At 69.7% G+C, this 55,052-nt stretch carries 54 protein-coding genes, 1 pseudogene and 1 riboswitch (1 of these 56 running past the window's edge); of the genes and pseudogenes, 34 read left to right on the top strand and 21 right to left on the bottom strand.

Translation table 11 applies throughout. From position 1 onward, the window contains the following. The 3 genes from ACWGO0_RS08200 to ACWGO0_RS08190 all read left to right on the top strand — a co-directional run. Nucleotides 1–463, top strand: partial view of an MFS transporter gene (locus ACWGO0_RS08200; protein WP_453529855.1) — the 3' end only. The gene continues 731 nt to the left of window position 1, outside the view; 463 of the gene's 1,194 nt are visible here — the last part of the coding sequence; its start codon lies beyond the left edge, outside the window; its stop codon occupies nt 461–463. Nucleotides 464–574: 111 nt separating this feature from the next. After that, nucleotides 575–1,411: a formate dehydrogenase accessory sulfurtransferase FdhD gene (gene fdhD, locus ACWGO0_RS08195; protein WP_453529853.1), complete on the top strand. Its 837-nt coding sequence runs from the start codon at nt 575–577 to the stop codon at nt 1,409–1,411. 63 nt (nt 1,412–1,474) lie between these two features. Next, on the top strand, nt 1,475–2,404 hold the full coding sequence (locus ACWGO0_RS08190; protein WP_453529850.1) for a LysR family transcriptional regulator: 930 nt from the start codon (nt 1,475–1,477) through the stop codon (nt 2,402–2,404). A gap of 76 nt (nt 2,405–2,480) precedes the next feature. Here ACWGO0_RS08190 and ACWGO0_RS08185 read toward each other — a convergent pair whose 3' ends face one another. Further along, on the bottom strand, nt 2,481–2,642 hold the full coding sequence (locus ACWGO0_RS08185; RefSeq protein WP_453529847.1) for a hypothetical protein: 162 nt from the start codon (nt 2,640–2,642) through the stop codon (nt 2,481–2,483). Between the two features lie 15 nt (nt 2,643–2,657). Beyond that, nucleotides 2,658–5,195, bottom strand: a complete 2,538-nt coding sequence (locus tag ACWGO0_RS08180) for an ATP-dependent Clp protease ATP-binding subunit (RefSeq protein ID WP_453529844.1) — start codon at nt 5,193–5,195, stop codon at nt 2,658–2,660. A 289-nt stretch (nt 5,196–5,484) separates the two neighbouring features. Here ACWGO0_RS08180 and ACWGO0_RS08175 point away from each other — a divergent pair, with 289 nt between their 5' ends. Both ACWGO0_RS08175 and ACWGO0_RS08170 read left to right on the top strand, forming a co-directional pair. Further along, nucleotides 5,485–6,759: a YhgE/Pip domain-containing protein gene (locus ACWGO0_RS08175; protein ID WP_453529841.1), complete on the top strand. Its 1,275-nt coding sequence runs from the start codon at nt 5,485–5,487 to the stop codon at nt 6,757–6,759. 111 nt (nt 6,760–6,870) lie between these two features. Further along, nucleotides 6,871–7,512, top strand: a complete 642-nt coding sequence (locus ACWGO0_RS08170; RefSeq protein WP_453529838.1) for a hypothetical protein — start codon at nt 6,871–6,873, stop codon at nt 7,510–7,512. Between the two features lie 67 nt (nt 7,513–7,579). On the opposite strand, the gene ACWGO0_RS08165 is transcribed toward ACWGO0_RS08170, so the two are convergent. Both ACWGO0_RS08165 and ACWGO0_RS08160 read right to left on the bottom strand, forming a co-directional pair. After that, nucleotides 7,580–8,437 carry a GNAT family N-acetyltransferase gene (locus ACWGO0_RS08165; protein ID WP_453529835.1) on the bottom strand — a complete coding sequence of 286 codons (858 nt, stop codon included), beginning with the start codon at nt 8,435–8,437 and terminating at the stop codon, nt 7,580–7,582. Nucleotides 8,438–8,521: 84 nt separating this feature from the next. Then, complete coding sequence (locus ACWGO0_RS08160; protein WP_453529832.1) at nt 8,522–9,376, bottom strand: NmrA family NAD(P)-binding protein; 855 nt, start codon at nt 9,374–9,376, stop codon at nt 8,522–8,524. A 170-nt stretch (nt 9,377–9,546) separates the two neighbouring features. Here ACWGO0_RS08160 and ACWGO0_RS08155 point away from each other — a divergent pair, with 170 nt between their 5' ends. The 4 genes from ACWGO0_RS08155 to ACWGO0_RS08140 all read left to right on the top strand — a co-directional run bounded on the left by ACWGO0_RS08155 (nt 9,547) and on the right by ACWGO0_RS08140 (nt 13,430). Further along, nucleotides 9,547–10,140: a TetR/AcrR family transcriptional regulator gene (locus tag ACWGO0_RS08155; RefSeq protein ID WP_453529829.1), complete on the top strand. Its 594-nt coding sequence runs from the start codon at nt 9,547–9,549 to the stop codon at nt 10,138–10,140. A gap of 252 nt (nt 10,141–10,392) precedes the next feature. Beyond that, the gene (locus ACWGO0_RS08150; protein ID WP_453529826.1) at nt 10,393–11,628 is read left to right on the top strand and encodes an ATP-binding protein; all 1,236 of its coding nucleotides are present in this window, start codon (nt 10,393–10,395) and stop codon (nt 11,626–11,628) included. Beyond that, nucleotides 11,625–12,188, top strand: coding sequence for a hypothetical protein (locus ACWGO0_RS08145; RefSeq protein ID WP_453529823.1), 564 nt, complete (start codon nt 11,625–11,627; stop codon nt 12,186–12,188). Before ACWGO0_RS08150 ends, ACWGO0_RS08145 begins: the two co-directional genes overlap by 4 nt. A 36-nt stretch (nt 12,189–12,224) precedes the next feature. Then, nucleotides 12,225–13,430 (top strand): glycerate kinase family protein, encoded by a 1,206-nt coding sequence (locus tag ACWGO0_RS08140; RefSeq protein WP_453529820.1) that lies wholly within the window; start codon nt 12,225–12,227, stop codon nt 13,428–13,430. 16 nt (nt 13,431–13,446) lie between these two features. On the opposite strand, the gene ACWGO0_RS08135 is transcribed toward ACWGO0_RS08140, so the two are convergent. Both ACWGO0_RS08135 and ACWGO0_RS08130 read right to left on the bottom strand, forming a co-directional pair. After that, complete coding sequence (locus ACWGO0_RS08135) at nt 13,447–14,511, bottom strand: serine hydrolase domain-containing protein (RefSeq protein ID WP_453529817.1); 1,065 nt, start codon at nt 14,509–14,511, stop codon at nt 13,447–13,449. A gap of 238 nt (nt 14,512–14,749) precedes the next feature. Then, entirely contained in the window at nt 14,750–15,577 is an 828-nt protein-coding gene (locus ACWGO0_RS08130) for a M55 family metallopeptidase (protein ID WP_453529814.1), read from the bottom strand. A gap of 234 nt (nt 15,578–15,811) precedes the next feature. Here ACWGO0_RS08130 and ACWGO0_RS08125 point away from each other — a divergent pair, with 234 nt between their 5' ends. The 5 genes from ACWGO0_RS08125 to ACWGO0_RS08105 all read left to right on the top strand — a co-directional run bounded on the left by ACWGO0_RS08125 (nt 15,812) and on the right by ACWGO0_RS08105 (nt 18,865). Next, nucleotides 15,812–16,384, top strand: a complete 573-nt coding sequence (locus ACWGO0_RS08125; protein ID WP_453529811.1) for a hypothetical protein — start codon at nt 15,812–15,814, stop codon at nt 16,382–16,384. A 65-nt stretch (nt 16,385–16,449) separates the two neighbouring features. Continuing rightward, entirely contained in the window at nt 16,450–16,878 is a 429-nt protein-coding gene (locus ACWGO0_RS08120; RefSeq protein WP_453529808.1) for a DUF6281 family protein, read from the top strand. A 62-nt stretch (nt 16,879–16,940) separates the two neighbouring features. Next, nucleotides 16,941–17,564: a hypothetical protein gene (locus tag ACWGO0_RS08115; protein WP_453529805.1), complete on the top strand. Its 624-nt coding sequence runs from the start codon at nt 16,941–16,943 to the stop codon at nt 17,562–17,564. Next, entirely contained in the window at nt 17,561–18,289 is a 729-nt protein-coding gene (locus ACWGO0_RS08110; RefSeq protein WP_453529802.1) for a hypothetical protein, read from the top strand. Before ACWGO0_RS08115 ends, ACWGO0_RS08110 begins: the two co-directional genes overlap by 4 nt. Nucleotides 18,290–18,433: 144 nt before the next feature. Continuing rightward, nucleotides 18,434–18,865, top strand: coding sequence for a VOC family protein (locus tag ACWGO0_RS08105; protein WP_453529799.1), 432 nt, complete (start codon nt 18,434–18,436; stop codon nt 18,863–18,865). Nucleotides 18,866–18,939: 74 nt separating this feature from the next. Here ACWGO0_RS08105 and ACWGO0_RS08100 read toward each other — a convergent pair whose 3' ends face one another. Next, nucleotides 18,940–19,863 carry an SMP-30/gluconolactonase/LRE family protein gene (locus tag ACWGO0_RS08100; protein WP_453530228.1) on the bottom strand — a complete coding sequence of 308 codons (924 nt, stop codon included), beginning with the start codon at nt 19,861–19,863 and terminating at the stop codon, nt 18,940–18,942. A gap of 109 nt (nt 19,864–19,972) precedes the next feature. Between ACWGO0_RS08100 and ACWGO0_RS08095 the strand changes: the two genes are divergently transcribed. The 5 genes from ACWGO0_RS08095 (at nt 19,973) to ACWGO0_RS08075 (ending at nt 25,194) form a co-directional block, all read left to right on the top strand. After that, entirely contained in the window at nt 19,973–20,410 is a 438-nt protein-coding gene (locus ACWGO0_RS08095) for an Lrp/AsnC family transcriptional regulator (RefSeq protein ID WP_453530225.1), read from the top strand. A 90-nt stretch (nt 20,411–20,500) separates the two neighbouring features. Next, nucleotides 20,501–22,030, top strand: coding sequence for an SDR family oxidoreductase (locus ACWGO0_RS08090; protein ID WP_453529796.1), 1,530 nt, complete (start codon nt 20,501–20,503; stop codon nt 22,028–22,030). 72 nt (nt 22,031–22,102) lie between these two features. Further along, nucleotides 22,103–23,482: a cryptochrome/photolyase family protein gene (locus ACWGO0_RS08085; protein WP_453529793.1), complete on the top strand. Its 1,380-nt coding sequence runs from the start codon at nt 22,103–22,105 to the stop codon at nt 23,480–23,482. Between the two features lie 154 nt (nt 23,483–23,636). Then, the gene (locus ACWGO0_RS08080) at nt 23,637–24,893 is read left to right on the top strand and encodes an ATP-binding protein (RefSeq protein ID WP_453529790.1); all 1,257 of its coding nucleotides are present in this window, start codon (nt 23,637–23,639) and stop codon (nt 24,891–24,893) included. 94 nt (nt 24,894–24,987) lie between these two features. Then, nucleotides 24,988–25,194: a DUF5988 family protein gene (locus ACWGO0_RS08075; protein WP_453529787.1), complete on the top strand. Its 207-nt coding sequence runs from the start codon at nt 24,988–24,990 to the stop codon at nt 25,192–25,194. On the opposite strand, the gene ACWGO0_RS08070 is transcribed toward ACWGO0_RS08075, so the two are convergent. After that, on the bottom strand, nt 25,191–25,793 hold the full coding sequence (locus ACWGO0_RS08070; protein WP_453529784.1) for a TetR/AcrR family transcriptional regulator: 603 nt from the start codon (nt 25,791–25,793) through the stop codon (nt 25,191–25,193). The two genes, ACWGO0_RS08075 and ACWGO0_RS08070, sit on opposite strands and share 4 nt — an antisense overlap. A gap of 138 nt (nt 25,794–25,931) precedes the next feature. Here ACWGO0_RS08070 and ACWGO0_RS08065 point away from each other — a divergent pair, with 138 nt between their 5' ends. The 4 genes from ACWGO0_RS08065 (at nt 25,932) to ACWGO0_RS08050 (ending at nt 30,234) form a co-directional block, all read left to right on the top strand. Continuing rightward, on the top strand, nt 25,932–27,440 hold the full coding sequence (locus ACWGO0_RS08065) for an APC family permease (protein ID WP_453529781.1): 1,509 nt from the start codon (nt 25,932–25,934) through the stop codon (nt 27,438–27,440). 6 nt (nt 27,441–27,446) lie between these two features. Beyond that, on the top strand, nt 27,447–28,307 hold the full coding sequence (locus tag ACWGO0_RS08060) for a carbon-nitrogen hydrolase family protein (RefSeq protein ID WP_453529778.1): 861 nt from the start codon (nt 27,447–27,449) through the stop codon (nt 28,305–28,307). Between the two features lie 358 nt (nt 28,308–28,665). Further along, nucleotides 28,666–28,821, top strand: a riboswitch (cyclic di-AMP (ydaO/yuaA leader). A gap of 2 nt (nt 28,822–28,823) precedes the next feature. Further along, nucleotides 28,824–29,627: a transglycosylase SLT domain-containing protein gene (locus ACWGO0_RS08055; RefSeq protein ID WP_453529775.1), complete on the top strand. Its 804-nt coding sequence runs from the start codon at nt 28,824–28,826 to the stop codon at nt 29,625–29,627. A gap of 106 nt (nt 29,628–29,733) precedes the next feature. Then, entirely contained in the window at nt 29,734–30,234 is a 501-nt protein-coding gene (locus ACWGO0_RS08050; RefSeq protein WP_453529772.1) for a GNAT family N-acetyltransferase, read from the top strand. An 83-nt stretch (nt 30,235–30,317) separates the two neighbouring features. Here ACWGO0_RS08050 and ACWGO0_RS08045 read toward each other — a convergent pair whose 3' ends face one another. Then, nucleotides 30,318–31,175 (bottom strand): PepSY domain-containing protein, encoded by an 858-nt coding sequence (locus ACWGO0_RS08045; protein ID WP_453529769.1) that lies wholly within the window; start codon nt 31,173–31,175, stop codon nt 30,318–30,320. A 186-nt stretch (nt 31,176–31,361) separates the two neighbouring features. Between ACWGO0_RS08045 and ACWGO0_RS08040 the strand changes: the two genes are divergently transcribed. The 5 genes from ACWGO0_RS08040 (at nt 31,362) to ACWGO0_RS08020 (ending at nt 35,921) form a co-directional block, all read left to right on the top strand. Beyond that, nucleotides 31,362–31,610, top strand: coding sequence for a DUF6296 family protein (locus ACWGO0_RS08040; protein ID WP_453529766.1), 249 nt, complete (start codon nt 31,362–31,364; stop codon nt 31,608–31,610). A gap of 202 nt (nt 31,611–31,812) precedes the next feature. Beyond that, nucleotides 31,813–32,574 carry a DeoR/GlpR family DNA-binding transcription regulator gene (locus ACWGO0_RS08035; RefSeq protein WP_453530222.1) on the top strand — a complete coding sequence of 254 codons (762 nt, stop codon included), beginning with the start codon at nt 31,813–31,815 and terminating at the stop codon, nt 32,572–32,574. Next, nucleotides 32,571–33,518, top strand: coding sequence for a 1-phosphofructokinase (gene pfkB / locus ACWGO0_RS08030; RefSeq protein WP_453529763.1), 948 nt, complete (start codon nt 32,571–32,573; stop codon nt 33,516–33,518). Before ACWGO0_RS08035 ends, pfkB begins: the two co-directional genes overlap by 4 nt. 82 nt (nt 33,519–33,600) lie before the next feature. Then, entirely contained in the window at nt 33,601–35,589 is a 1,989-nt protein-coding gene (locus ACWGO0_RS08025) for a PTS fructose transporter subunit IIABC (RefSeq protein WP_453529760.1), read from the top strand. A gap of 59 nt (nt 35,590–35,648) precedes the next feature. Beyond that, nucleotides 35,649–35,921 (top strand): HPr family phosphocarrier protein, encoded by a 273-nt coding sequence (locus tag ACWGO0_RS08020; RefSeq protein WP_453529757.1) that lies wholly within the window; start codon nt 35,649–35,651, stop codon nt 35,919–35,921. 78 nt (nt 35,922–35,999) lie between these two features. On the opposite strand, the gene lepB is transcribed toward ACWGO0_RS08020, so the two are convergent. The 6 genes from lepB to ACWGO0_RS07990 form a co-directional block, all read right to left on the bottom strand. Then, a complete protein-coding gene (gene lepB, locus ACWGO0_RS08015; protein WP_453529754.1) occupies nt 36,000–36,692 on the bottom strand; it encodes a signal peptidase I in 693 nt (230 codons plus the stop codon). Between the two features lie 89 nt (nt 36,693–36,781). Continuing rightward, nucleotides 36,782–37,108, bottom strand: coding sequence for a hypothetical protein (locus ACWGO0_RS08010; protein WP_453529751.1), 327 nt, complete (start codon nt 37,106–37,108; stop codon nt 36,782–36,784). Nucleotides 37,109–37,253: 145 nt separating this feature from the next. Next, nucleotides 37,254–37,763 carry a mycothiol transferase gene (locus ACWGO0_RS08005; RefSeq protein WP_453529748.1) on the bottom strand — a complete coding sequence of 170 codons (510 nt, stop codon included), beginning with the start codon at nt 37,761–37,763 and terminating at the stop codon, nt 37,254–37,256. Between the two features lie 56 nt (nt 37,764–37,819). Then, the gene (locus tag ACWGO0_RS08000) at nt 37,820–38,053 is read right to left on the bottom strand and encodes a hypothetical protein (protein WP_453529745.1); all 234 of its coding nucleotides are present in this window, start codon (nt 38,051–38,053) and stop codon (nt 37,820–37,822) included. Between the two features lie 11 nt (nt 38,054–38,064). Further along, nucleotides 38,065–38,742, bottom strand: coding sequence for a TNT domain-containing protein (locus ACWGO0_RS07995; protein WP_453529742.1), 678 nt, complete (start codon nt 38,740–38,742; stop codon nt 38,065–38,067). Between the two features lie 117 nt (nt 38,743–38,859). Beyond that, nucleotides 38,860–39,300, bottom strand: a complete 441-nt coding sequence (locus ACWGO0_RS07990) for a nuclear transport factor 2 family protein (protein WP_453529739.1) — start codon at nt 39,298–39,300, stop codon at nt 38,860–38,862. Between the two features lie 95 nt (nt 39,301–39,395). Here ACWGO0_RS07990 and ACWGO0_RS07985 point away from each other — a divergent pair, with 95 nt between their 5' ends. Beyond that, the gene (locus ACWGO0_RS07985) at nt 39,396–39,992 is read left to right on the top strand and encodes a PadR family transcriptional regulator (RefSeq protein WP_453529736.1); all 597 of its coding nucleotides are present in this window, start codon (nt 39,396–39,398) and stop codon (nt 39,990–39,992) included. A 33-nt stretch (nt 39,993–40,025) separates the two neighbouring features. Here ACWGO0_RS07985 and ACWGO0_RS07980 read toward each other — a convergent pair whose 3' ends face one another. The 4 genes from ACWGO0_RS07980 to ACWGO0_RS07965 all read right to left on the bottom strand — a co-directional run bounded on the left by ACWGO0_RS07980 (nt 40,026) and on the right by ACWGO0_RS07965 (nt 45,191). After that, nucleotides 40,026–40,706 carry a DUF4230 domain-containing protein gene (locus tag ACWGO0_RS07980; protein WP_453529733.1) on the bottom strand — a complete coding sequence of 227 codons (681 nt, stop codon included), beginning with the start codon at nt 40,704–40,706 and terminating at the stop codon, nt 40,026–40,028. A gap of 69 nt (nt 40,707–40,775) precedes the next feature. Beyond that, complete coding sequence (locus ACWGO0_RS07975; protein ID WP_453529730.1) at nt 40,776–41,291, bottom strand: DinB family protein; 516 nt, start codon at nt 41,289–41,291, stop codon at nt 40,776–40,778. A gap of 38 nt (nt 41,292–41,329) precedes the next feature. Beyond that, entirely contained in the window at nt 41,330–42,115 is a 786-nt protein-coding gene (locus ACWGO0_RS07970; RefSeq protein ID WP_453529728.1) for a DUF4389 domain-containing protein, read from the bottom strand. Nucleotides 42,116–42,296: 181 nt separating this feature from the next. After that, nucleotides 42,297–45,191 carry a glycoside hydrolase family 48 protein gene (locus tag ACWGO0_RS07965; RefSeq protein WP_453529726.1) on the bottom strand — a complete coding sequence of 965 codons (2,895 nt, stop codon included), beginning with the start codon at nt 45,189–45,191 and terminating at the stop codon, nt 42,297–42,299. Nucleotides 45,192–45,513: 322 nt separating this feature from the next. On the opposite strand from ACWGO0_RS07965, the gene ACWGO0_RS07960 reads away from it, so the two are divergent. After that, nucleotides 45,514–47,016 carry a cellulase family glycosylhydrolase gene (locus ACWGO0_RS07960; RefSeq protein WP_453529724.1) on the top strand — a complete coding sequence of 501 codons (1,503 nt, stop codon included), beginning with the start codon at nt 45,514–45,516 and terminating at the stop codon, nt 47,014–47,016. Between the two features lie 15 nt (nt 47,017–47,031). Continuing rightward, entirely contained in the window at nt 47,032–48,756 is a 1,725-nt protein-coding gene (locus tag ACWGO0_RS07955; RefSeq protein ID WP_453529721.1) for a glycoside hydrolase family 6 protein, read from the top strand. On the opposite strand, the gene ACWGO0_RS07950 is transcribed toward ACWGO0_RS07955, so the two are convergent. Then, nucleotides 48,753–49,598 carry a VanZ family protein gene (locus ACWGO0_RS07950; protein ID WP_453529718.1) on the bottom strand — a complete coding sequence of 282 codons (846 nt, stop codon included), beginning with the start codon at nt 49,596–49,598 and terminating at the stop codon, nt 48,753–48,755. The genes ACWGO0_RS07955 and ACWGO0_RS07950 overlap by 4 nt on opposite strands. Before the next feature lie 97 nt (nt 49,599–49,695). On the opposite strand from ACWGO0_RS07950, the gene ACWGO0_RS07945 reads away from it, so the two are divergent. Both ACWGO0_RS07945 and ACWGO0_RS07940 read left to right on the top strand, forming a co-directional pair. Next, the gene (locus ACWGO0_RS07945; RefSeq protein ID WP_453529715.1) at nt 49,696–50,196 is read left to right on the top strand and encodes a tetratricopeptide repeat protein; all 501 of its coding nucleotides are present in this window, start codon (nt 49,696–49,698) and stop codon (nt 50,194–50,196) included. Between the two features lie 471 nt (nt 50,197–50,667). Beyond that, nucleotides 50,668–52,101 carry a PP2C family protein-serine/threonine phosphatase gene (locus ACWGO0_RS07940; RefSeq protein WP_453529712.1) on the top strand — a complete coding sequence of 478 codons (1,434 nt, stop codon included), beginning with the start codon at nt 50,668–50,670 and terminating at the stop codon, nt 52,099–52,101. Nucleotides 52,102–52,137: 36 nt separating this feature from the next. Here ACWGO0_RS07940 and ACWGO0_RS07935 read toward each other — a convergent pair whose 3' ends face one another. Beyond that, nucleotides 52,138–53,631, bottom strand: coding sequence for a DNA-binding protein NsdB (locus ACWGO0_RS07935; protein WP_453529709.1), 1,494 nt, complete (start codon nt 53,629–53,631; stop codon nt 52,138–52,140). A 231-nt stretch (nt 53,632–53,862) separates the two neighbouring features. On the opposite strand from ACWGO0_RS07935, the pseudogene ACWGO0_RS07930 reads away from it, so the two are divergent. Next, nucleotides 53,863–54,987, top strand: a pseudogene (locus ACWGO0_RS07930) (aminoglycoside phosphotransferase family protein); the annotation flags it as partial. Nucleotides 54,988–55,052: the final 65 nt, after the last annotated feature.

Raw genomic sequence — 55,052 nt, 5'->3', positions numbered from 1 at the left:
GGTGCCGGGGTACGCGCCGCTGTTCAGCGGTCTGGTGACGGCGCTGACGCTCGCGGTGGGCATCGCCGTACAGCCGCTGGCCGACCGGCTGGACCACGCACACAGCGCGCGGGCGACCCTCGCCGCCATGGCCGCCGTGATCGGCGGTCTCCTGGTCGGCGCATGTGCGGTGCACTGGACTTCCGCGGGACTCGTACTGGCAGCGGCCGTCCTGCTGGGAGCCGGCTACGGCCTCACCCTGGCCTCGGGGCTGAGGGAGATCGAACGGCTGGCGCCGCCGAGGGACCGGCACACGGCGGCGTCGCTCTACCACGGCGCCACCTACAGCGGATTCTTCACACCGCTCCTGCTCGCCGTGACGGCAGGGGCCGCGTCCTACCCGGCTCTGCTCGCGGGTCTCGCGGCCGTGGGCCTGCTCTGCCTGGTGATCACGGCACGCTACAGCCGTCGTGACCTGCCCTGACGGCGTGGGAGCTCCGCGGGCTTCCCAGCAGGTCATACCGTCAGCCGTCGGCAGCCCCGTGGCGACACACACGACACCGTCGGAGCAGGGCTCCGAAGAGAGGAGCGAACCATGGGACGCATGACCGTGCGGCGGCGCGTACTGCGCATTCGGGAGGGGGTGTCCTCGCACCGCCCCGACACCCTGGCCGCCGAGGAGCCGATGGAGATCCGTGTCGGCGGGCGTCCGCTGACCGTGACGATGCGCACGCCGGGCGACGACTTCGACCTCGCTGCCGGGTTCCTGGTCAGCGAGGGCGTGGTGCACGCGACCGATGACGTGGCCGGAATCCGGTACTGCGCGGGCGCCACGTCCGACGGAGGCAACACCTACAACGTGGTGGACGTCGCCCTGGCCCCGGGCGTGGCCGCCCCCGACGCCTCACTGGAGCGGAACTTCTACACCACGTCCTCGTGCGGGCTGTGCGGGAAGGCCAGTCTGGACGCGGTGCGCACCACGGCGGCGTGGTCCGTCGCCGAGGACGGCCTGCGTATCGGACCTGACGTACTGACCGCTCTCCCCGACCGGTTGCGGGAGGCCCAGCGGGTGTTCGACAGCACCGGTGGTCTGCACGCCGCCGGGCTGTTCACGGCCGACGGTGAGCTGCTGTGTCTGCGGGAGGACGTCGGCCGGCACAACGCCGTGGACAAGGTCGTCGGACACGCCCTGCGGTCGGGGCTGCTGCCGCTGCGGCGCACGGTGCTGATGGTGAGCGGCCGGGCCTCCTTCGAGCTGGTGCAGAAGGCGGTGATGGCCGGAATCCCCATGCTGGCGGCCGTCTCCGCCCCCTCCTCGCTCGCCGTGGACCTCGCCGCGGAGAGCGGGCTGACTCTCGTCGGCTTCCTGCGCGGCGCCTCGATGAACGTCTACACCGGCGCCGAGCGCCTGGAACCACTGCCGGTGGCCTGACAACCCCTCACTGCTGTGTGGCGCCGATTGGCGTTCCGTCGAGCGGTCCGGTAGACCCATGGGGTGCTGTTCCGTCAACTCGAGTACCTGGTGGCCCTCTCCCGGGAGCGTCACTTCGCCCGTGCCGCCCAGGCCTGTTACGTCTCCCAGCCCGCCCTTTCGGAGGCGATCCGAAAGCTTGAGGAGGAGCTGGACGTACCGCTGGTCCTGCGTGGCCGGAAGTACGAGGGCCTGACGCCCGAGGGCGAACGCATCGTGGTGTGGGCGCAGCGGATCCTCGCCGACCGTGACGCCCTCAAGTGCGAGGTCGGCGCCCTGCGCAGCGGACTGAGCGGCAGGTTGCGGATCGGAGCGGTCCCGACCGCTTCCGGCGCGGTCGCGCAGCTGACGGGCCCGTTCTGTGCGGCGCATCCTCTGGTGACCGTCGAGGTGATAGCGAATCTCCAGTCGGAGGACATCCTCCGGCAGCTGCAGAATTTCGAGATCGACGCCGGAATCACCTATCTGCACAAGGGGCTTTCGGAGAGTCTGCAGGCCGTCCCGCTGTACGAGGAGCGGTACGTGTTGCTGACCGATGCCGCCGACGGCCTCGTCCACCGGACGACGGCGACCTGGGCGGAGGCGTCACGGCTGCCGCTCTGCCTGCTGACCGAGGCGATGCAGGGGCGCCAGGTCCTGGACGAGCTGTTCGCCGAAGCCGGGGTGCGGCCGTCGCCCCGGGTCGAGACCGATTCCGTGGCTGCTCTGTTCGCCCATGTCAGGGCGGGCCGGTGGGCCAGCATCGTGCCGCACACCTGGCTGCACGTGTTCGGTGTCCCGCACGGCATGCGGGCGGTGCCGATGGTCGAGCCGGCCCGGACGGTCCCGATGGGGCTGGTGATCACAGCCCGGGAGCCGGGACCTGTCATCGCCCGGGCCCTCACGGAAATCGCCCGCGACATCGATGTGGCCGCCGCTCTGGAGCGCCTCCCCGGAGACCCGGGACCGCAGTGACGTCGCGCCTCGGCCGTACCCGTCACCCATGCGCCGGACGCGACCCGAGGTCGCGTCCGGCGCATGGAGTGTGTCCCTAGTCCGATGCGCCTTCCTCGGGAGGCAGGCCCACCTCTTCACGGTCCTCCTCAAGGCGTTCCTCGAGTTTCTTCTCGTCCGGGCGCCTGGGCATGCCGCGCCCGTGTCCCTCGTCCGGGTCGCCTTCGACCTGCTTGTTGGACTTGTGGTGATGCGCCATCGTTCTCTCCTTCGGTTACGGGTGCGGAACCGCGGCCTGCCGGTCCGGTTCGCCGTCCTGGCCTGCTCCGCTGCGGATGGTGCAGTGGAGCGAGTCGTCCTTCACGTCGGCGACGATCGTGTCTCCGGGCTCGGCCTCGCCGCCGAGGAGGAGTGAGGCGATGCGGTTGTCGAGTTCCGTCTGGATCGTGCGGCGCAGGGGCCGGGCGCCGAACTCCGGCTGGTAACCGTGAGCGACCAGCAGCTTCTTCGCCGCCTCGGTGACCTCCAGGCTCATGCCCTGGGCGTGGACACGGTGCTTGCTGCGGTCCAGGAGGTGCCCGACGATCTCCGACAGGTCCGCCTCGGTGAGGCTGTGGAAGACGATGATGTCGTCGATGCGGTTGAGGAACTCGGGCAGGAACCGTCCCCGCAGGTCCCCCATCAGCTCGTCCTTGAGGTCGGCGGCGTCGCCCTCGTGGGCGAGGATGCGATGGGCGCCGATGTTGGACGTCATGATGACGACGCAGTGGCGGAAGTCGACCGTGCGGCCCTGTCCGTCGGTGAGACGACCGTCGTCGAGGATCTGGAGCAGTGTGTTGAAGACGTCGGGGTGCGCCTTCTCCACCTCGTCGAAAAGCACCACGCTGTACGGGTGTCGCCGGACCTTCTCGGTGAGCTGGCCGGCCTCTTCGTAGCCGACGTATCCGGGAGGCGCGCCGACGAGCCGGGCGACCGTGTGCTTCTCCTGGAACTCGCTCATGTCGAAGCGGACCATGCGGTCCTCTTCGCCGAACAGCAGTTCGGCGAGCGTCTTGGCGAGTTCGGTCTTGCCCACACCCGTGGGCCCCAGGAAGAGGAAGGAACCGACGGGGCGGTTCGGGTCCCCCATCCCGGCACGATTGCGCCGTACGGCCTGCGACACCGCGGTGACCGCCTCGTCCTGGCCGACGATCCTGGAGTGCATCTGCTCCTCGAGTTTGAGGAGCTTCTCCTTCTCGTCGGCCGTGAGCTGGGAGACCGGGATTCCCGTACGCCGGGAGACGATGTCGGCGATGTCGGAGGCTGTGACCGAGACGACGCCCTCGCGGCGCTCCTCGATACCGGCGAGCTCGCCCTCCACCTCTGCGATCTGCTGCTTCAGCGCCGAGGCCTTCTCGAACTCCTCGCCGGCCACGGCCTGGTCCTTCTCACGTCGCAGCTTCGCGAGACGGTCCTCCCGGCCGACGACCTCGGTGGAGCGACTGGCACTGCGCAGCCGTACACGGGCTCCGGCCTGGTCCATCAGGTCGATGGCCTTGTCGGGCAGGAACCGGTCGCCGATGTAGCGGTCGGAGAGTTCCGCCGCCGCGGCCAGGGCTCCGTCGGCGAAGCGGACCTGGTGGTGGGCCTCGTACGCGTCCCGCAGCCCTTCGAGGATCAGCACCGTCTCCTCGACCGTCGGTTCCGGGATCAGGACGGGCTGGAAGCGACGCTCCAGGGCGGCGTCCTTCTCGACGTGCTTTCGGTACTCGTCGATCGTCGTCGCTCCCACCACGTGGAGCTCGCCGCGTGCGAGTGCGGGCTTGAGCATGTTGCCCGCATCCATCGAGCCCTCGCCCGTCGCACCCGCGCCGACGACCGTGTGCAGCTCGTCGATGAAGAGAATGATGTCGCCGCCGGAATCCTGGACGTCCTCGATGACCTTCTTCAGCCGTTCCTCGAACTGTCCGCGGTACTGGGCACCGGCCACCATGCCCGACATGTCCAGGGAGACGACGCGCTTGCCCTTCAGCGTGTCGGGCACCTCGCCCGCGACGATGCGCTGGGCGAGTCCCTCCACGATGGCGGTCTTGCCGACGCCGGGTTCGCCGATGAGCACGGGGTTGTTCTTGGAGCGCCGCGAGAGGATCTCGACGGTCTGCTCGATCTCCTCGGACCGGCCGACCACCGGGTCGAGCCTGCCCGCCTTCGCTTCCTCGGTCAGATCCCTGCCGAACTCGTCGAGGGTCGTGGACGGCTGCTTCCCCTCCTTCCCGGCAGCGGGCGCACCGTCCACGCGGGGCGCCCGGTCCGTGGCGCCACGCAGCTTCTTCACGTCCACGTCTTCCGCGCGCATGAACCGCGCGGCACCGGAGTCCGCGTCGTCGAGGAGCGCGCCGAGGATGTGCTCGGGTCCGATGTAGGACACACCTGTCGCCTGCGAATGGGCGTAGGCGGTGGCCAGGGTGCGCTTCGCGGCCGGGGTGAGTCCGGGACCCGACGACGGCTCGCCGGACTCGCGGGGAAGCACCTCGGCGATCTGGGCCGCCAGCGTGTCGGGGTCCACTCCGGCCCGGGCCACCAGCCTGCGCGCGGGCTCGACCTGGGTGGCCGCCCACAGGAGGTGTTCGGTGTCCAGGTCGGAGGATCCGTCCTCGACCGCTTTGCGCGCGGCCAGATTGAGCAACTCCTGCGACGACTCCGTCAGCAGGCGGCCGATCGGCACACGCTGCACAGCCGGTGGCGAGGACGCGGGCGACATCCCGAAGAACCTGTTCAGCAGATCTCCGAACGGATCGGCCGAACCGAAGGGTGAATCGAACGCCATCGACATGCCGGCTCCAGGTGCGGGAAGGGGTTCCCCACCACTGAAACGCCATGTCCACCGCTCCGCAAACGGAGTGCGGCGGTCGGCGCGGGCGGTGTACGGGCCGGCTCGACCGACACGCCCGTAACGCGAATATCTCCCGCTATGCCCGTCTCGGGGCGCACCGGTCGACGATGGTCGAGCGCGGATGCGGGGAGGGCACCTCCCGGCTCCCGGGTCTCGGCTCCCGGGTCTCGGCTCCCGGGTCCGCGAAACGTCCGCACTGCCGTGTCCGTTCCAGCATCCACGGAGCACCATGCCCTCCGCGATCCCCCCGAGCACCCACCCCCCGCAGGCACGTGCCGGCGCCCTTGTGCGACACGCCAAGCTGTGGCTCGTACCGACCATCCTCAGCGCACTGGTCGCTCTGCTGCTCTCGCTCCTCTACATGGGCGGCATTCTCAGCCCCAGCGACAATCTGCACCGGCTGCCGATCGCCCTCGTCGACGAGGACCGGAGCCGCCCGCTGCCCGGGCAGCAGGAGAACCTGGGCAAGCAGGTCACCGACTCGATCGCATCGGCCGGCTCCGCGAGCGGCGTCCGGTGGCGCCGGCTCGGCCGCGCCGAGGCGCAGGACGCGCTGGCCTCCGGCAAGGTCTACGGCGCGCTTATCGTCCCCGAACGCTTCACCGCGTCCGTCGCGGCACTGACCACCGACCGGGCAACGGCCCGGCCGACGCTGACCGTACTCACCAATCCCGGCGTCGGCAGCCTGGGTTCGTCGATGGCGGCCCAGATCAACCAGAAGGCGGCCCACGAGGCATCGCTGACCATCGGCAAGCAGCTCTCCGCCTCCGCCACAGCCCCGACGACGCGCCTGCTGCTTGCCGACCCCGTGGCCGTGACCACCAGCGTCGGCCATCCGATCGGCAGGCACAGCGGTCTGGGACTCACCGCCTTCTACTTCACACTGTTGCTGGTCCTGAGCGGCTTCATCGGAGGAAACCTCATTCACAGCGGCGTAGACACCGCGCTCGGCTATGCCGACAGCGAGATCGGCCCCTGGCACGCGCGCCGGCCGACCGTTCCCATCAGCCGCACCCAGACGCTGGTGCTGAAGATGCTCATGACCGCCGGAATCTCGGTGCTGACCACCTCGCTCGTCATGGTGGCTACGGTCTCGATCCTGGGCATGGACGCCACACACCTGCCACTGCTGTGGATCTTCTCCTACTGCGCGACGCTCGCCATCGGCCTGGGCGTCCAGGCCATCAACGCCGCTTTCGGTGGGATCGGACAGCTCGTGTCCATGTTCGTCTTCATCGCACTGGCCCTCCCGTCCTCCGGGGCGACCGTACCGCTGGAGGCGACCCCCGGCTTCTACCGCTTCCTCGGCACGTTCGAGCCGATGCATCAACTCAGCGCCGGCGTACGGTCCATCCTCTACTTCGACGCCCGCGCCGACGCCGGCCTGGCCCGCGCCTGGTTCATGATCGCGGTCGGGGTCGCCGTCGCTTTCGCGTTCGGATTCGCGATGACCCACTACTACGACCGCAGGGGGCTGCGCCGCCTCACACCGCAGCCCGAGTGAGCGAGCCGCCGCGGTCACTCGGCGGGCTTCTCCGGGCGGGGAGCTCTCGCCGGTGAACGACGGCGCAGGTCCGGGACCCCCACCGTGCCCGGGATCAGTAGGCTCGTCCGCGTGCACGATGTGCGGGTGGTACTGATCGGCGGGACGTCGAACGTAGGAAAATCGACCGTCGCCCGAGCCTTGGCGGACAGGCTCGGGTTCGACTGCCTGTCGACGGACGGGCTGGCGCGGCACCCCGGGCGGCCCTGGAGAACGCCGCAGTGGGAGGTACCGGCACACGTCGCCGAGCATTACGGGTCCCTCACGGTCGACGAGTTGATCGCGTCAGTGCTTGACCACTACGAACGGCTGTGGCCCCGCATCGAGGAGCTGATCGCCCTCCGTACGGCGGCGGCGGACAGGGCCGCGCCCGGCCTGGTCCTGGAGGGATCCGCACTCTGGCCCGTCCGCGTCGCGACTCTGGAGGTGCCGCACACGGCCGCCGTGTGGCTCACCACGAGCGACGCCGTCGTGCGCAGCCGGGTACATGCGGCCAGCCGCTACACGTCGGCGACGGACGAGGAGAAGCGGCTTGCGGACAAGTTCCTGGCGCGCACGGAGCGCTACCAGAGCCTCATGATCGACACCATCGACAGGTTGGGCATGGACCGCATCGACGCGCGTGACGGACGGACCGTCGCAGGACTGGTCGACTCAGTGCTGGAAGTGGTGGCGGCGCAGAGTGCTGTGGGGCGTTCACCCATCGGACCGTGACGTCTCGGTTCGGGCAGCGTCGTCAGAAGGCGGAATGTGCTGCCCCGTCCCTCACGGGACCGACTCGCTACTCGGCCGGCTCGGCGATCAGCGCGGTGGCGACACGTCGGAAGCCGAGTCGGGCATAGATCCGGGCGACGTCGTCGTCGCCTGCCGACAAGAAGACGGTCTCCACTCCTCGCGATCGGGCGTCGGCCACCAGCGCCGCTGTGACCGCGATCCCAAGACCACGACGCCGCGCGGTGGGCAGTGTCCCGACACCGACGATCTCGCTGACCGATCCGACCGGCTGATGCTGGCCCGCGCACAACGCCGTCCCGCCTTCCACCGCTGCGGCAACCGAAGTCAGTCCCGCGTCGATCCGCGCCACCACGCGTTCCACCGACCCATCGCCCGCCCGGGCACGCACGGCCTCCGCCAGCTCGGTGACACCCGCCGAGCCGAGACCGGTTCCGGGCTCCGCGAAAGCAAGATGCGGCACGGCCAGCGCGCTCGCCAGCGCCGGGTCGTCCGGACGCATGGTCCGCACCGACAACCCGCCGGGCAACTCGTCCGCGACGGGCACCGGGGCGCCCGGGTCAAGCACCATCAAGGGGTGCTCGTGAACCACAAGCCCCGAGTCCTCGATCACGGCCCGCAGCGCGGGCATGGTCTCGGCTATCCACTCGAAGCTCTCCGGGATCCCGAGTTCACGCTGCCGGGCGCGGACCCGGGCCACCGCGGCGGCGCTCACCTCGCCGGACCAACCCTGAGCCGGACGTGCGTAGAACGGCCATCCCTCGCCTTCCCGCACGAACAGACTCAGCGGCCCGAAGTCCTCGACCCGGGCACCATGACGCGGCACCGCGTCGTAATACCGCTCAAGTCGGTCCAGCAGTTCCCGCTCAGGGCGGTCATCAAGATCCACAGAGGTCACGCGGGGCATCCAACCACCAGCGCACCGAGCACGGCCACCGCATTACGACTCGCCCACAACCACCTTCCGTGCGCTCGCCTCACGGTTCCGGTGTCAGCTCCGCAGCCGGTCCACTTCCAGTTCCGCCAGAGCGCGGAAGTTGCGCGGCGGACGGCCGGTGAGGCGCTGGACCGTGTCGGTGGTGCGGTCCTCGGCGCCCTCGGCGATAGCGTGGTCCATGCCCGCGAGCATCGCGGCGAACTCGGCGGGCATATCGGCGGCCAGGCGGTCGCGCATCTGCTCGTACGTCAACTGCTGGTGGGTGATGGTCCGGCCGGTGACCTCGGTGAGGGTTGCGGCGATGTCGCCGTAGCTCAGCGCTTGCGGGCCCGTGATGATCAGATCGGTGTTCGGGGCCTGCGGCTCGGTCAGTGCGTGCACGGCCACGGCCGCGATGTCGTCTGCGTCGACGAACCCGACGCGGCCCTCACCGGCTGCCGTGCGGATGGTCCCGTCGGCTCGGATGGTACGGGCGTGCGCGTGGTTGCCGGTGAAGTTCTGCATGAACCACGAGGGGCGCAGGACCGCCCACTGGGGGAACAGGCCGGGCAGCGCCTGGTGAACCTGCCCCACGGCAGGACCACCGGCGGGGATCGCCGACGAACTGAGCAGGACCGCACGCTCGACGCCTGCGGTGCGGGCCTGCCGGAGGAAGGGCAGCATGACGGCCGCGGGGGCGGCAGCGCCGAGCGGTGGGATGAGGTAGACGCGGTCCGCGCCGTCGAGGGCACCTTCGAAGGACGCGGGATCGTCCCAGTCGAAGCGTACGGGAACGGCTCCGTCCACCGGGGTGGCACTGCGCCCGGCCGCCTTGACACGCCGGCCCCCCGCGACCAGATGGGCGGCGACACGGCTGCCGGTGGTGCCTGTGGCCCCGATGACCAGGGTGAACTTCTCGGTGGCGCTCATGAGTTGCTCCCGGCGAACTGGGTGGCTGGGTCGTGGACAGTGAGCGGGTTCCGTAGCTGCGGTGGCCGGGGTTGCCCTGTCCCGTACGATACGGACTCCTGGTCCGTTTCGCCTTAGCCCGACGATACGGACCACGGGTCCGCTTTGCAACCGGAGGAACCGAGGAACCCATGGCCGAACGCAAGCCGCGCGCGGACGCCGCTCGCAACCGGGAAGCCGTCCTGGCGGCTGCCGACACGCTCTTCGCTCAGTGCGACAGCCCCGAGACGGTCACCATGGCCGACATTGCGGCAGCGGCCGGTGTCGGCAAGGCGACGCTCTTTCGCGGGTTCGGTGACCGCACCGGTCTGATCCATGCGCTGTACGCGTCACGGCTCGCACCGCTCGGACTCGCCGTCGAGGAAGGGGCGCCGCCGCTGGGGCCCGCCACCCCGCCCCTGGAGCGGGTGCCCGCCCTCCTCGACGCCGTCCTGTGCTTCAAGATCGACAACCGCCACCTCGCGCTGGCCCTGGAGAGCACCGGTAACGACAGCCCTTACGCGGCAGCACACTACGAGCGGTGGCACGGCACGCTCAGGGCCGCACTGGAGCAGATCCCCGGATTCACCGGCAGCGATTTCACCGCGCATGCCCTGCTCGCCGCCACCCGCGCCGATCTCGTCGAACACCTCGTCGGCCGACAGCACATGACGCGCGAGCAGATGCGGACCGGGCTGGCGGCCTTCGTCACCGGAGCCCTGGAACGCCGCGCGCCGCAGGACTGACCGCCCGTGAGGGCGCTCTCAAAGACACGCACAAATAGAGCCCCGCGCGCCGCCGGGCAAGCCCCCGCGAGGGCCTTGGGCGGGGCCTTGGTGGCGCTCTGGACGGTACCCCCAGTCCTCGTATCGCTCGCCCCGGCCACGTCCGGGACGCGCCCGCTCGCGGCCCTGCGACACCCCGGCTGACCTGCGAACTCTCCTGTGTTTTTCGTAGAGTTGGGACACCAGGCGGGCACGTAACGGAGAGGGCATTTCATGAGCGAAACGACCGCAACCGGCAGCCCCGATCAGCCCGGGGAGGTGAGCGTGACGTCGTACGACGCCAGTCACATCCACGTATTGCACGGGGTCGAGGCCATGCGCAAGCGGCCCGGGATGTGGATCGGCTCGACGGGCATCCGCGGTCTGCACCTCATGGTGTACGAGACCGTCGCCCGCTCGGTCGACGAAGTCCTGGCCGACCACGCCGACCGCGTCGATGTCACGCTCACCGCCGATGGCGGTGTGCGCGTCGCGGACAACGGGTGCGGCATCCCCGTCGCGGTGGAGGAGTCCACGGGCCCATCGGCCGTCGAGACCGTACTGACCTTGCCGGATCCCGGCAAGAGGTCCGGCGCCGGCTCCACGGTTTCCAGCGGCATCAGCGGCGTAGGGATGTCCGTCGTCAACGCACTATCAAGCCGCCTCACGGTCGAGGTCCGGCGCGACGGATTCCGCTGGAGCCAGGAGTACGAACGCGGTGTCCCGGTCGCGCCGCCGGCCAAGCACGAGGCAACGACCGCACACGGCACTGCGATCACGTTCTGGGCCGACGAGAGCATCTTCGAGACCACGCGGTACGAGACCGCCACGCTGTGGCAGCGATTCCAGGAGCTGGCCTTCCTCACCGAGGGCCTGACCATCTCGCTCACGGACGAGCGGACTCAGCGGACCGGCGGCGGCGAGACTGAACAGGGAACGGTCCGGATGGTGTGCGAGGGCGGCCTTCGGGACTTCGTCACTCATCTCAACTCCCCGGAGGAGGGACAGGCACACACCGGCATCATCACCTTCGAGGAGGAGAACCAAGAGGAGACGATCTCCGTCGCGGTCGCCATGCAGTGGACCACCTCACCCCAGGACCGTGTCCGCACCTTCGCGAATACCCACCGCACCTACGAGGGCGGCACCCATGAGCAGGGGTTCCTCACCGCGCTCGCGGCGCTGATCACCACTTACGCGCGGGAGAGGCGGCTACTGCCGGAGCCCGGCGGGGGCCTCTCCGGCGACGACGTACGCGCGGGGCTGACCGCGATCGTCTCCGTCAATCTCCGCGATCCCCAGTTCGAGGGCAGCACCAGGACCCGGCTCGCCAACGCCGACGTACACACCTACGTACAGAACGTCGTCCGTGAACACCTGACGGACTGGCTGGACAGCAACCCCACCGAGGCCGAAGCCGCCATGCGCCGCGCCGTCGGGACCGCCATCGCATCGAGGAACGGCAGTTGACCCCGTACTCCCTGGCGTTCTACATGGACGTCGTCACCAACGGCACCGTGCTCGGCCTGCGCCCCACCGACTCCCCCGATCGCGTCAGCGCAGTCCTCGGGGACAAGTTCGGCGAGAACAGCTTCGACTCGCTCAGCCTCCACCGCGATTATGGACTGACCGAGTTCTACTGGCATCGGGCTTCCGCCGACCAGCCCTGGACGGGCCACCACTTCAGCCTGCAAGTGCACCGGCTCGCCCGCCGCGACCGGACGATCCCCGACCAGGCGCTCCGCGCCCGGTACGGCCGGTTCACGCCACGGCTTCGGTTCGAGAAACTGCAGCGCCTCTTGCAGCGACGCGGCGTCCCACTCCAGGAGATACCGGAGCTGACGGGAAACGCACCGCACTACCGGACCTTCTGGCAGCCCCACTCCCACGTGGCCGTCTCCATCATCAGCATGCACGGGGAATACAGCACACCGGGCCTTCTCCAGGTCGGCGACGTCTACAAGATCGAGGCTCCCGTGTCCGCCGAAGAAGTGGGACGGCGGCGACGCGGGTCGTTTGGGCGCGGATAGGCTGTATCGGCGAGTTCGGCCATCCTGGGAGGAAGCATGATGAAGGTTTCTTCATCATGCCTTTCCGAGGGGCTTCTGCGCGTGATCCCTGACGCCGAGGTCGACTTCATGCCGCTCGTCGACGGCGGCGAGGGCACCGCCGAGGCGCTGGCCGCCGCGACCGTGGGCCGGCTGGTGCAGCGTACGGCGACGGGGCCGGTCGGTGAACCGGTCCGCACCCACTTCGCCCTCCTCGGCGGGCCGGGCTCCGGGCCGCGCGAGGCCGTGGTCGAGATGGCCGCCGTGGCGGGGCTGAGCCTGGTGCCGGTGGGCCGGCGGGATCCGGGTGCCACGACGACGTACGGCGTCGGCGAGCTGATCCGCGCAGCGCTGGACGCCGGAGCACACCGGATCCTCGTCGGATGCGGCGACTCCGGGACGTCCGACGGGGGCGCCGGCGCACTCCAGGCACTGGGCGCGCGGCTGCTCGACGCCGATGGTTGTGAACTGCCGCCCGGCGGGCGGGAACTCGCGCGTCTCGTGCGCGTCGACGCCACGGGTCTTGACCCACGCCTGTCGGAAGCCGAGATGCTCGTGGCGTGCAATCCGTTCAACGTACTGTGCCGGCCGCAGGGCGTCGCCAGGGTCTTCGGCCCGCAGAAGGGCGCAGGACCGCGGCAGGTCGAGGAGCTGTCCCTGGCTCTGGAGAACTGGGCGGACGTGCTCGGCCGCGACGTACAGCCACGCCTGTGCGGCGCGTCGGCCGCCACCAGGCCGCACAGTCTGCGCCACGGCCCGGGGACCGGCGCGTCGGGCGGGCTCGGCGCGGGTCTCGCCGCACTGGGCGCACGTGTACTGCCCCGCTTCGAGGTGCTGCTCGACCACCTCGACCTCGACGCGCGTCTCGCCCGCGCCGACCTGGTGATCACCGCGGAGGGCGCCCTGGACCGCCAGACACCGCGCGGCAAGATCCCGGCCGAGGTGGCGCGCCGGGCCAAGCTCTTCGGCCGGCCCGTGCTCGCCTTGGCCGGCACGATCGGTGACGGCGCCCACCGGGTACGGGACTCGGGGGTCGACGCCTACAGCGGCATCCTGCCCGCACCCGTGGAACTGGCGGAGGCGCTGAGGCGCGGCGGGGAGTTCCTCGCGGACGCCACGGAGCGGGCCCTGCGCATGGTGCTGATCGGTACGAACCTGGCGCCCTTGGGCGGCGCGGGCACGGCCGCCGCTGCCGCCGACAGGGTCCTGGCAACGGCGGAGTAGCGGCCGGAGGCACGGCTTATGCGCCACGGCAGAGGGCGTTGTCGATCAGGTTGCGGAGGGCGTCCTCCTGGCGGGCCGCCACGTCCGGATCCGCCGGGCGGCTGTGCGCCGAGACGGTGACGGTGCGTCGGGCGTCCGTCGTGGTGGCAGCGCGGATGACGTAGCCGAAGCCGCTTCCGCCGTGTCCGAGGTATCCACCGCCGCAGGACAGCGGGGTGAGGAACAGCCCCAGACCGTCCTGTGTGCCTGCGGGGTGGCCGCTGTCCTGCGGTACGGGGACGTAGGTGCGCATGGCGGCGAGTGCGGCGGGCGTCAGGAGCCGGCCGCCGGCCAGGGCGGTGAAGAACTGATTGACCTCGTCGGCCGTACCCGTCATCGAGCCGTCGGCTCCGCTGTCGAAGGGACGGTAGGGAATCGTGGTGTCGGTGAAGGGCCCGTTCACGGTGAACTGCTGGTGGTTGGCGGCGTGCGGGTACGGAAGGTGGGGCGAGGTGCCGGGTGTCGCTGTACGCCGCAGGCCGAGCGGGCTCAGGATGCGGTCGTGGACCTGCTGTTCCCAGCTGCGGCCGGTGAGCTTCTCGATGATCATTCCGGCGAGCACGTAGTTGGTGTTGGAGTACGCCCAGTCCGTCCCCGGCAGGAACTCGGGTTCGTGGCGCATGGCCATGGCGACGAGCTGTGCGGGTCGGTAGGCGTGCCATCGGTTGGAAAAGTACGTGTGGGCACTGGGCTCGGGGAACACGTCGGCCGTGTAGTCGTACAGGCCGCTGGTGTGCTGGAGCAGATCGCGGACGGTGACGGTCCGGCCGTCGTTGCCCGCGCCGGACACGACCCCGGGCAGCACCTGCTCCACCGTCTGGTCGAGGGTCAGTCGCTTCTCGTCCACGAGTTGCAGCAGGACGGTGGCGACGTACGTCTTGGTGATGCTCCCCAGCCGCAGGTAGCCGTTCCTGGGGACCGGGCGGCTGCTCCCCTGTTCGCTTACACCGGAACGCGCTGTGACGGTCCCGCTGGGCGTGGTCAGACGGACCGATACCCCTGTGACACCGGTATCCCGCAGCAGGTCGGCATCATGCTGCACGGACCGGTCCCCGGCCGGGGGTCGTGGTGTGACGGCCGAGGCCGCAACGGTTGACGGCACGGAAACGGTCAGAGCCAGGACAGCGGCTGACACCCATAAGCGACGAGATCTCATGCCCCCGAGGCTAGGAACCGCAGACTCGGCCGGACGACCCGGGCCACCCCCCGAAACATCGGGGGCCAACCGGATGGACAGCCCTCAAGTACGACCCTGACCTCGGCTGCCGGGTGACACAGTCCTAGCCCGGCTTGATGGTGGCGAGCTGTCCGAGCAGGAGGATCAGCCGGTATGCCTCGCCGAAGTCGGCGGCGGTGAAAGTGACCGTACGGCCGCCCTCGGCGCGTGAGACGCCGGGCACGAGCATGGCCAGATCGACCGTGGACGAGCTGTAGAGGTCCACCTCCACCTCAAGTGGCCCGGCCAGGGAGAGCGGCAGCACCTGTGCACGACCCGCAAGCGCCTCGGCGGCCGACCGGCGCAGACGGTCCCGGGCCTCCTCGGGGTGCAGGGCGACGGCGGCGACCTGGCCGAGGGCCTGCTTGACCGCGACGGTGGCCGCGGAGGGGACCAGTTCGCTTAGTTCGGCGCAGGCGACGTCGTCACCGCTGAGCAGTACGACCGGGACGCCCAAGTGCCCTGCCATGGCGGCGTTGAGACCGATCTCTCCCATGGACCGGCCGGCCACGCGCACGTCGAGAATCTCGCCGTTCATGGTGTGGGCCAGAACGGCCGGTCCATCACCGGCACGGGCGTGGTAGCCGATGAGCATGAGCGCGTCGGTGTGCTCGTCGAGCCCACCGAGCATGCCCAGAGGGCGCGGCTTGCCGCGAACGAGCTGTGCCCGTCGGTCGAGTTCCTCCGGAAGCAGGTTCCGGAACGGCCCGTGCGCATCGGCCACCCACACGACGGAATCCGGTTCGGCATCCAGGACGCCGGCGATCACGGCGTTTGCTTCGGCCGTCATCAGCGCTCGGCCGCGCTCGTAGTCGTAGCCGGCCGGATTCGTCTCGGTGGGATGCACGATCCCCGAGATGCCTTCCATATCAACGGAGATCAGGACCCTCATGATCCGGGAGTCTACGCACGTTCGCGGGGTCACGGCCTGCGGCCCGTTCTGCCCATACAGGTACTGACAGGGCCCCCGACTCACTCCGCAACAGGCCGGGCTGCCCGCCTACGGCAGAACCCGTGACGCGGGGTCCGGCCTCCGCCGGGTCGCTGGATCAGCCCGTGCCGAGATGCCGGAACGTCCCCCGGCACATAGCTTCCAGGTGACTCTGTTACGTCATGGGAGGTGCCGGTGTCCGCCCCCGCCCTTCCTTGCAGGTCTGTACTGAAGGCCGTTCTGGTCGCCGTACTCGGTACAGCACTCCTGCTCGCCGCGCTGCCACCACCCTCGTACGCCGGGCCACGCACTACCGCGCCCACGCCCGCACCGGAACTCGGTACAGCGAACGGTCTCTACCGGTACAGCTACTCCCTGGGCCTCCACCCCTTCACCGGCCCCCACGATGTACGCGAGCAGCTCACCGGCAACTTCTGGCTGTTCCCGGTGAGCGGTGACTGTCCGTCCCGTATCCGTGCGGGGGACGAGTGCGACCTGCTGGGCACGAATCCGGTGCGGGTGGAGGAGATCGCGTACGACTACCTGCAGATCGCCACCCTTCCTGGGCACGATCTCGGCGACGGCCTGCACATCCGCTTCACGTTCACCCGGAGCCTGGGCTTCCACTATCTCGTCGTGACCGCCTGGCAGAACAAACCGACCCGCTGCACCGAGAAAAGGCTGTGCAACATCGCGAGCCGGGTGGGTGCCTGGGGACTCTGGAGAGTCCTCGCCGAAACGCTGACCGTGTCCGCGTACGCCGCCTGACGATGCGCTGGGAACCCGATGCTGGTCACAGGCGTCTACTCGGCACGAACACGAGGGGGAGCCGAATGAGCAGGACCGGGCAATGCGCGCGCGTGCTTCTGGCGGCGGCCATGGTGATGTCGGCAGCGGCGTGCACGGCGGGCAGCAGTGGTGGTGGAGCTGGATCGGCCTCCTGCGCGCACCGATTCGTCTACGAGGACCGGTCGTATCAGGACGTGGCGAACGTGGACTTCACGGTCGGGAGGAAACTCGGCACCGCCACCGAACCGCCCTGCTACGACACCGGCAGCCAGGACGAGAACACGGAGCCGACCACGACACAGACCGCCTTCGCGGTGGACGGCATCCCTCCCGGGGTGGCCATCGCCGTCGGGGACTCACCGGCGGAGGCCACGCTGTTCGCCGCGTACTCGGGCTCAAAGCTCCCGCCCGAGGTGCGGAAACTGATCCGCGGCTCGGCCATGTCAGACCCATCTGCTGAGATACCCGCATGACCGTTCGTGATGTGGCTCGGAAGTTGCCGAGCATTCCTGCGCTTCGAGACCGTTGCCGTGCGATGGCGATGGTCGAAGCGGTGCTCAAGCCCGACAGCCCGTACCGCCGCCATGGTTTCGTCGCGCGCTGGCGGGAGAAGCAGGAACTGGCGTGGATGGACAACGGAGGGGGCGACGAGTACTCCATCGTCTTCTCGTCGGCCGGTGTGTACATCCGGGGCTTCGACCACACGTCGCCCTTGAGTCCCTACGTCGGCGATGGGCAGCCCTGGCCCGGGATCTTCGACGATGTCCCGGAGGTGTTCCGGGCGTATACCCGGGACCCTGAGTTCGGACTCGACGACATAGCCCATGTGACCGCCTGCCTTTGGCGGGAGGCGGCGGACAGCCAGTGGCGGACGGGCGACGTCGATTTCGACACCACCTCCACCGTTCCGGACGGTGCAAAGTGGCTGTTCGGCTTCCTCACCGACACCGACACCGACAGCTCCCCCGAGCATTTCGGGGAATGGGCAGCGCAGTACTACGACATGCCGGTCGACCCGGCGGCGGTACGCCACGTGTTCGCGCTGCGGCCGCTCACGCCCGATGTGGTCTCGGCCCTGAACCCCGAAGTGACACTGGACGCGCTCGCGGACAACATCGCCTCCATCGGATACCCGCGGGGCGACGGGCGCGACACATGACCTCCGGGACCACGGGTTCCGACCGTGCGACGCGGCTTCGCCTGCTTGCCGCCGCGATCGACGGGGAAGTCGAAGCCGAGTTCTGCGACTCCGCTCGGAAGTGGACGTTCGTATGGACGGACGGGCCCACGGCCGAGGCGGTACGGCGCGCCGCCCTGGAGGCGGAACCGGAAGCCGCCGAAGGGGTTCGGTACGTACGCCGGTTTTCGGAGGATGCCGTCGCCCTCGGTGCGATCCGGCTCGCCGTCGCCACCTCTCCCGACGATGCCCGCAGCCGCCCCGCGATCACTCCACGCGCAGTCGAGGAGTTCTGGCGGGACGTGCCGTTCCCGAGCCCTCGCACGGAGCGCGAACGTGTGCTGATCTACGCGGTGATCTACCAGGTGCGCGACGGCCACCACCGTAACCGGGCCGATCCGGAGGACATCTGCGACCTGATCGGTCACGCAGGTCTCGCACCGCTCCTCCGGCGTGCGGGAGGGGAACTGACTCCCGTCGAAGTGTTGACGGCCCATTACGCCTCGACACACGCTCATCCCGCCTGGCGGTACCGCCTGGCCCCGATGGCGGCCACGACGGTGTTCCAAGCGGTCGTCGGCGATCCGAAGGCAACCAAGGAGCTCCTCGCCGCGGCCCTGACGCTGCTCCCCGGGCTGCCCGACACGTTCGGCAGCGCCGCGGCCGGCCTCCGAGCCCGTCTCCACCGCCTGGAGGGGACTAGCTGACAGAGTTCGGGGCGGACTGGTGTTTCGACGTGCGGGATCACTCTTTCGTGGGAGACGGTGGACCCGCCCCCTTCGTCGGGGGCGACCCGTTCTGCCAGACCCGCTGGCATAGCAGACCCGCTGGCACATCTGAGGAGACTTTCCATGAACTGGACCCTCGAGGTCATCCCGGTACCCGTCACCGACATGGACCGGGCGAAGGAGTTCTACGCGAACAAGGCCGGCTTCAAGGTGGACCTCGACGACGAGGTGGCCCCGGGTATGCGGATCATCCAGGTGACCCCGCCCGGCTCGCGGTGTTCCATCGCGATGCTCCAGGGAATGCCCGCGGCCCCCGGCATGAAGGAGATGGCCCCGGGCACACTGCAGGGCCTCCAGCTCTGTGTCACCGACATCGAGGCGGCCCGTGCGGAACTGATGAGCCGCGGCGTGGAGGTCTCGCCCGTCCGCCATGTCGGCGCCACGGGCTGGGAGGACGGCAAGGGCGAGACCTGGAACTCGTTCATGTCCTTCGAGGACCCGGACGGCAACGGCTGGGTCGTCCAGGAAGCACCGTCGGAGCTGTCGGAGCGCTGAGCGCAGCCGAATCGTGCAGCGCCGCCGGCCGGCGGTGCTGCACGATCGCGGCATGCACAAGGGCGACGTTCACGTCATCGTCGCGCCGCCCCGGTCGCGACCCGCGGCAGCCCCGTCACGGCCATCACGAGTGAGTACAGCGAGGTCGTCGCCGTGATGAAAAGCCGGTTGTTCTTCGGTCCGCCGAAGGCGATGTTGGAGACCGGCTCGGGCACGTGAAGCCTGCCGATGAGCGTGCCGTCCGGGTCGTAGCAGTGCACTCCGTCGTCGAACGCGGCGGCCCACAGCCGTCCGTCGTCGTCCATGCGTATGTTGTCGAACCCGCCGTCGGTGCGCTCGGCGAAGACCTTCCCGTCGGAGAGGGTGCCACCCTCGCGCACGTCGAAGACGCGGATCTGGCGGGCGCGCGTGTCGGCGACGTACAACTGCCGTTCGTCCGCGGAGAAGACCAGGCCGTTCGGACCGTCGAAACCGTCAGCGACCCGGCGGATCTCGGCGGTCACCGGGTCGATCCGGTAGACGTCGCAGGTGCCGAGCTCGCTCTCGGCGCGATAGCCCTCGTAGTCGCTGGTGATCCCGAAGTCGGGGTCCGTGAACCAGACCGAGCCGTCGGAGCGTACGACCGCGTCGTTCGGGCTGTTGAAGCGTCTCCCCTCGAAGCGGTCGGCGAGCACGGTGACGCGGCCGTCGTGCTCGGTGCGGGTGACGCGCCGGTTTCCCTGTTCGCAGCTCACCAACCGGCCCTCGCGGTCCAGTGTGTTGCCGTTGATGTGCCCTGCCGGCGAGCGGAAGACCGCGGTCGCGCCTGTCGCCTCGTCCCAGCGCAGGAGACGGTCGTTGGGGATGTCGCTCCAGATCAACTGCCGCCAGGCCGGCAGATAGAGCGGGCCCTCGGCCCAGCGGCAGTCGGCGTGGAGCCGTTCGAGCCGTACGTCGCCGTTGGCGCACCTGCCGGTACGGAAACGCTCGTCCAGGATCTCGTACAGATTGTTGACCATCTCGCCGGACACAGTCCACCCCTCACCAGATGTTCCCGAATGTCATTCGGTATGACTTCAATATGTCAGAACCAGATATGGTGTGGCCATGGGGATGGTGAACGGGATCGTGGACGAGATCGACCGCGCGCTGATCGCGGAACTCCAGCGCGACGCCACGCAGGCGTACTCGGCGCTCGGCAAGGCGGTCGGCCTCTCGGCGGGCGCGGCGCACGAGCGCGTGCGCAAGCTGCGGGAGCGCGGTGTCATCCGCCGTACGACGGTGGAGGTCGAACCGGCCGCCCTCGGCCATGGCGTGCTCGCCTTCGTGATGGTCGACTCGTCGGCCTGGATGGGCGATTCGGCCGCGGCCTTCGCCGCGATCCCCGAGATCCAGGAGGCGCACGTCATCGCCGGCGCCGCCTCGGTCCTGGTGAAGGTGCGTACGGCCACCACCGAGGAGTTGCAGCAGGTCCTGCGGCGGCTGTACGCCATCGAAGGCGTGAGCGGCACGCACGCGACGGTCGCACTGGAGACCTTCTTCGAGAGGCCGGTCTCCGCCGGCTGATCCCGGGTCCCCCGTTCCCGCCCCGGGAAGCCGGAAGGCCGCTGTGCGGACACAGTGGACGGAGAAGACCTGAGCGGAGGCGGAGGCGCCATGGAGAGCAAGGACACCGGGACGGGGCTGCGCTGTCTGGTGACAGGGGCGACGGGGTACATCGGCGGTCGTCTCGTGCCCGAGCTGCTGGACGCCGGGCACAGCGTGCGCTGCCTGGCGCGCACTCCCGAGAAAATGCGCGACCACCCCTGGGCGGACCGGGTGGAGACCGTCAAGGGCGATGTGACCGACCCGGAGACGCTGCGCCCCGCACTGCGGGACATCGATGTCGCCTACTACCTGGTGCACGCGCTGGGCGCGGGCCCCGGTTTCGAGGAGAAGGACCGCGAGGCCGCCCGGACCTTCGGCAGGGAGGCGCGGGCCGCGGGCATCCGCCGCATCGTCTATCTGGGCGGCCTCACCCCGGTGGACGTCCCGGACGCGGAACTGTCCCCGCACCTCCGCTCCAGGGCGGAGGTCGGCCGTATCCTCCTCGAATCGGGCGTACCGACCACCGCGCTGCGTGCCGCCGTCATCATCGGCTCGGGATCCGCGTCCTTCGAGATGCTGCGCTACCTCACCGAGCGGCTGCCGGTCATGGTCACGCCCAGCTGGGTGTCGACGAGGATTCAGCCGATCGCGGTCCGCGACGTGCTGCGTTACCTCGTGGGCAGTGCGCGGATGCCGGACGAGGTGAACCGCACCTTCGACATCTGCGGCCCCGACCTCTTGACGTACCGCGACATGATGCAGCAGTACGCGCGGGTGGCGGAGTTGCCGCACCGGCTGATCCTGCCGGTGCCGATGCTGACTCCGGGGTTGTCCAGTCACTGGATCGGGCTGGTCACACCGGTCCCCCGGTCGATCGCCCGCCCGCTCGCGGAGTCCCTGCGTCACGAGGTGGTGTGCCAGGAGCACGACATCGCCCGCTACGTCCCCGACGGGCCCGGGCAGCCCTTCCCGTTCGGCACCGCGCTCACTCTCGCCCTGCAGAGGGTCCGCGAGGCCAAGGTGACCACCCGGTGGTCCTCGGCCTCGACCCCTGGCATTCCCAGTGATCCGCTGCCCACCGACCCCGACTGGGCCGGCGGCAGCCTCTACAGCGATGTGCGCGAACGTGACGTCGATGCCACGCCGGAGGCGCTCTGGCGCGTCATTGAGGGGATCGGCGGTGACCACGGCTGGTACTCGTTCCCGCTGGCCTGGGCCGTGCGGGGCTGGCTCGACCGGCTGATCGGCGGTGTGGGGCTGCGCCGTGGCCGACGGGACGCGGAGCGGCTCAGGGTCGGTGACTCGCTGGATTTCTGGCGGGTCGAGGAGATCGAACCCGGGCGTCTGCTGCGGCTGCGCGCGGAGATGCTCCTGCCGGGCGCGGCCTGGCTGGAGATGTACTGCGAGCGCGGCACCGACGGGCGGTCCCACTACCGGCAGCGGGCGGTCTTCCACCCGCGCGGGCTGCTGGGCCACGCCTACTGGTGGAGTGTCTCCCCCTTCCACGCCGTGGTCTTCGGCGGCATGGCCCGCAACATCGCGCTCGCGGCCACCAGGCCCACGGCACCCACACAGGTGAAATCCTCCGTACCTCGCTGAACTCCGCATCCGGGAAGTGCGGTGGGACAGAAGGTGAACTGTTCCGCTTCGATTTTCACCAGGGGTGCCACCATGACCGTCGCAGTCGTCCTGTTCACGTCCAACCTTCGGCTGCACGACAATCCGCCCCTGCGCGCGGCGCTCGACGCGGCGGACGAGGTGGTCCCGCTGTTCGTCGTCGACGAGGGCATCACCGACGCGGGTTTCGGTGTCCCCAACCGTCGCGCCTTCCTCGCGGACTGTCTCCGCGACCTCGACGCCGGACTGCGTGACCGGGGCGGGCGTCTGGTGATCCGCTCGGGCCGGCCCGCCGAGGAGGTCTGCCGTGTCGCCGCCGAGGTGTCCGCCCACGATGTGTACATGGCCGCGGGAGTGACCACGTACGCGCACCTGCGTGAGGAGCGCCTCCGCGCCGCTCTGGAGTCGCAGGGGCGCCGGCTGCACGTCCACGACGCCGTCGTCACCGCCGTCACCCCGGGCGCGGTGACCCCTGCGGGCTCGGGTTCCGACCACTTCGCGGTGTTCACGCCGTACTTCCGGCGGTGGTCCGAGCAGCACCTGCGGGACGTGTTCCCGGCTCCGCGTACGGTACGGGTGCCGGACGGGCCCGGCTCGGAGGACGTGCCCTCGCGTGCGGCTGTACCGGGTGTGGCCGAGGGCCTGGCCCGGGGCGGCGAGAGCGAGGCACGGCAGCGGTTCGCGGCGTGGCGGCGCCACGGGATCGCGGAGTACGAGGACCGCCACGACGATCTGGCGGGCGACGCCACCTCGCGGCTCTCCCCCCATCTGCACTTCGGCACCCTCTCCCCCGTCGAGCTGATCCACCGGGCCCGCGCGGCGGGCGGGCCGGGCGCCGACGCCTTCGTACGACAGGTGTGCTGGCGGGACTTCCACCACCAGGTCCTTGCCGCCCGCCCGGCCGCCGCGCACGCCGACTACCGGAACCGGCAGGACCTGTGGCGCACCGAACGGTCCGCGTCCGACGAGATCGAGGCGTGGAGGGAGGGCCGGACGGGCTATCCGATCGTGGACGCCGCCATGCGGCAGCTGCGGTACGAGGGGTGGATGCACAACCGCGGACGTCTGATCACCGCGAGTTTCCTGGCCAAGACCCTGTACGTCGACTGGCGGATCGGCGCCCGGCACTTCCTGGGTCTGCTGGTGGACGGCGATGTCGCCAACAACCAGCTGAACTGGCAGTGGGTGGCCGGCACGGGCACGGACAGCCGGCCCAATCGCGTACTCAACCCCGTGCTTCAGGGCAAGCGGTACGACCCCGATGGCGCGTACGTACGCCGCTGGGTGCCCGAGCTCGGCGGGATCGAGGGCGGCGAGGTGCACGAACCGTGGAAGCTGAAGGGCCTGGACCGCGCCCGGTACGACTATCCGGAGCCCGTGGTGGAGCTCGCGGAGGGTCTCGCGCGGTTCAAGGAGGCGCGGGGGCTGTCGTGAGGTTCCGGCGAGGGACCGCGCGTACCCGCAATCCGCCGCTCGTACCGCTTCCCTTTCGTACGACTGGGGCCGTGGTGTTGTCCTCGGTGGAGCACGACGGCCCGCCGCTGAGGATCTAGCGTCTCCGGAACCACCCCGAGGCGAGGAGCGGCACGTGAACTGGCTCATCCATGACTACCGTGAGGACGATCTGGCGGCGGTCGTCCATCTGATCGATACGACGGCGGGCCTCGGCCAGGAGTCCGTCTTCTCGCTCGCCGAGTGCATCAGCGCGCTGACGTCCCGCCAGCCCGCGGTGGTCGCCGTCCACCGCGGCCGGCCCATCGGCGCGGCGCTGGCACATGTGTCCGGCGGCCGTGCCTGGGTGATGCGGATCGCCATCGAGCCGGCCTGGCGCGGCCGGGGCCTGGCCAGCGCGCTGCTGGTGGAGCTCGAACGCCGGCTGATCGAGGCGCGGGTGCGCCGCATCGCCTATGTGCTGGCGGAGGAGGAACAGCTCGGCGAGGGGCTCAAGAAGGCCGGTTACACGCGGCGGCCCGCCGTCGCCTACTTCGAGAAGGCCGAACCGGCCACGGGCACCCCGGCCAACCTCCTGGAGGAGCTGGGCGGCCGGGTGCTGTCCGGTGATCTGTGGGACAAGGTCGCCGGGATGGAGGCGGAGAAGAGCCTCATCGAGCGCCGTGTCGTCATGCCGCTGGCCGAACCCGAGCGTGCGGTCCGGCACGGAGTCGTTCCGCCCCGCGCCATCACCCTGTTCGGCCCGCCCGGGACCGGCAAGACCACCTTCGCCCGTGCCATCGCCTCGCGCCTCGGCTGGCCCTTCGTCGAACTGCTGCCGTCCCGGCTGGCCGACGAGGGCAATCTCGCCGCCGCGCTGCGCACGGCCTTCGCCCGGATCGCGGAGCTGGAACGGGTGCTGGTCTTCATCGACGAGGTCGAGGAGATAGCTCCCGTACGAGGAGAGCGTCCGGAGCCCGGCATGCACGGCGTCACCAATGAGCTCCTCAAGCTCATTCCCGGATTCCGCGAGCGGGACGAGCGGCTGCTGGTGTGCGCGACCAACTCCATCCGTTCGCTCGACCCGGCCTTCCTGCGCCCGGGCCGGTTCGACTATCTGGTCCCGATCGGCACCCCGGACGCGGCGGCCCGTGCGGCGATCTGGTCGCGCTACTCGGCCGGGCGGGACGACATCGACGTGGACGCGCTGGTCGCGGCGAGCGAGCTGTTCACCCCGGCCGACATCGAGCACGCCGCCCGGACTGCGGCCCAGGCAGCGTTCGAACGCGACTTCGCCGAGGCGGGTGCCGACACCGAGGACTATCTCGCCGCGCTCAGCCAGTGCAAGCCGACCGTCACCCCGGCCGTCATCGCCGAGTTCATGGCCGACATCACCACGCACGCCCGGACCTGAGCCGCTCCCGGACCACCGGCGGCCCGTCCTCGTACGAGGCGGGTCGTCGGCGCGTCATGAGGGACCGGGGCAGCGCTCCGGGCAGACTTTCCCCATGGCCAACGTAACGAAAGCAGCCCTCGAAGGCGGCCCCGACGATCTTCCCGAGCGGATCGTCGCGGTCACCGAACCCGGGGTCGATATCAAGATCCCGTTCCGTGGCGGGTACGAGCACTTCAAGGCGACGAACCGTCACGAGAAGACCGCGGAGGGCCAGTTGCCCGTCTACGAATGGTGGGAGCGCACGGAGGTACCCGGCTAGCCGTTCTCCAGAACGCAGCCCGTGGCCACCCGCGCGTAGGAGTGCAGCGCGCTGATCACCTCCGGCCGCGACCGTCGGCCGGCGAGCACATCCATCTGGTAGCCGTCCTCCATCGCCACGAAGTTCGAGGCCGTCATGCGCGCGGTGTCCGACAGTGCGAAGTGGCCCTGGGACTCGCCGAGCACCAGGATTCCCTGGTAGACCCCGATCTGGCGCTCCGTCAGGACGCTGTCGAGGGCAGCGGCCTTCGGATCGCGCAGGGTCCGGGGCCAGTACTCGAAGAGAAGCCGTGGCAGCCGGTCCTGCGGGCCGGCTGCCACACCGGACGCGATACAGGTGCGCAGCCGCTCGCGCGCGTCCGTGTGCTGCTCGGCCGCCGCGTCGCGGTCCCGGCAGAACCGCTCGATGGCCTGCTGGAACGTCTCGTACATCAGCGCGTCGAGGTCTTCGTAGTAGTAGAGGACCGCCGCGGGCGTGACGCCCGCCTCCTCCGCCACGTCCCGCAGCCGCAGCCCTTCGAGGCCCCGGCTCAGCAGTGCCCGCCCGGCGGCCTCGCTCAGCTGAGCCCGCCGCGCCTCCTGGTCCTTGCGCCGTGCCACCGCGCCCCTCACTCTCGCATTCGCTGAATCGAAACGAAACGATACCGCTCCAGGGGTTGACCACGCCATCAGCCTTTCGTTAAATCGCCGTTTAACGAATAGTCGTTGCCTCGTGCCATCTCCTCCTGGAAGGCAGTCATGACCACAGACGCCGTCGGCGCCGCGCCGGAGCCCCCGCCCTCCGCATCACCACTGACCGACAAGGGCCTGCGGAGCGGCTCCGTCGGCCTGCTCGCCACGGTCGCGCTCGGGCTGGCCTCCGTGGCGCCCGCGTACAGCATCGCCATCACTCTGGGCCTGGTGACCCTCGTGGTGGGCGATCTCGCCCCTGCCGCCCTGCTCCTCGGCTTCGTGCCGATCCTGCTCACCGCGTTCGCCTTCCGGGAGCTGAACCGGGAGATGCCGGACTGCGGAACCACCTTCGTGTGGAACACACGCGTGTTCGGCCCCGCCTTCGGCTGGGTCGCGGGCGGCTGGACGGTCCTGTGCGCCACCGTCATCGCCATGACCGCGCTCGCCCAGGTCGGCGCCTCCGCCCTGCTCGGCGTCCTGGGCCTCGACGCGGCGTCCGGCAGCACGCCGACCGTCACCGCCGTCGCCGTGCTGCTGCTCGCGCTGGCGGTCGCGGTCGCCTACCGGGGCATCCAGCTCGCCGCCCATGTCCAGTACGCGATCCTCGGGCTCCAGCTCGTCGCGCTGCTCGCGTTCGGAATCACCGCCTTCGTACGCGACGGCGCGGCTTCCCCGTCCCTGAGCTGGCTCAACCCCTTCGGCTTCGACAGTTTCGCCTCGTTCTCCGAGGCGGTCCTGCTGTGCCTCTTCATCTACTGGGGCTGGGACGCCCTCATCACCTTCAACGAGGAGACGGTCGACAGCGCGCGCACACCGGGCAGGGCCGCCGTGACGTCCACTCTGATCCTGGTCGTCACCTACCTGTTCACCGCCTTCGCCGCGGTCTCCTTCGCCGGCACGGGAAGTTCGGGGCTCGGGCTCGGCAACGAGGAGACCGCCGCCGACGTCCTCACCGGCCTCGCACCCGCCGTACTCGGCGACTCCCTGGCCAAGCTCGTGCAGCTCGCCATCGCAGTCTCGGCCGTCGGCGCCCTGCTGACCTGCACGGTCTCCACGCCGCGCGCCACCCTGTCGATGAGCGCGCACGGCGCCCTGCCGGCGGCCTTCGGCCGCATACACCCGCGCTTCCGGACGCCCGCCTTCGGCACGGTGTTCTTCGGTGCGGCGGCGGCCGTCGCGCTGACCCTCCTCACCGTGGTCTCCGCCGACTTCCTCGGCGACGCCGTCCTCTCGGTGGGTCTGCTGATCGCCTTCTACTACGGCGTCACCGGATTCGCCTGCGCCTGGTACTTCCGCGGGCATCTGCGCCGCTCGCCCCGTGACCTGCTGGTCAAGGGCGTGATGCCGGTCGCGGGCGGCCTGATGATGCTGGCGGCGTTCCTGCGCAGCGCCTACGACATGCTCGACCCCGCCTACGGCTACACGTCCCTGGGCGGCGTCGGCGGCGTCTTCCTGCTCGGCGTCGGCTCCATCGCCCTCGGAGTCGTGGTCATGCTCCTCATCCGCTCCCGCCACGCCCGCTTCTTCCGCCACGGCCGTACGTCCGTCGCCACCCCGCTCGTCACGGAGAACTGAACCCTCATGCGCACACTCGCCGTCGCCGCCGTCCAGACCACTCCCGTACCGCACGATCTGCGCGCCACCTGGGACCGCTTCGCGGACCGGGTACGCGCGGTGCGGGACACGTTCCCCCATGTGCAGCTCGTCGTCGTGCCCGAGCTGATGCTCGCCGCCGAAGCGCCGCTGCTCCAGGCCCGCGCCGACTGGATGCGGGAGGCCGCCGTGGCGATCCCGGGCCCGCTCACCGACCGCGTCTGCGCCCTGGCCCGCGAGACCGGCCTGTGGCTGATACCCGGCAGCCTCTACGAGCGGGCCGACGACGGGAACACGTACAACACCGCCATCGCGGTCTCCCCGGCGGGCGAGATCGTGGCCCGCTACCGCAAGATCTTCCCCTGGCAGCCCTACGAACAGACCAGCCCCGGAAGCGAGTTCGTCGTCTTCGACCTGCCCGGAATCGGCCGCGCCGGTCTCGCCGTCTGCTACGACGGCTCGTTCCCCGAGACCGCCAGACAGCTCGCCTGGCTCGGCGCCGAGGTGATCCTCCAGCCCACGCTCACCACGACGCGGGACCGGGACATGGAGCTGGTCTGCGCGCGTGCCAACGCCTGGACCAACCAGCTCTACGTCGTCAATCTCAACGCGGCCGACCCGGCAGGCGTCGGCGCCAGCGCGATCGTCGACCCCGAGGGGACCGTGCGCCAGCAGGCGGGCCCTGGCGAGGAGGTCCTGGTCGACGTCCTCGACCTCGACACCGTCACGCGGGTCCGTACGTACGGTTCCGCCGGCCTCAACCGTCCGTGGGAGCAGCTGGCCCGCTACGGCGAGCGGATCCCCCTGCCGATGTACGGGGGAACGTTCCGGCCGACCCCGCACCACTGAGCCGCACACAAAGAGCAAAAAGATTGATATGGGCTAATTCGGACTTATCGAATTAATTAATACCCAGAGCCCGTAACGCACTTTTCACCCGAACCGCGAACATCCCCTCGGAGCAAATCGCCCTTTTCGGACCCAGTGGCCAGCGTCACGTCCGGGACGCCCGAAGCTCCGACGCCTCACCCGCATCCCTTCTGCGAGAAGAGAGTTGGCTTCGCGGTTCGGGTGAATTCATCGGCTTTCCCGCTCATCGATCTTGTAAATGAATTGTGATCCGGAATTCGGGACTTGTCCCCTTCGGTGTTTCTCGCCTACGGTCACCGTCAATCCGGATGGAACGCCGAATCCTGCCGCCGTCCGGAAACCGGACCTACTCACGCCCGGCAGGAGCGGGGGACCCAGGTAAGTTGCCGATCCGTTATCAGGAACGGCTTGGGGTTAAGTCGCATGCACATGCGGCCAGGCATCTCCAGCCTGAACCCGACAGCTCACCTCGCAGGCGACGGAGAGGAATTCGCCATGCCCTCGATGGGTAAGCACCGTCGTTCCAAGTCCAGCCCGCTGACCCGCGGCCTCGTCGCCGTCACCGCAGGCGGAGCCGTCCTCGCCCTGCCCGTGATGGGCGCGACCACCGCCTCCGCGGCGCCCGCACAATCGGTCGCCGCCGAAAAGGCAGTGGCACCGGCAGCCGTCCCTGCCAAGGCAATTACCGCTCAGAAGGCCGGGATCGTCAGCTATTCCGTCGTCAAGGGTGATTCCCTGCACAAGATCGCCGATGCGCATTCCCTGAGCGGCGGCTGGAAGAAGCTCTACAAGGACAACCGCAAGGCCATCGGCGACAATCCGTCCCTGATTCGCCCGGGTCTGAAGCTGACCGTGGGCGCCGAGGCCACGGCCAGGGCTTCCGGTGCGTCCGCCGACCGCGCCGACCGTTCCGAGCGGACGAGCACGCTCGCCGCGAAGACCGCCGCCCCCGCCCCGAAGGCCGCGAAGGCGACGTACACGAACGACCTCGACGGCTGGATCAAGGAATCGCTCGCCGTCATGGCGGAGCACGGCATCCCCGGCAGCTACGAGGGCATCCACCGCAACATCATGCGCGAGTCCTCGGGCAACCCGCAGATCGTCAACAACTGGGACTCGAACGCCGCCAAGGGCACCCCGTCCAAGGGTCTCCTCCAGGTCATCGACCCGACGTTCCAGGCGTACCACGTGCCCGGCACGTCGACGGACAGCTTCGACCCGGTCGCCAACATCACCGCCGCGTGCAACTACGCCGCCGACAGGTACGGCTCCATCGACAACGTCTTCGGCGCCTACTGATCCGCTGACATAGGCCACGGTTCACAACTGCCGGGTGCCGAGGGTCCGACTGGCCCTTGGTACCCGGCAGTTCCGCGTCCGCACGCCTCGTGGAAGACTCGCACCCATGCCCGAACTCCAGCTCCTGCGCCACGACCACGCCACGGCCCTGCTCGCCTTCGAGCAGGAGAACCGTGCCTACTTCGCGGCTTCGGTTCCGGACCGCGGCGACGAGTACTTCGCACATTTCGACGCACGGCACAGCAGCCTCCTGGCCGAACAGGCCGAGGGGCTGTGCTACTTCCATGTGCTGGTCGGCGATGCGGACGAGGTGCTGGGCCGGGTGAACCTGGTGGACGTGGCGGACGGTTCCGCCGACCTCGGCTACCGGATCGCCGAGAAGGCCGCCGGTCAGGGTCTGGCCACGAGCGCCGTCCGCCGGATCTGCGTCCTCGCCGCCACGCAGTACGGTCTCACCGCCCTGCGGGCCGCGACCACGCTGGACAACGCCGGCTCCCAGGCCGTGCTGGCCCGTACGGGATTCGTCCGAACCGGCGAGACCGTACTCGGCGGCCTCCCGGGGCTCTCCTACGAACGCCCGCTGGGCGCGGACGCGCTGCTCCCCTGACAGCGGTCACGGGGCCGCTCCTGAGGCGGTGACGAACCGGGCCCGGCCCGCCACCGCTGCGTGGGGGCTACGCCGCCGGGGCGTCAGTCCCGGTCCGTCTCCTCGCGGAGGATCTTGCCGCTGGCCGCGTCCACTTCGAATTCGGTCTTGTTCCAGTCCTCGCCGACCACGTCGACCGCCCAGACCAGGGCATCGCTGTCGTTGGTGTCGAGGCCGATCGAGGTGACCGTTCCCTTCTGCTTGTCCGTGGCAACCTTGGCGGCCTGCTGCGGTGTCTGCTTCGCCTTGGCGATCCAGTCGGCCAGTTCACGCTTCTCGTCCGCGTCCTGATCGGTGTCCGCCGCCGTCTCGATCACCTCGCCGGAGACCGCGTCGATACGGACGGTGTGCGCGGTTCCGTCCTCTTCGACGACCTCCGCCACCCACCGCGGACCGGCGCCGGTGCCGCTCGGGGATGCGCTGGGGCTGCCGCTGGGGCTGGCCTTGCCCGTCGGGCTGGCCGTGCCAGTGGGGCTGCCCGTGCCCGTCGGACTGCCCGTGCCAGTGGGGCTCGGGCTCGCGTCGGTGCGACGGTCGGTGTCGTCGTCCAGGCCCTCAAGATCGAGCTCGGCCAGCTTGCTGCCCGACACGGCCGCGACCGCGGTCGTGGCCGCAGTGTCGCAGGTCACCTTGGTGGCCGCGAGCAGCTTCTTGCGCTCGGTCTGGTCCTCGGTCAGCTTCGCCCCGGACGGGCTGCCGGATGGACTCGCGTACGGGGAGGTCGTCTGCTTCGGGATGACCTTCGCGGCCTCCGAGGTAGCCGCCCCGGTCCGGTCACCACTGTCATGCCCGCATCCCGCGACCAGCGCGGAGGCGACGACGGCGCACAGCGCACCGCCGACGACACGAAGGCGGCGGGCGCGCGGGGAGACAGCGGTTTTTCGTCGGAATTCAAGGCTCATACACGCATCACTAGCCCGCGCGATGACCGGTCATGTTGTCCTACTGGACGGGTCACCCGATCGACGGTGCGGCTCCGCCCGTTGGCGGCCCGCCCGCCCCGAGCGCGCCGCGGGCCGGGGTGCGAAACAATGGGAGGCACATCCACGGATCACCGGCCCACGCCGGTGTCCGGTCGGGAGGCCCCCATGGATTACCCGGAGAGCTACGAGCTGATATTCCAGACGTACGGCGCGGCGGACGACGTGCTCGTCGTCCGGATGACCGACCGCTCCGGGGCGGGCGGATACCCGGTGTACGAGGACGAGACCGGAATCGTGCGCGCGGAGATCAGCGACCGCGCCGAGATCCGCATGCTGGCGAGCGGCGGCCACCAGGCACTGGGCATCCCGTTGCTCGCTCGACCCCTGAGCGAGGGATCACCCCGGACCCGCTGAGGGGGCCGCAACGCGCACCGGGACGCACTACGCGTCGCGGTGCGCTGTGTGTTGCGCGGATCGGCGCGGCACGGCACGGAGGCCAGGCGCACCGAAGTCCGTTCATGCCCGTTCCTCGCCCGAATCTGTTTACATTCCAGCAGCCCGGACGTAACCTGAGCGCGAAACCACAGACTCGGGCATGAAACGGATACGAAACCACATGTACGCACCGGAGCGGCAGCAGGAAATCCTCCGCCTCGCCCAGGAGAGCGGACGCGTCGACGTCCTCTCCCTGGCCGAGGAGTTCCAGGTCACCGCCGAGACTGTGCGGCGCGACCTCAAGGCGCTCGACCGGGCCGGGCTGCTGCGCCGGGTGCACGGCGGTGCGATCCCGGCCGGGCGGCTCGGCTTCGAGCCCGACCTCGCCGAGCGCGACACGGTGGCAGCGGACGAGAAGGAGCGGATCGCCGCCGCCGCCCTGGGCGAACTCCCTGTGGACGGCAACGTGATCATCGACGCCGGCACCACGACGGCCCGGCTGGCCGCCGCCCTCCCGCTCGAATCCTCCCTGACCGTGGTGACCCACGCGCTGCCCGTGGCGGCCCGCCTCGCCGACCATCCCGGAATCGCGCTGCACCTGGTGGGCGGCCGGGTCCGGCACCGTACCCGCGCGGCCGTCGACGCCTGGGCGCTCAGCGCCTACGCCGAGATCAACGCCGACGTGCTCCTGCTCGCCACCAACGGGTTCTCGACCGACGGCGGACTGACCACTCCCGACCTCGCCGAGGCCGCGGTGAAACGCGCCATGATCTCGGCCGCCCGCCGGGTCGTGCTCCTCGCCGACTCGGGCAAGTTCGGCCAGGAGCACTTCGCCCGCTTCGGCGATCTGTCCCACGTCGACCTGCTCATCACCGACACGGGGCTCAGCCCCGAGGACGCCCTCGCCATCGAGAGCCGGGGCACGGAAGTGGTACGGGCATGATCCTCACCGTCACCCCCAATCCGAGCCTCGACCGCACCTACGAACTGCGCGACCTCACCCGCGGTGCGGTCCTGCGCGCCACAGCGGACCGCGTGGACCCCGGCGGCAAGGGGATCAACGTCTCCCGCGCGGTCGCGGCGGCGGGACACCGTACGGTCGCTGTCGCTCCCCTGGGCGGACCCGAGGGCGCACTGCTCGCCCAGCTGCTCGGGGAGCACGGCATCGTGGCCGCTGGTGTGCCGATCGCGGGCAGCACCCGCGTCAACATCACGCTGGTCGAGCCCGACGGCACGCTCACCAAGGTCAATGCGGCTGGCCCCGAGATCACGGAGTCCGAGGCCGAGACCCTGCTGGAGACGGTACGGACGCGCTCCTCGGGCACGGACTGGATCGCCTGCTGCGGCAGCCTGCCGCGCGGGCTGCCGCCCGAGTGGTACGCCGAGCTGGTGGCACGCAGCCACCGGGCCGGAGCGCGGATCGCCCTCGACAGTTCGGGCGCTGCCCTGCTCGCCGCCCTGCGCGAGCGGCCCGATGTGATCAAGCCGAACGCCGAGGAGCTCTCCGAAGCGGTCGAACGGCCTCTCGCGACGGTCGGTGACGCGGTCAAGGCGGCGGAGGAACTGCGCGGACGCGGGGCCCAGGCCGTACTGGCCAGCCTCGGAGCCGACGGGCAGCTCCTGGTGGACGGCTCGGGGACGTACTTCGGCAGCGCCCGGGTGGACACCGTCCGCAGCAACGTCGGCGCGGGGGACGCCTCGCTCGCCGGCTTCCTGACCGCCGGCGGCGCCGGCCGGTCCGCACTTGCGGCGGCTGTCGCGCACGGCGCGGCGGCCGTCCAGCTTCCCGGAAGCGTGATGCCCACACCTGCCGACCTCGACCGCTCGTCGGTCGTCACGACCACGGACATCCCCCTGGACCGCGCGCTGTCGGAGCCCGCGCCATGACGTCCGAGTGCATGAGTACGAGCCCGCAGCCCCACGTCCCCCCGGCCGCCGCCACGGCGGTCCACGAGCAAGGAGCCCCGCGATGAGTGAGCTGATCACCGCGGATCTGGTCGACCTCGATCTGTCCGCCGAGACGAAGAACGCCGCAGCGAGGTCCCTCGCCGAGCGGATGGTTGCCGCCGGGCGCGTCACCGACCTCGACGGCTTCCTCGCCGACGTGGCCGCCCGTGAGGCGCAGATGCCGACCGGCCTGGACGGTGGCATCGGCATCCCGCACTGCCGCAGCGAGCACGTCGGTGCGCCGACGCTGGCCTTCGGGCGCAGCGGTCAGGGCATCGACTTCGGTGCGGCGGACGGGCCCGCGGACCTGATCTTTCTCATAGCGGCGCCCGCCGGAGCCGATGACGACCACCTCACCATCCTGTCGGGCCTGGCACGGCGGCTGATGGACCCGGCGTTCACCTCCGCACTGCGCGCGGAGTCCGACCCCGCCGCCGCAGCGGCCCTGATCCGCGGTGACGAGCCGCCCACCGCGCCGGAGGGGCGAGCACCGGAGGAACCCGGGCAGGCAGCGCCGGTCGCTGCGGCGCCCGAACCGTTCCGGATCGTCGCCGTCACCTCCTGTCCCACGGGCATCGCGCACACCTACATGGCCGCCGAGTCCCTGGAGGCCGCGGCCCGCGCCGAGGGGGTCGTCCTCAGCGTCGAGACCCAGGGCTCGGCCGGTTTCGAACGCCTCGACCCGTCCGTCGTCGCCGCGGCGGACGCGGTGATCTGGGCGCACGACGTCGACATTCGCGAAAAGGCCCGGTTCGGCGGGAAGCCGATCGTCGACGTCGGCGTGAAAGCGGGCATCAACCGGCCCGCCGAGCTGATCGCCGAGGCCCGGCGCAAGGCCGAACGGGGCGAGATCAGCGGAGTCGCCGACGACGGCGGTACGGAGACCGGCGGGGCCGGACCCGGCGCCGGCAGCGCGCACTTCGGCGTCCGGCTGCGTACGTACCTGATGTCCGGCGTGAGTTACATGGTGCCGTTCGTCGCGGCGGGCGGGCTCCTGATCGCCCTGTCGTTCGCCATCGGCGGCTACGAGATCGCGAGCGCCAAGTCCGTCGCCGATCACTTCGTCTGGGGCGAGGCCGACAGCTGGGCCGCGCTGCTCAACCAGATCGGGGGCGCCGCCTTCGCCTTCCTCGTCCCGGTGCTGGCGGGCTACATCGCGTACGGCATGGCGGACCGTCCAGCTCTCGTCCCCGGGTTCGTCGGCGGCGCCATCGCGCTGACCATCGAAGCCGGGTTCCTGGGCGGCCTCGTCGCCGGTCTGCTGGCCGGGGCTGTGGTGATGGCGATCCAACGGGTGAAGGTCCATCCCACGCTGCGCGGCATCATGCCGGTGCTGGTGATCCCACTGATCGCCTCCGCCGTCGTCGGCTTCCTCATGTTCATCGTCGTCGGCAAGCCGATCGCCTCGCTCCAGAAGGCACTCACCGACGGGCTGAACGGGCTCTCGGGTTCCAACGCGATCATTCTCGGCGTGGTGCTCGGACTGATGATGTGCTTCGACATGGGCGGGCCGCTCAACAAGGTCGCCTATGCCTTCGCCGTCGGCGGTCTCGCCGACCCGACGTCCGGCAGTCTCAAGGTCATGGCTGCGGTCATGGCCGCCGGAATGGTGCCGCCGCTGGCGATGGCACTCGCCACCACGGTGCGCGGCAGGCTGTTCACCAGGACCGAGAAGGAGAACGGCCGCGCGGCCTGGGTGCTGGGCGCGTCGTTTATCAGCGAGGGCGCCATCCCGTTCGCGGCGGCCGATCCCCTGCGGGTGATTCCGTCGGTGATGGCAGGCGGCGCGGTGACCGGCGCTCTGTCGATGGCCTTCGGCTGCACCCTGCGCGCACCGCACGGCGGCGTCTTCGTCGTCCCGCTGATCGGCCAGCCCTTGCTGTACCTGGTGGCGATCGCGGCCGGTACGGCGGTGGCGACCGCGCTCGTCGTCGTACTCAAGGGCATGCGTCCCGCCTCGCAGGACCCCGTGCCCGCGGCCGGCACCTCGAAGGTTCCCGTGGCCGCCTGAGCGCGGTCTCGAAAACACCCCACGGTCCACCCCGCAATCCATCCCACAGGAGTGATCCCATGTACCAGTGCACCGTCGCCGTAGGCTCCCGCAGCGGACTGCACGCCCGCCCGGCCTCGTTGTTCGTGCAGGCGGCGGCCCGTCAGCCTGTCAAGGTGACCATCGGGCGGGAAGGGCAGCAGCCGGTCGACGCCCGCAGCATGCTCTCCGTGCTCGCCCTGGCGGCGCAGCACGGCGACGCGGTGGTGCTGTCGGCCGTGGGTGACGGGGCCAGGGCGGCGGTCGACGAGCTCGCCGCGCTCCTCGCGGGGGACCTGGACGCCAAGGTCTGAACCGGCTTCCGGTAAGGCGCAGTTGTGGTCGCCTCCTCTGCCTCCCGGCCGTCCCCGGCCGGGAGGCAGAGGCGCATGTCAGCGGCCGAAGGTGTCGGGCACCGGCAGTGTGTCCCAGCGGGTCACCGGCCAGGCGACCACCACCGCGCGTCCCACCACGTCCTCGACCGGCACCATGCCGCCCTCGGGATCGTCCTGGTGGTAGCGCGAATCCCCGGACGCCTGCCGGTGATCGCCCATCACCCAGACCCGGTCGGCGGGCACCGTGACCTTGAACTGGCCCTCGTCATCGGTGCTGCAGGGGGTGTTGCCGGGGAACACGTAGGGCTCGTCCAGCGGTTTCCCGTTCACCTTCACCGGGCCGTCGCCCTTGCACTCCACGGTGTCCCCCGCCACGCCGATGACCCGCTTGATGAGGTCTTTCTCCTCGGCGGACGGCATCACCCCGACGAAACCGAGCACCTTCTGGAGCGCGTTGGGGGGCTCGGTCGGCACACCCCTCAGCCAGTCGGCCGGATCGTGGAAGACGATCACTTCGCCGCGCTCGGGCTCGGAACCGAACCACGGGGTCAATTTGTCGACGAGGACGCGGTCGCCCTGCTGGAGCGTGTTCTGCATGGATCCCGACGGAATCGAGAAGGCCTGAAGCAGGAAGGTCTTGATCAGCAGCGCCAGCAGCAGGGCGACGCCGATGAGGATCGGGAGTTCCTTCCACAGTGGGCGCTGCTTCTTCGTCCGCGTCCCCGTCCGCCGTGCGCCCGTCAGCACCATCAAGCCGCTCCTCGCCCCGTGTTCAGCGCCGCCCGTACGTGGGCCGCTCCCGGCTCACTCTAGGCGCGATCACTGCGGGCGCGGGCGCCCTAGGGCGCGACGGGCGGGGGCGGGGACGCGGGTGCGGGTTTCGCTGTGCCCGGCAGGTCGGGGACCGTGGCACCGTCTCCGGCGCGCACCGCCTCGACCACCGATTGATGGAACGCACGGCTGGCCTCTTCGGTGGGACAGCTCACGGGGCTGCCTGCCAGGGTGAACCAGTCCGAGGCGCCGCTGAACTGCACGGCCACTTCGGCCTCGCCGTCGGCCCATGTCGTATGGACGGTGAGATCGCCGCCCACGATTCCTGCTTCTTTGGTGCGGACTCCGCCGGCTCCCGCGAAGACACCGCTGGTCGTCCACGATGCCCAGCTCATGACGCGACGCCTTTCGGACAATGTCAAGCCTGTCAAGGGGACTTCTCCGAGTATGACACCGCAGTTCGGAGCGTGCACGGGGGTGCCCCCTGCCCTTGCGGCCCAGGGGGCACCGACGCGTCCTCGCTCCGGTCCGCCGGGTTCGTCACCGACGCTCCAGCACTCCTCTGACGAACGCCGCCTGACCGGCATGCTGGAGATCATCGGCGAGGACGCTCACCAGCCGCACGCCGAGCGTGACCGGCGGTGACCAGTTCTCGTCCACGATGCGCTCCAGTGCCCTGCCGTCCAGGCCGCGGATGAATCCGACGCTCTGCTCGTGGACCGCGTCGTAGTAGCCGAGGAGCAGCTCGGCCGAGTCCACGCGTACCGCGGCGACCTGCGCGCCGCTCTGCCCGTAGCCGGTCTCGGCTTCCTCGAAGGGCAGACCGAACCGGGAGACCCAGTCCTGGGCCAGCCACACCTGCTCGGTTCCCGCCGCGTCGGCCACGTGGTCGTCCTGGATGCGCGTGAGGTGCCAGACGAGCCAGGAGATCGAATTCGTCCCCTCGTCGAGCCGGGCGTTGAGGTCTTCGGGCGGGAGGCCTTCGACCGCCTCGTGAACCGCTTCCCTGATGCGCTCGAACGCGTCGGCCAAGATGCCTGCTGTGTTCATACGGCCACCATGGCCGGTGCCTCCCGGCACCCGGCGCCCGACACGCGGCCGGTGCGTCAGATGAGCAGCCGCAGGAGATGCGCGCAGGCCGTCTCCTCGTCAGGGTGCCGGGCGACGACTTCGTACGTACCTCGTTCGAACGCCCCGGTCTCCCACACCGCGTCGGGCGACCTCCGCAGGAACAGGAAGTCGGTGGGTGTGGGGACCGGTTCGTGGACGCCCTCGATGCGGTAGTAGCCGTCGGGTACTCCCGCCGCCCGCAGTGCGGCACGCAGGTGCAGGCGGTCCATGGACGTAGGCCCTAGAGCCCGGCGGGCGTCAGGTAGCCGTGCTCCAGCAGCCACTTCACGTTCAGCCGCTGTCCCTCGCCCGGGTTCAGGAAGACCGCGTCGAGCTTGATCTGCTGACCGCCGCCGGGCTGCTCGAACCACGGGGCGATGCTGCCCTGCCAGACCCAGAACGGCTTGGCGACCTTGTAGACGCGATAGTCGCAGGCGACGGCCGCGTCACGGGTGTTGAGGCTCTGCGGGGGCAGCGCGCGCTCGGCGTACGCGTCACCCGCCGGGGCCAGATAGCTGCCGTACTCCGAGCCGAAGCGGTCCAGCCGCTGGCCCGGGCGGAGCTTGGCGGGCTCCTTGTCGAGCTCGCCGTTGACCTCGCCGAAACCGTCGTTGGGCGGGTACTTCCAGCTCCCGGAGTCCGCAGGGCCTTCCCAGTACTTCTTCAGGAAATCGGCGGGCGCGAGGTCCCCCGTCCGCTCGTAGCCGTTGAGCAGCGGGCCGACGGGCGCCTCCTTCTTCTTCGGCAGCCACTTCGGCCCGAGCCGCGCGTCGCCCTGGAATTCCCCGGTGCAGGGTTCGTGCCGCGGCGCCGCGGCCGGCTTGCTGTTCTCGTGGTGCGACGCGGCGCTCGCGGCGGGTGCGCTCAGCAGCCCGGCGGTGATGCCGAGCGCGGCAAGTACGGTGCTCATACGGTTCATTGGCGGGACACCTCGGAAGTTGATGATCAATCGGACAGCCGACGCAGAGTAACGTCCCGATCACTTCAGGTGTCCGCACCATGCCGAAATCCGCCCCGAACGTGTGAGCGCCCCGTCTCAGCCTCCGGCGGGGTCGGGTACGAGTCCGTCGGCGACGAGGCCGGCGAGGACGGCGTCGGAGAGTGCCCGCAGCGCGGACTGGGGGCGGACCATCACGGTGAACTCCTTGACCCTGCCCGCCTCGTCGAACTGGAGCAGGTCGATGCCGTGGATCTCCTTGCCGTTCACCGTCGCCCGGAAGACGAGGATCTCCGACGGGGCCTCGGCTCCGTCGACGGCGGTCTCCACGGCGCCGTCGAGCCGGCCGACGTAACGGAAGTCCTCGAACGTCCGAAGGAGCACGCCGAAGAGGCCCATGACCATGGGCCTGCCTTCGAACGGGGTGAACTTCACCGGGCTGTAGAGGCGAATGTCCTCGGTGAACAGGGGCTCCAGGGCGGCCAGGTCACGCTTCTCGACGGCGGTGCGGAAGCGTTCCGCCGTGTCGGCAGTCGTCATGGCTGTCTCTCCTCGCTCGTTATACTCAAGAATCTGACTAATCAATTTCCAGACTATGATGCAGGGGAAGCCGGAACAACGGAAGGGGGTGGCCCATGGCCCTGCGTCACGCCGTGCTGGCGGCGCTGCTGGATGGCGAGTACAGCGGCTACCAGCTGGCCAAGGCGTTCGACATCGGCGTCGCGAACTTCTGGCACGCGCTCCCCCAGCAGCTGTACGCGGAACTGTCGAAGCTGGAACAGGACGGTCTGGTATCCGGACGTCAGGTGGTCCAGGAGACGCGGCCCAACAAGCGCCTGTTCCAGGTCACCGACGCGGGTCTTGCGGAGCTGGAGCGGTTCGCGGACGCCACGCCCAAGGCCGCGTTCATCCGGGACGATCTGCTGGTCAAGGTCCAGGCCGTCGACCGGGTCGACGCGGGACCCGTTATCGAGCAGCTGGAGGAACGCGCGGCGGTCGCGGACGCCAAGATCGAGCTCTTCGGCAAGCTGTTGCTCCGGCTGCGCGGTCCGGTGGACGAGGAGGAGTTCCTGCGTGGCGGCGAGCGCATCGGACCGTATCTGACCTGCCTGCGGGGGCTCGCCTTCGAGCGGGACAACCGGGACTGGTGCCTGCGGATCGCGGATGTCCTGCGGAAACGGCAGGGCGGACATGGCGGGCGGGGCGTGCCGCCTTCCTCCGCCGAACAGTGACAGAGGTACGAGTGGTGCGGTGCCCCGCCCGGGCTACGGGGACCCGTCGCCGTAGCGCACGGTGACCTTGTCGAACCCGAGTGAACCGAGCAGGCCCCGCAGCATGTTCGTGGTGTTCCTCTCCGCACGCCCGGTCAGACCGCTGTCCTCGGCCGCCTCGCCGATGTGTTGCGCGGCAAGCTTGTTGACCGCCTGTTCGCTGCCCGGGTTGTCGGAGAAGAAGTCCCCCAGCCGGTCGAGCAGCCCGCGCTGCTTGGACACCGCGTAGGAACGGTCGGGGTCGAGCGCGGGCTTGCCCAGCACTGCGTGCGGCAGGCGGAGTTCGGCCGTGGTGCGGTCCTCGTTGATCACCACACCGTTCTCGGTGACCTTGCCCAGGTCGACGGACGCACCGACGGAGCCCGCACCGACGTACAGCGTGCGGGTGCCCCGCAGTGCGTCCGGCAGGAATTTGGCGTCCTTCTCCAGATCCACCACGACCTGGAAATTGCCGGAGGCCGCCTCGTACGCGCTCATGTCCTGGATCGACTTGAGCACCGCGGGGCCGGAACGGTCCTTCGTCTCCTCGCCGAAGATGTCCCCGAGACCCGGCAGGACACTCAGCCGCGAGCCGGCGAAGAGCAGGACGAAGACCGCGCCACAGACCCCGATGACCTTCACCCACCCTCGTCCATGTCTGGAACGGATGTCTGGCCGTACATCAGTGGATGTCATGTCTTCCGTGTGACCCGATCCGGCGGATTCAGTCCGTCCGGCGGTGCGGCGCCGCGGGCGACGGCCGGATCAGTCCCCCGTGACACCATCCAGCCGTTCGCGCAGCAGATCCGCGTGGCCGATGTGCCGTGCGTACTCCGCGATCATGTGGACGTGGATCAGGCGCAGTGAGTAGACGGAGCCGTTGTGGGTGAAGGTGTCGTCGAGCGAGGCGTCGGCGACCGTCTCGTCCGCGAGGCGGATCTCCTCGACCAGGCGCGCGTAGTCGGCCTCGGCTCGCTCCGGGGCCAGGTCCTCGAAGTCCGCGTCCTTGCCCTTCTCCGGCGGGTAGATCGGCTCCAGAGGAAGACCGGCGAACCGGGTCCGGAACCAGGTGCGTTCGACCTTGGCCATGTGCCTGAGCAGGCCGAGCAGCGTGAGGTTGGAGGGCTGCACGGTCTGCTCCGCCAGCTGTTCCCCCGTGAGTCCCGCGCACTTGTGCAGGAGGGTGTTGCGGTAATGGGCGAGAAAGTCCCGCAGGGTCTCGCGCTCGTCGCCGACGAGCGATCCGGACGTCCGGGTGACTTCGGGTGCTGTCCATGTCATCGCGCGATCATGCCCGTTGACGGTGCGGTCACGCGACCCTAATGGCCGGTGGCGCTGTGGTTCCCGTTGTCGTCGGACGACCAGATGACGGACCTGCCCAGGCCGCCGAGGAGGCCGCAGACCAGGAAGACGACGACCAGGGCCTTCGCCGCCCCGCTCATGATCAGCGGCCTGGTCGCGGACCGTTTCTGCTGACCTGTGACGGAGAGGTCGTCGTCACCGAAGAGGCCCCGGGGGTAGGCCGGGGTGAGCATCAACGCGTACGCGGAGAAGCGCATTTGGTAGCGCAGGGTCGCCGCGGTCGCCTCGAAGAGGGGCTGGGGCATCCGGCCCAGGATCAGCGTGATCAGCCACCAGACGAACGACAGCGCGAACCAGCCGCTCATGACGAGTCCCTGCACAATCGCCGCCGGGATCATGAGGAACAGCCTGAAGAAGACGGCGAGCCGGTTGAGGTCCGTCGGACGCACCTCGATCTGTGCGGGGTAGTCCGGCGGCGGGGTGAGTGCGAACGGCGGATAGCGGTCGATGAGCAGCATCTCGCTCGCGGTGACCCGTGTGTGGTAGCCGAGGTACCCCTGGAGGTAGCCGAAAACGGGTCCGGGCAGCCGTCCCAGGACCAGGGCGGCGAACCAGCCGAACATCACCGTGAACACGGCGGCGATGTAGAGGACGATCAGCACGAGGAAGTGCGGGATCAGCAGGAGCAGACGCAGCAGGACGGTGAGCCGGCGCTGACGCGTCGGCTCGATGATGTCGAGTACGGGCAGGAACTCACCCGGGTCCCCCGCGACGCGGCCCGGACTCCACTGACCGTCCGCCATGGCGCTCCTCCTCGGCAGGTGAGCCGCACGGCTTCGGCGCGTACGGCGTCACCCCACGCTGCGTGCGAGCGGGGCGGCACGCAATCGGCGACGGGCCGAACGGGTGTCCGCATCGTCGTCGGGGGCGGGAACACGGAGGTGCGGGTCGCGGGCCCGCACCTCCGTGCCGTCACTCACTCACTCACTCCAGGAGATCTCCGTACGCGCCGAGGGCCAGCGCGATATCGGCCTGCGCCCAGAACCGGTGGTAGGTGAAGACCGGAGCGGCTCCGCCGTCGAGGTAGCTCTGGACCTTCGGCCAGTTCGGGTCGTCCTTGTAGAAGGACCGGATGGAGGCGAACGTCGAGTCGTTGCCGACGGTGTCGCCGTTGGGCATGGCGCCCGTCCAGCCGTCCGGTACGTACACCGGGTCGTCGAACCTGTTGTAGTCGGCGCGGGTCTCGGGGACGGCCACCCCTGCGTCGTCCTGGTAGTGGTCCCACATGCCGTCGAGCAGTGCCTTCGCCGCGGTCTTCGCCGCCGCGTCCCCGGACTTGGCCGCGTAGTAGGTGAGCGTCCTGGCGTATGCCCCGGCGACCCCGACGTCGTTGGTGTAGTCGGCGACGGTGACGTGGAGTCCGCTGTTCGCCCCGGGACTCGACGCGTTCCAGGTGTCGGGTGCACCCGTCCACTTGAGGGTGGACGGAACACGGTACGTACCGTCCGGGTTGATCGTGGTCTCCGACAGGGCCCAGTCGACCCACTTGTCGAGTACGGCCTCGGCCTGGGCGTCACCCGACTCGTGGTAGTACTCGGCGACGCGTTCCATGGACCACGCCTGGAAGCCGAACCACTGGTTGGACGGCGGGTCGTGGTAGACGGGCTTCTCGTCGTAGTACATGCCGTAGAAGGTCGGCGTTCCGGCCGGCGGCTGCGCGTAACTCCCCTTCCAGCTGTTGGTCGCGCCGCCCGCAATCGCGCCCTCGTCGGACTGCAGCCACTGGTAGAAGTCCAGCTGCCGGTCCAGGCTCTTCGCCCAGTCCTGCTGCCCGGTCGCCGACTTCGGCTTGAGATCGGGGACCGAGCTCAGCGCGTACGCCGCCATCGGGTTCTGGTATCCGCCGTGCGCGTGGCTGCTTCCGATGCGCCAGGACCAGCCGGCCGCGGTGTCGGTCGCGCCGCCCCAGGCGTAGTACCAGGACATCAGATAGTGCGAGCTGTCCTTGCCCGTGCCCGCGGGGCAGGTGTTCGGGCCGACGCAGCCGCCGACCTTCTTGAAGTACTTGTCGAACATGGCGTAGCGCAGATAGTCGCCCATCTTGGCGGCCTTGCCGACCGTCGCGGAGACATCGCTGCCCTTGCCCTGCTCCTTGGCCCACATGTCGGCCCAGTAGGCGGCCTGCACGGCGCGCGCGTCGGCGTCGGGGGCGTTGGTGAACTTCCACTGCTTGGCGTAGGAGGCGTCCCCTGTGAACAGGTCCAGGTAGCCATTCTTGCCACCGTAGGCGAACTTGTCGCAGGTCGGATGGGTGACGGTCTCCCAGACCGACTCCTGCGGTCCGCGCTGGAAGGTGTTGATGTACGAAGGCCCGGTCTCGGCGGGTCCGGCCGAGCACTTACCGGGCGTGTTGCCGAAGCCGTAGACGTTGTCGACGTCCTGGATCCAGTGCATGCCGTAGATGTCGTCGGTCCCGTACGCGCTCTTCAGCTCACCGGCGATCGGGTCGGAGCCGGAGGTCGCCGACGGATCGAGGACGGCGGGGTACTGGGTGGGCTGGTCGTGCTCCGGCGCGTAGGTGGCGGGCTTCGACGCGTTGTAGAAGGAGTTCGTGGGCTGGTCGGCGTGGGTGGGGATCATGTACCTCTCCATGGTGTCCCACGCACCGTTGAACTTCGTCCAGTCCCCGGTGATCTTCCCGTACATCGCCTGGAGCCAGATCAGATAGCTGTACGCCTCCGACGTCGTCTCGTGCCCGTGGTCGGGGGCCTCCACGATCAGCGTCTCGACGGAGTGGTACGGAATGCCCTCCGGCGAGAAGTAGCCGTTGGCCGGGTCGGTGATCTTCCCGTACAGGTCGAGGAAGCGTGCGTCGTACGTCTTGGCGGCGGCCAGCTGCGTGACGGTGACCTCGGCCTTCGCGTGACCGGGAGCCGTCACCGTGAAGGTCGCGGCGCCCGTGCCCGAGCTGCCGGCGCTCACGGTCACCTTCTGCGCCGTGGACCAGTTGGCCGGTGTGAAGGAGAGGCTCGCGCCGCCGGTGACCGTCAGTCCCGTGTTGCCGGCGGTCCGGGCCACGGTGACGGTGACGGGGGCGGCCGGTGCGGTGGAGAAGGATACCCCGAAGGTCCCCGATGTGCCCTGGCGCACGCCCAGTTGGGCGGGAGTGGCGACGACCGCGGGGCCTGCGACGACCGTGATGCCCGCGGGGGGCGACTCGGCCGATCCGCCCATGCTGTCGTGGGCCCGTGCGTAGACGGAGTGCCCGCCCGCGGAAAGACCTGTGGCCTCGAAGGAGTACGGCGAGGTCGTGTCGGTGCCGAGCAGGGTCGTGTCGTCGTAGAACTCGACCTTGCTGATGGCCGCGCCGTCCGCGGCGGCAGCCGTGGCGGCGAGGGGAACCGGGTCGCCCGCGGTGAAGACGGAACCCGCCGCCGGGCTGGTGAGGACGGCGATCGGCGGCTGATGGGCGCCCGCGCAGCTCGTGCCGTTGACGGCGAAGCCGGTGGGGGCGGTGTTCGTACCGCTGTACGTGAACTGCGCGCCCGTCGACACCGCTGCTCCCGGGGCGATGGTCCCGTTCCAGGAGGCGTTCTTGACGGTGACGTTCTTCCCGGACTGGGACCAGGTACCGCTCCAGCCGTTGGTGAGCGTCTGGTTGCCCGTATAGCTGTACGTGAGGGTCCAGCCGTCGACCGGGACGGCGGCCCGGTTGGTGACGTTGAGTTCGGCGGTGAATCCCGAACCCCAGTCATTGGCCTTGTAGTCGACGCTGCACTGCACCGCTGCCGCCTGGGCGGGGGTGCCGGCGGCGGCGGTCATTCCCAGAGGGAGTGCCAGGGCGGCGACAAAGGCCGTCCATAACCGGCGGGAATTCATTCCGGTTCTCCCGGATCTCCTTGGTACCCACGTTCTTCGTGCGCTTACCGATGGCATGCGCGGGTTCCTCTCGCGGCTCGGTGACATGGGGGGTGTGCATGGTTGAGCACAAGCCTTGAACCAGTGGGAGCGCTCCCAGCATGGGGACGGGGAAAATGGGAGTCAAGAGACTTGAAGAGTCGAATAAATTCGATAGTGAGAGATGAGAACGGGTCTGTTGACCGACACGAGTTGACGCTCTAACGTCATGCCACACCAGTGGGAGCGGTTCCATCAGTCGACGTGCCGTAGGGGGCACGTCCGGTCTGTAAGGAGTCGCTTCATGCGACACCCCCCGCATTCGCCACATCTACGGCACGTGTTCCGCTTGGTCCTGGCAACTGTTCTCGCCACGGTCGGCATCGCCGTCGCCCCCGTGGTCACCGCCTCCGGATCCGCACCCGTCTGCACGGTGGAGTACACGACCACCACTCAGTGGGACGGCGGATACCAGGGGTCCGTCACGCTGACCAACCTGGGCTCCTCCGTGAGCAGTTGGAGCCTGGGATTCGAAATGCCCGGTGACCGCAAGGTCACGCAGGGCTGGAACGCACGATGGTCGCAGGCGGGCAGAACCGTCACCGCGGCGAACGAGAGCTGGAACGGCACGCTCGCGAACGGTGCGAGCGTCAGTGCCGGCTTCCTCGCCTCGGGTGTCGGTACGGGATCGGCACCCGGCGCGTTCACGCTCAACGGAACGCCGTGCGGTGGCGACCCCGGTCCTGATCCGACCGATCCGCCCGACCCGACCGATCCACCGGACCCGCCGGCCGGCCCGCCCGTGCTGAAGGTTTCGGGCAACAAGCTCGTCGACGAGACCGGCGCCACCCGCCGCATGCTCGGCGTCAACCGCTCCGGCGGAGAGTTCATGTGCGTACAGGGACATGGGATCTTCGACGGTCCGGTCGACGACGCCTCGGTCCGGGCGATCGCCGACTGGCACGCCAACACCGTCCGTATCCCCCTCAACGAGGAGTGCTGGCTCGGACTCGACAACATAGATCCGCGGTATGCGGGCGACAACTACATCAACGCCGTGAAGGACCTGGTCGAACGGGTCATCGCACACGGCATGACACCGATGGTCGAACTGCACTGGAGCTGGGGGCAGTACACCGGCAACTCGGCCGGCTGCTCCGACGTGCACGCCAGCTGCCAGAAGCCGATGCCCGACGCCCAGTACACACCGGCCTTCTGGTCCTCGGTCGCCTCGACGTTCAAGGACGAGCCGGCCGTGGTGTTCGACCTCTTCAACGAGCCGTATCCGGACCGTGCCACGCCCACCGTCGGACAGGCATGGACCTGCTGGCGGGACGGCGGAACCTGCCCGGGCATCGGTTACGAGGTCGCGGGCATGCAGGACCTGGTCGATGCCGTACGCGCCACCGGCGCCGGGAACCTGATCCTGGCCGGCGGGCTCGCGTACTCCAACGACCTCGGTCAGTGGCTCCAGCACAGGCCGCACGACCCGGCGGGCAATCTCGCCGCGGCCTGGCACGTCTACAACTTCAACGTCTGTGCGAACGAGTCCTGCTGGAACTCCACGCTCGCACCGGTCGCCGCCGAAGTCCCCCTCGTCGCGGGCGAGATCGGCGAGAACACCTGCTCCCACGGCTTCGCCGACCGGGTCATGCGGTGGTTCGACGACCGCGGACTCTCCTATCTCGGCTGGACCTGGAACACCTGGGACTGCTCCTCGGGTCCAGCCCTGATCAGCAACTACGACGGCACCCCCACCCCGTACGGAATCGGGCTGCGTGATCATCTGCGCGCCCTCGACAACTGAGGAAACGGAACTCTCATGAGCCGCACGAGCCGTACCCCCCTCCGCAGATCACGCACCGCCCTCATCGCGGCGGGAGCACTGGTCGCCGCCGCGGCGGGCACCGCTGCCGCAGCCGTACCGTCCGCGGCAGCCGCCGCCGGATGCACAGTCGACTACAAGATCCAGAACCAGTGGAACGGCGGCCTGACCAGCGCCGTCACCGTCACCAACACCGGTGACGCGGTCAACGCCTGGCAGCTGGAATGGTCGTTCACCGGCGGCGAGCAGGTCTCCCAGGGCTGGAACGCCACCATCTCGCAGAGCGGCACCGCCGTCACCGCGAAGAACGTCTCGTACAACGGGTCGCTGGCCACGGGTGCCTCCGCCTCCTTCGGCTTCAACGCCTCCGGGAACGGGAACAGCGCCGTCCCCGCGACGTTCAAGCTGAACGGCGTCACCTGCAACGGCGGCCCGACGGACCCGACCGACCCCACCGATCCGCCGCTGGGTGACCGCGTCGACAACCCGTACGTGGGCGCCGATGTCTATGTGAACCCGGAGTGGAAGGCGAAGGCCGCGGCCGAGCCCGGTGGCGAGCGGATCTCCAGTGAGCCCACCGCTGTCTGGCTCGACCGGATCGCCGCCATCGAGGGCGTCAACGGGGGCATGGGTCTGCGCGACCACCTGGACGCGGCCCTCGTCCAGAAGGGCACAGGCGAGCTCGTCGTCCAGCTGGTCATCTACAACCTGCCCGGACGCGACTGCGCGGCGCTCGCCTCCAACGGTGAGCTCGGCCCGACCGAGATCGGCCGGTACAAGACCGAGTACATCGACCCGATAGCGGCGATCCTCGCGGACCCGAAGTACGCCTCCCTCCGCATCGTCAACACGGTCGAGATCGACTCGCTGCCGAACCTGGTCACCAACACCGGCAGCCGTCCCACCGCCACCCCGGCCTGCGACGTCATGAAGGCCAACGGCAACTACGTGAAGGGCGTCGGCTACGCGCTCAACAAGCTCGGCGACGCACCCAACGTCTACAACTACATCGACGCCGGCCACCACGGCTGGATCGGCTGGGACGACAACTTCGCCCCGTCGGCCGACACGTTCAAGCAGGCGGCCACCGCCGAGGGCGCCACGGTGAACGACGTGCACGGATTCATCACCAACACCGCCAACTACAGCGCGCTGAAGGAGGAGAACTTCACCATCGACGACTCCGTCAACGGCACCTCCGTACGGCAGTCGAAGTGGGTGGACTGGAACCGCTACACGGACGAGCTGTCCTTCGCCCAGGCGTTCCGCGCCAAGCTGGTCTCGATCGGCTTCAACTCCGGTATCGGCATGCTGATCGACACCTCGCGCAACGGGTGGGGCGGAACCGCCAGGCCGGCCGGACCGGGAGCGACCACCAGCGTCGACACCTATGTCAACGGCGGCCGTTACGACCGGCGCATCCACATGGGCAACTGGTGCAACCAGTCCGGAGCCGGCCTCGGCGAGCGGCCGACGTCGGCGCCGGAGCCCGGCATCGACGCCTACGTCTGGGTGAAGCCCCCGGGTGAGTCGGACGGCTCCAGCAAGGCGATCCCGAACGACGAGGGCAAGGGCTTCGACCGGATGTGCGACCCGACGTACACGGGTAACCCCCGTAACGGCAACAGCATGTCGGGCTCGCTGCCGGACGCCCCGGTCTCCGGACACTGGTTCTCCGCCCAGTTCCAGGAGCTCATGAAGAACGCCCACCCGGCGCTCTAGCGGCGACGGCGGCCGGGTCGGGGCGCTCCCCCGCTCCGACTCGGCCCGCTGTTCCTGATGCGGTCGATCAGCGCCCGGACGCGGGCCGGAGCGGACCGGCTCCGGCCCGCTCCGGGCTTGGCGCCCGTCTTGGCCCCGGTCTTCTTGTTACGGGCCTTGGCCCCGGTCTTGGTACGGGCCTTGGCCGCGGTCCTGGCTCCCACCTTGGCTCCGGCCTTGGCCGCGGACCTGGTGCGGGCCTTGACGCCGGGCTTGGTTCCTCCCTTGGCTCCTCCCTTGGTCCCGGCCTTGGTCCCGGCCTTGGTCGCGGCCTTCGGCGTGTCCGTTCCGTCAGCGGCCGGTGCCGCCGCGGGGGAGGTGTCGCCGAGGGTGTGATAGCGGTGGCTGATCCTGCGGCCCACCAGCAGATAGCCGAGCAGCGCGCCGCTCGTATTGAGGATCACGTCGTCGATGTCGAACGCCCGGCCGGCGACGAGCGCCCCTTGTATGAGTTCGACGACCACCATGACCACCATGGTCAGAAGCACGATGCGGATCATCCGCAGCCTGCGCTCCACCAGAATCGGCAGCAGCACACCGAACGGCACGCCCAGCAGCAGGTTTCCGCCCGCCTGCTTGCACGCGGCGAGGAAGGTGTAGTCCTCGGCGTACTGCCGCAGGGAACGGCCGGGTTGCAGGTTCGACGTCACAATGCCTTCGGAGGCGGGCGACGGGGTGAGTGTCACCTGGGCCAGGACTACGGAGAAAGCCACCAGTCCGAGCACCGCCGCCACGAATATCGATGCCCGGAGCAGGATCCGGCCCCATGGTCTCTGTCCACGTCGTTCCGCCTCAACAGTCATGGCCGACGACTGCCCCGAACTTCCTTGACCACACGCGGAAGACCGGTACGCGGAAACTCTGACCGCCGGACCGGACCGGCCTGCGACGATGGGGTGCATGAGCGATCAGAAGAAGAACGAGCTGCTGGCCGAGGCCGTGCGACTGCGGGTGGAGGGCCACCCCGAACAGGCCAGGGAGCGGCTTCTCACGCTCACCGCCGATTTCCCCGACGCGGCCGATGTCGCCTACCAGACCGCGTGGGTCCACGACAGGCTGGGACTGGAGTCCGAGGCGGTTCCGTACTACGAGCGGAGCCTCCAGCTGCCCGGCCTCACCGAGGAGGAACGCCGGGGCGCGCTCCTCGGCCTCGGCAGCACGTACCGCGTGCTGGGCAGGTACGGGCAGGCCGTGGAGACGCTCCGCCGGGGCGCGTCGGAGTTCCCGGACGACGGGGCGATGCGCAGCTTCCTCGCCATGGCGCTCTACAACGTCGACGAGCACCACGAGGCGATGGGGATTCTGCTGCGGCTCGTGGCCGCGACGAGCACCGACCCTCTTGTGGAGCGCTACCGGCCGGCCATCGAGCACTATGCGTCGGACCTCGACGAGACCACGTGACACCGGAAAAAGGGAGCCCCGGCCGGATCGGGGGAATCCAGCCGGGGCGGCTTGTGCGTGGGAACGGAGAGCGGTCGCCCACGGGCGGGGCTCCGTTCACCACATATAGATGAACGGTAAACCATCACGGTCCGTTCCCGGGAATCACCACCCCCGGATGTGATCCATAGCACCGCCACACCTGCACCACCCGGCACATCGGCCCGGCGTGCATCAGCGCGGGCGCGCGGACGGCGGAAGACTTCGCGCGGGCGTGCGCCGGGCATGTGCCGACTCGACCGGGACACCTCCAACAACCCTTTAAAGGAAAGGGTGTTCGGAACTTCGCCGCATCCGCGCAGCCTATGGCATATGCCGGAAGCAACAACGTATCGAGTGTTGCCAAATCCCTTACGGGCTCCCGCGGCCTGTGCAACAGTCATCTCGATCCACCCTTGAGAACTGGCCGCCGCGCCTGTATCGGAGTACGAGATGCCGTCCCATCTGTTCGCGGACCGCCCCGCACCACAGCCTCCCGAGCGAGATGCAGTCGACGCGTTGATCCATCGCACCCGTCGGCTGCGCGGAGATGTGGACGCCGTGCGGCGGGACGCCGTGGTGATCGACGAGGACGACCCCCAGCTGCGCTGGCAGCGTGCGCTCTGCGACCTCGCGGTCCACCACCTCGATGATCTCGACGGACACCTGGGGCAGCTCCGGGAAGGACTGCCGGCACAGACCGCGCAGGAGCCGGAGCGGACGACCACCCAGGGCGGCGGCACCGATGCACAGCCCGGCTCGCTGCTCAGCAGGGTCGGCAGCGCCGAATGGAATCTGCTGACGGACGAGGTCAGCTGGTCCGAGGAGCTGTACGAGATCTTCGGCAGGACCTCCGCGTCGGGACCCCTGTCGCTCGACGAGCTGCCGTCCGTCCTCCTCCCCGAGGACCAGCCGCTGCTGACGTCGATGGTGACCGCCTGCCTGGTCGACGGCAAACCGATAGACGGCGAGTTCCGCATCCTGCGGAACAACGGTCATATGCGGACGCTGCACATGATGGGCGAACCCGTACTCGACGCGGACGGCTGCACCGCCTCCATGTGGGCGGTCCTGCGAGACGTCAGCGAGCTGCGGCGCAGCCAGAGTGTCGTGGGACGGACCGGCGACTCGGTGCGCCGCGAACAGCACATGGCGCGGACCGAGCACCGGATGGCCGTCGAGTTGCAGGAGGCCGTGCTGCCCCCGTGGCGCGGTTCGCTCCGCCTCCCGCACCAGGGGCCCGGCGCACTGGACATCGCGGGCCATTACCTGCCCTCCGAGTCGAGCGACCTGATCGGTGGCGACTGGTACGACGCGCTGGAGCTGCCGGACGGCAGGACACTGCTCACGGTCGGCGATCTCACCGGCCACGGCATCCCCGCCACCTCGGCCATGGCGATGCTCCTCGGCGCACTGCGCGGCATGGCCGTGGCAGGCATCGAGCCCGGAGCCCTGATGGGCCATCTCAACCAGCTGCTCGAATCGACGGTGCAGCCGGCTCTGGGCAGCGCCGTGTGCTGCCGCTTCGATCCCGCCACCGGCAGCCTCGCCTGGGCACAGGCGGGCCACCCCGCGCCCCTGCTGTTCCGCGACGGAACGGGGCGTCCCTTGCCCCGGCCCGACGGCGTACTGCTCGGTGCGGCTTCCGGAGTCGCCTACGAGCAGGACCAGGTGCGGCTGCTGCCCGGAGACGTGCTGCTCCTGCACACGGACGGGCTGACCCGTCGCAGGGACCGGGGTGCGGGCCCGGAGTCACTGCTCGGTCTGGCGCCGCGCTTCGCACAGGCCCGCACGGCGCAGGACTGTGTACGAACGGTGGTCGAGGAGTTCGGCGGGACCGAACGCCTGGACGACGCGTGTGTGATGGTCGCCCGCTTCGGAGGCTGAGCCTTCGGAGCACGGCGATACCGCCTCCGTGCGGTGTCAGATCTGGCTGCCCCGGGACTTCTTGAACGTGCTCTGGGGCAGGGCCAGCTCGATCTCCTCGCGCAGATCCTCGATCTTCGCGTAGCCCGCGAACTGGCCCGTGAGCCGGTACATCTCGCGCAGCCTGTCCCAGGTGCGGTGCGAGGAGGTCTCCCCCATCGACACCAGGGCGAGCCGTGCGTACCGGTCGGCCTGCTCGGGGTCGTCGGCGATGAAGCAGGCCGAGGCGAGCGAGATGTAGTCGAAGATCTTGGACCGCTGACGCCCGTTGACGCGTAGGTCCAGGGCCTGCTTGGCATGGCGCTGCGCGGTGGTCGCCGCCGCCGGATCGTGCTCGGCGAGCGTGCGGAACGCGAGTGCCTGCATGCCGTGCATGTCCGCCTCGTCGAACATCTGCATCCAACTGGGCGGCGGGACGTCGCCCTTGTCCGAGACGAAGAGCTCCTCGGCCTCTCCGAGCGTGCGCCGCATGGCCTGCCCGCGGCCCAGCGAAGCCTGTGCCCACGCCTCGATCGTGTGCAGCATCGCCCGGGTACGCGGCAGCATCTCTTCGCCGGAACCCGATTTGGCGAGCTTCATCAGGTCCAGGGCGTCGTCGGGACGGCCCAGGTGCACCATCTGGCGTGCCGCCCTGGACAGTGCCTCGCCCGCGCGCGGGCGGTCACCGCCTTCGCGCGCCGCGTGGGCGGCGATGACGAAGTACTTCTGCGCGGTGGGTTCGAGGCCGACGTCATGCGACATCCAGCCGGCGAGAACCGCGAGATTGGCCGCGACGCCCCACAGGCGGCGCTGGAGATGGTCGGGGTGGTGGTAGGCGAGCATGCCGCCCACTTCGTTGAGCTGGCCCACGACCGCCTTGCGCTGGAGACCGCCGCCCCGGGAGGCGTCCCAGGCGCGGAACACCTCGACCGAGCGCTCCAGCGCCTCGATCTCCTCGGACCCGATGGGCGCGGCCTCGTACCGGTCGTAACCGGCGTTGTCGGCGTACATCGGATCATTGAGCCGTGGTGCGTCGGCCGCCATGGCGGGGTCGGTGTGCAGCCAGTCGTACATGGCGCCGGTGATGGCTGAGCCGGCGGCGAGCTTTGCGCCCGCGCCAACCAAGCCGCGTCGGTTGAGCATGAGGTCCATTCCCGTGAATTCGGTGAGGACCGCTGCCGTCCGTTCGGGCGCCCACGGGAGGCCGTCGGGATTCTTCTCCGTCCCTGCGTCCTGCCGCTTCCCCACACGCCCGCGCCGGCCGAACCCGAGGTCCTCGATGGTCACGACACGGCCGAGTCGCTCGGTGAACAGGGCAGCCAGCACTTCGGGCACGGGATCGCGTGGGGACTCCCCCATATCGATCCAACGCCTGACCCGCGAGGTATCGGTCGCCAGTTGGAGGTGGCCCATGGCCGCCGCCTGTCGGTTCACCATTCTCGCGAGTTCGCCCTTGGACCATCCGGCCAGGCCGAACAGGTCATTCAGGCGGGTGTTGGGTTCTCCGCTCACGTCAAGCCCCCAGGTTCTCGGCTGACTTGACACTAACCCGGTGGCAGATGCGGGTCGACTATTCGCCAGGGTTCGCCAGGGTTCGCCAGATGGTCTGCCACCCGCGGCCCGGTGTCAGGTAGGAAAGCGCCACCCCGCCCGGCAGCCCTAGGTACTCCCCAGGGTGCCTGACGGCCGCCGGCCGGGGTGGCGCACGCAAACTGTCGGCGCACGAAGGGATCTGTCTCGCCCATGTACACAGCATCGTCCTCCGTGTCCGCCCCGCCCCGCCCGCTCCGTCCCATGGGGGCGGGTGGCGGACCGTATCTCGACCCCCACGCCGCACCGGCGCCCGGCCTGGGTCGGATCCGGCGTCCGGCGGGGCTGGGTACGCAACCGCTCAGCGGAAGAATCGACTTGTCCGGTCCCCAGGGCGCGCAGCTGAGGATGGCCATCGCCTCGGTGCACCGCATCTGCCCCGAGTTCAACCCGGTGCAGGTGCTGCGGCGCAGCGGCCGGTCGGTCCTGATCGTCGGCACGACCGGGCGCACGACCGCGGTGGCCAAGTGTTTACTGGACCACTCCCCCGCGTGGACGGAGCGGTTCAGGCACGAAATAGCTGCATACCGCGCCTTCGTCCGCCATCGCCCACCGGTGCGGGCACCCCGGCTCATCGCCGCGGACCCGGAGAACTGCACGCTGGTGATCGAGCGCATGCCGGGACGGGTCGCGGCTCTGACGAGGCATCCGGCGGAGGCACCGCCCCGGGCGGATGTGCGCGCGGCTCTCGGAGCGATCAACCGCGTCAACAGCTGGCGACCGCCGGCGGGCCTGTTCGAGGCGCCGCTGGACTACGCGTCGCGGATCGCCCGCTATCACGAGTTGGGGCTCTTCACCGACCGTGACCTGGGCGATCTGCAGAAGCTGCTGCACGGTCTCGCGCATGCGGGCGGCAAGCAGGGCATGGGGCAGTTCTGCCACGGCGACGCGCTCCTGTCGAACATCCTGCTGTCGCCCACCGGCCCGGTGCTGGTCGACTGGGAGCACGCCGGCTGGTATCTGCCGGGGTACGACCTGGCGACGCTGTGGGCCGTGCTCGGTGACGCCCCGGTGGCGCGGCGCCAGATCAGTCAGCTGGCCCAGGTCAACGGTCCCGCCGCGCGTGACGCGTTCCTGGTGAACCTCATGCTCGTACTGACGCGGGAGATCCGTACGTACGAGACCGCCGTGCAGCGGACCATGCGGGAGGCGCCGCCCGTGAGCGGCGGCCAGGACAGGCCGGGTGCTCTCTCGTCCGGCGAGGAGCAGCGGCTGTTGCTGCGCAGGCTGCACGACGACTGCGCGATGGCACGCCGGGCCGTGCGCGCCGCATCGGGACCCGCTGACCGCATCGACGGGGATGAGCGTGCTGCGGGACCGGTGCCGACACACCGGTCCCGCAG

Source organism: Streptomyces sp. NPDC055749, assembly GCF_053617235.1.
This window is presented reverse-complemented; position numbering and strand designations above follow the sequence as displayed.

Excerpts from the sequence above, each read along its gene's own strand:
- fdhD (WP_453529853.1), top strand. The coding sequence starts at position 575 with ATGGGACGCATGACCGTGCGGCGGCGCGTACTGCGCATTCGGGAGGGG.
- ACWGO0_RS08185 (WP_453529847.1), bottom strand. The coding sequence starts at position 2,642 with ATGGCGCATCACCACAAGTCCAACAAGCAGGTCGAAGGCGACCCGGAC.
- ACWGO0_RS08180 (WP_453529844.1), bottom strand. The coding sequence starts at position 5,195 with ATGTCGATGGCGTTCGATTCACCCTTCGGTTCGGCCGATCCGTTCGGA.
- ACWGO0_RS08175 (WP_453529841.1), top strand. The coding sequence starts at position 5,485 with ATGCCCTCCGCGATCCCCCCGAGCACCCACCCCCCGCAGGCACGTGCC.
- ACWGO0_RS08165 (WP_453529835.1), bottom strand. The coding sequence starts at position 8,437 with ATGCCCCGCGTGACCTCTGTGGATCTTGATGACCGCCCTGAGCGGGAA.
- ACWGO0_RS08160 (WP_453529832.1), bottom strand. The coding sequence starts at position 9,376 with ATGAGCGCCACCGAGAAGTTCACCCTGGTCATCGGGGCCACAGGCACC.
- ACWGO0_RS08155 (WP_453529829.1), top strand. The coding sequence starts at position 9,547 with ATGGCCGAACGCAAGCCGCGCGCGGACGCCGCTCGCAACCGGGAAGCC.
- ACWGO0_RS08150 (WP_453529826.1), top strand. The coding sequence starts at position 10,393 with ATGAGCGAAACGACCGCAACCGGCAGCCCCGATCAGCCCGGGGAGGTG.
- ACWGO0_RS08140 (WP_453529820.1), top strand. The coding sequence starts at position 12,225 with ATGATGAAGGTTTCTTCATCATGCCTTTCCGAGGGGCTTCTGCGCGTG.
- ACWGO0_RS08130 (WP_453529814.1), bottom strand. The coding sequence starts at position 15,577 with ATGAGGGTCCTGATCTCCGTTGATATGGAAGGCATCTCGGGGATCGTG.
- ACWGO0_RS08120 (WP_453529808.1), top strand. The coding sequence starts at position 16,450 with ATGAGCAGGACCGGGCAATGCGCGCGCGTGCTTCTGGCGGCGGCCATG.
- ACWGO0_RS08115 (WP_453529805.1), top strand. The coding sequence starts at position 16,941 with ATGGCGATGGTCGAAGCGGTGCTCAAGCCCGACAGCCCGTACCGCCGC.
- ACWGO0_RS08110 (WP_453529802.1), top strand. The coding sequence starts at position 17,561 with ATGACCTCCGGGACCACGGGTTCCGACCGTGCGACGCGGCTTCGCCTG.
- ACWGO0_RS08105 (WP_453529799.1), top strand. The coding sequence starts at position 18,434 with ATGAACTGGACCCTCGAGGTCATCCCGGTACCCGTCACCGACATGGAC.
- ACWGO0_RS08100 (WP_453530228.1), bottom strand. The coding sequence starts at position 19,863 with ATGGTCAACAATCTGTACGAGATCCTGGACGAGCGTTTCCGTACCGGC.
- ACWGO0_RS08090 (WP_453529796.1), top strand. The coding sequence starts at position 20,501 with ATGGAGAGCAAGGACACCGGGACGGGGCTGCGCTGTCTGGTGACAGGG.
- ACWGO0_RS08085 (WP_453529793.1), top strand. The coding sequence starts at position 22,103 with ATGACCGTCGCAGTCGTCCTGTTCACGTCCAACCTTCGGCTGCACGAC.
- ACWGO0_RS08075 (WP_453529787.1), top strand. The coding sequence starts at position 24,988 with ATGGCCAACGTAACGAAAGCAGCCCTCGAAGGCGGCCCCGACGATCTT.
- ACWGO0_RS08065 (WP_453529781.1), top strand. The coding sequence starts at position 25,932 with ATGACCACAGACGCCGTCGGCGCCGCGCCGGAGCCCCCGCCCTCCGCA.
- ACWGO0_RS08060 (WP_453529778.1), top strand. The coding sequence starts at position 27,447 with ATGCGCACACTCGCCGTCGCCGCCGTCCAGACCACTCCCGTACCGCAC.
- ACWGO0_RS08055 (WP_453529775.1), top strand. The coding sequence starts at position 28,824 with ATGCCCTCGATGGGTAAGCACCGTCGTTCCAAGTCCAGCCCGCTGACC.
- ACWGO0_RS08050 (WP_453529772.1), top strand. The coding sequence starts at position 29,734 with ATGCCCGAACTCCAGCTCCTGCGCCACGACCACGCCACGGCCCTGCTC.
- ACWGO0_RS08045 (WP_453529769.1), bottom strand. The coding sequence starts at position 31,175 with ATGAGCCTTGAATTCCGACGAAAAACCGCTGTCTCCCCGCGCGCCCGC.
- ACWGO0_RS08040 (WP_453529766.1), top strand. The coding sequence starts at position 31,362 with ATGGATTACCCGGAGAGCTACGAGCTGATATTCCAGACGTACGGCGCG.
- ACWGO0_RS08035 (WP_453530222.1), top strand. The coding sequence starts at position 31,813 with ATGTACGCACCGGAGCGGCAGCAGGAAATCCTCCGCCTCGCCCAGGAG.
- pfkB (WP_453529763.1), top strand. The coding sequence starts at position 32,571 with ATGATCCTCACCGTCACCCCCAATCCGAGCCTCGACCGCACCTACGAA.
- ACWGO0_RS08025 (WP_453529760.1), top strand. The coding sequence starts at position 33,601 with ATGAGTGAGCTGATCACCGCGGATCTGGTCGACCTCGATCTGTCCGCC.
- ACWGO0_RS08020 (WP_453529757.1), top strand. The coding sequence starts at position 35,649 with ATGTACCAGTGCACCGTCGCCGTAGGCTCCCGCAGCGGACTGCACGCC.
- lepB (WP_453529754.1), bottom strand. The coding sequence starts at position 36,692 with ATGGTGCTGACGGGCGCACGGCGGACGGGGACGCGGACGAAGAAGCAG.
- ACWGO0_RS08010 (WP_453529751.1), bottom strand. The coding sequence starts at position 37,108 with ATGAGCTGGGCATCGTGGACGACCAGCGGTGTCTTCGCGGGAGCCGGC.
- ACWGO0_RS08005 (WP_453529748.1), bottom strand. The coding sequence starts at position 37,763 with ATGAACACAGCAGGCATCTTGGCCGACGCGTTCGAGCGCATCAGGGAA.
- ACWGO0_RS08000 (WP_453529745.1), bottom strand. The coding sequence starts at position 38,053 with ATGGACCGCCTGCACCTGCGTGCCGCACTGCGGGCGGCGGGAGTACCC.
- ACWGO0_RS07995 (WP_453529742.1), bottom strand. The coding sequence starts at position 38,742 with ATGAACCGTATGAGCACCGTACTTGCCGCGCTCGGCATCACCGCCGGG.
- ACWGO0_RS07990 (WP_453529739.1), bottom strand. The coding sequence starts at position 39,300 with ATGACGACTGCCGACACGGCGGAACGCTTCCGCACCGCCGTCGAGAAG.
- ACWGO0_RS07985 (WP_453529736.1), top strand. The coding sequence starts at position 39,396 with ATGGCCCTGCGTCACGCCGTGCTGGCGGCGCTGCTGGATGGCGAGTAC.
- ACWGO0_RS07980 (WP_453529733.1), bottom strand. The coding sequence starts at position 40,706 with ATGACATCCACTGATGTACGGCCAGACATCCGTTCCAGACATGGACGA.
- ACWGO0_RS07975 (WP_453529730.1), bottom strand. The coding sequence starts at position 41,291 with ATGACATGGACAGCACCCGAAGTCACCCGGACGTCCGGATCGCTCGTC.
- ACWGO0_RS07970 (WP_453529728.1), bottom strand. The coding sequence starts at position 42,115 with ATGGCGGACGGTCAGTGGAGTCCGGGCCGCGTCGCGGGGGACCCGGGT.
- ACWGO0_RS07965 (WP_453529726.1), bottom strand. The coding sequence starts at position 45,191 with ATGAATTCCCGCCGGTTATGGACGGCCTTTGTCGCCGCCCTGGCACTC.
- ACWGO0_RS07960 (WP_453529724.1), top strand. The coding sequence starts at position 45,514 with ATGCGACACCCCCCGCATTCGCCACATCTACGGCACGTGTTCCGCTTG.
- ACWGO0_RS07955 (WP_453529721.1), top strand. The coding sequence starts at position 47,032 with ATGAGCCGCACGAGCCGTACCCCCCTCCGCAGATCACGCACCGCCCTC.
- ACWGO0_RS07950 (WP_453529718.1), bottom strand. The coding sequence starts at position 49,598 with ATGACTGTTGAGGCGGAACGACGTGGACAGAGACCATGGGGCCGGATC.
- ACWGO0_RS07945 (WP_453529715.1), top strand. The coding sequence starts at position 49,696 with ATGAGCGATCAGAAGAAGAACGAGCTGCTGGCCGAGGCCGTGCGACTG.
- ACWGO0_RS07940 (WP_453529712.1), top strand. The coding sequence starts at position 50,668 with ATGCCGTCCCATCTGTTCGCGGACCGCCCCGCACCACAGCCTCCCGAG.